At 42.3% G+C, this 56,580-nt stretch carries 62 protein-coding genes, 1 tRNA gene and 1 riboswitch (1 of these 64 only partly in view); of the genes, 17 read left to right on the plus strand and 46 right to left on the minus strand.

What is annotated here, in order from left to right; translation table 11 throughout:
- Positions 1-116: 116 nt before the first annotated feature.
- Genes gcvPB through gcvT form a run of 3 tightly spaced genes read right to left on the minus strand, consistent with a single transcriptional unit; the run spans position 117 to position 4,048 of the window.
- A complete protein-coding gene (gene gcvPB, locus FOF60_RS16980) occupies positions 117-1,580 on the minus strand; it encodes an aminomethyl-transferring glycine dehydrogenase subunit GcvPB (protein WP_192470917.1) in 1,464 nt (487 codons plus the stop codon).
- On the minus strand, positions 1,573-2,919 hold the full coding sequence (gene gcvPA, locus FOF60_RS16985; RefSeq protein ID WP_192470916.1) for an aminomethyl-transferring glycine dehydrogenase subunit GcvPA: 1,347 nt from the start codon (positions 2,917-2,919) through the stop codon (positions 1,573-1,575). The genes gcvPB and gcvPA overlap by 8 nt, the downstream gene beginning before the upstream one ends.
- 22 nt (positions 2,920-2,941) lie before the next feature.
- Complete coding sequence (gene gcvT, locus FOF60_RS16990; RefSeq protein WP_192470915.1) at positions 2,942-4,048, minus strand: glycine cleavage system aminomethyltransferase GcvT; 1,107 nt, start codon at positions 4,046-4,048, stop codon at positions 2,942-2,944.
- Between the two features lie 197 nt (positions 4,049-4,245).
- A riboswitch (glycine riboswitch) is annotated at positions 4,246-4,334 on the minus strand.
- Positions 4,335-4,508: 174 nt separating this feature from the next.
- On the opposite strand from gcvT, the gene FOF60_RS16995 reads away from it, so the two are divergent.
- Positions 4,509-6,197 (plus strand): DEAD/DEAH box helicase, encoded by a 1,689-nt coding sequence (locus FOF60_RS16995; protein ID WP_192470914.1) that lies wholly within the window; start codon positions 4,509-4,511, stop codon positions 6,195-6,197.
- The gene (locus tag FOF60_RS17000) at positions 6,175-6,963 is read left to right on the plus strand and encodes a YqhG family protein (protein ID WP_192470913.1); all 789 of its coding nucleotides are present in this window, start codon (positions 6,175-6,177) and stop codon (positions 6,961-6,963) included. The genes FOF60_RS16995 and FOF60_RS17000 overlap by 23 nt, the downstream gene beginning before the upstream one ends.
- A gap of 49 nt (positions 6,964-7,012) precedes the next feature.
- Here the strand turns inward: FOF60_RS17000 and FOF60_RS17005 are convergent, their stop codons facing one another.
- Genes FOF60_RS17005 through comGA form a run of 9 tightly spaced genes read right to left on the minus strand, consistent with a single transcriptional unit; the run spans position 7,013 to position 11,748 of the window.
- Positions 7,013-7,195 carry a YqzE family protein gene (locus FOF60_RS17005; RefSeq protein WP_192470912.1) on the minus strand — a complete coding sequence of 61 codons (183 nt, stop codon included), beginning with the start codon at positions 7,193-7,195 and terminating at the stop codon, positions 7,013-7,015.
- A gap of 41 nt (positions 7,196-7,236) precedes the next feature.
- Positions 7,237-7,737, minus strand: coding sequence for a shikimate kinase (locus FOF60_RS17010; protein ID WP_192470911.1), 501 nt, complete (start codon positions 7,735-7,737; stop codon positions 7,237-7,239).
- 16 nt (positions 7,738-7,753) lie between these two features.
- Entirely contained in the window at positions 7,754-8,065 is a 312-nt protein-coding gene (comGG, locus tag FOF60_RS17015) for a competence type IV pilus minor pilin ComGG (protein WP_192470910.1), read from the minus strand.
- A gap of 59 nt (positions 8,066-8,124) precedes the next feature.
- On the minus strand, positions 8,125-8,586 hold the full coding sequence (gene comGF, locus FOF60_RS17020; protein ID WP_192470909.1) for a competence type IV pilus minor pilin ComGF: 462 nt from the start codon (positions 8,584-8,586) through the stop codon (positions 8,125-8,127).
- The gene (locus FOF60_RS17025) at positions 8,552-8,872 is read right to left on the minus strand and encodes a hypothetical protein (RefSeq protein WP_192470908.1); all 321 of its coding nucleotides are present in this window, start codon (positions 8,870-8,872) and stop codon (positions 8,552-8,554) included. Before FOF60_RS17025 ends, comGF begins: the two co-directional genes overlap by 35 nt.
- Positions 8,856-9,272: a competence type IV pilus minor pilin ComGD gene (gene comGD / locus FOF60_RS17030; protein WP_192470907.1), complete on the minus strand. Its 417-nt coding sequence runs from the start codon at positions 9,270-9,272 to the stop codon at positions 8,856-8,858. Before comGD ends, FOF60_RS17025 begins: the two co-directional genes overlap by 17 nt.
- 20 nt (positions 9,273-9,292) lie before the next feature.
- Positions 9,293-9,616: a competence type IV pilus major pilin ComGC gene (gene comGC, locus FOF60_RS17035; protein WP_192470906.1), complete on the minus strand. Its 324-nt coding sequence runs from the start codon at positions 9,614-9,616 to the stop codon at positions 9,293-9,295.
- Between the two features lie 37 nt (positions 9,617-9,653).
- The gene (gene comGB / locus FOF60_RS17040; RefSeq protein WP_192470905.1) at positions 9,654-10,685 is read right to left on the minus strand and encodes a competence type IV pilus assembly protein ComGB; all 1,032 of its coding nucleotides are present in this window, start codon (positions 10,683-10,685) and stop codon (positions 9,654-9,656) included.
- Positions 10,672-11,748 (minus strand): competence type IV pilus ATPase ComGA, encoded by a 1,077-nt coding sequence (comGA, locus tag FOF60_RS17045; RefSeq protein ID WP_192470904.1) that lies wholly within the window; start codon positions 11,746-11,748, stop codon positions 10,672-10,674. The genes comGB and comGA overlap by 14 nt, the downstream gene beginning before the upstream one ends.
- A gap of 134 nt (positions 11,749-11,882) precedes the next feature.
- Here comGA and FOF60_RS17050 point away from each other — a divergent pair.
- Positions 11,883-11,954 (plus strand) — tRNA-Gln (locus tag FOF60_RS17050).
- Between the two features lie 35 nt (positions 11,955-11,989).
- On the opposite strand, the gene FOF60_RS17055 is transcribed toward FOF60_RS17050, so the two are convergent.
- Positions 11,990-12,343 (minus strand): Spx/MgsR family RNA polymerase-binding regulatory protein, encoded by a 354-nt coding sequence (locus FOF60_RS17055; protein ID WP_192470903.1) that lies wholly within the window; start codon positions 12,341-12,343, stop codon positions 11,990-11,992.
- 192 nt (positions 12,344-12,535) lie between these two features.
- On the opposite strand from FOF60_RS17055, the gene FOF60_RS17060 reads away from it, so the two are divergent.
- On the plus strand, positions 12,536-13,237 hold the full coding sequence (locus tag FOF60_RS17060; protein WP_192470902.1) for a helix-turn-helix transcriptional regulator: 702 nt from the start codon (positions 12,536-12,538) through the stop codon (positions 13,235-13,237).
- 79 nt (positions 13,238-13,316) lie between these two features.
- Entirely contained in the window at positions 13,317-13,562 is a 246-nt protein-coding gene (locus tag FOF60_RS17065) for a DUF2626 domain-containing protein (RefSeq protein WP_023627332.1), read from the plus strand.
- Between the two features lie 62 nt (positions 13,563-13,624).
- On the opposite strand, the gene FOF60_RS17070 is transcribed toward FOF60_RS17065, so the two are convergent.
- Both FOF60_RS17070 and FOF60_RS17075 read right to left on the minus strand, forming a co-directional pair.
- Entirely contained in the window at positions 13,625-14,716 is a 1,092-nt protein-coding gene (locus FOF60_RS17070) for a class I SAM-dependent methyltransferase (RefSeq protein WP_192470901.1), read from the minus strand.
- Between the two features lie 170 nt (positions 14,717-14,886).
- Positions 14,887-15,522, minus strand: a complete 636-nt coding sequence (locus FOF60_RS17075) for an MBL fold metallo-hydrolase (protein ID WP_192470900.1) — start codon at positions 15,520-15,522, stop codon at positions 14,887-14,889.
- Between the two features lie 167 nt (positions 15,523-15,689).
- Here FOF60_RS17075 and FOF60_RS17080 point away from each other — a divergent pair, with 167 nt between their 5' ends.
- Together FOF60_RS17080 and FOF60_RS17085 are read left to right on the plus strand one after the other, a co-directional pair.
- A complete protein-coding gene (locus tag FOF60_RS17080; protein ID WP_192470899.1) occupies positions 15,690-16,169 on the plus strand; it encodes a hypothetical protein in 480 nt (159 codons plus the stop codon).
- Positions 16,170-16,281: 112 nt separating this feature from the next.
- On the plus strand, positions 16,282-16,455 hold the full coding sequence (locus FOF60_RS17085; protein WP_192470898.1) for a DUF2759 domain-containing protein: 174 nt from the start codon (positions 16,282-16,284) through the stop codon (positions 16,453-16,455).
- Between the two features lie 51 nt (positions 16,456-16,506).
- On the opposite strand, the gene FOF60_RS17090 is transcribed toward FOF60_RS17085, so the two are convergent.
- The 6 genes from FOF60_RS17090 to FOF60_RS17115 form a co-directional block, all read right to left on the minus strand.
- A complete protein-coding gene (locus FOF60_RS17090; RefSeq protein WP_192470897.1) occupies positions 16,507-16,818 on the minus strand; it encodes an MTH1187 family thiamine-binding protein in 312 nt (103 codons plus the stop codon).
- Between the two features lie 20 nt (positions 16,819-16,838).
- Complete coding sequence (locus tag FOF60_RS17095; RefSeq protein WP_192470896.1) at positions 16,839-17,993, minus strand: YqgU-like beta propeller domain-containing protein; 1,155 nt, start codon at positions 17,991-17,993, stop codon at positions 16,839-16,841.
- Between the two features lie 217 nt (positions 17,994-18,210).
- Positions 18,211-20,100: an LTA synthase family protein gene (locus FOF60_RS17100; RefSeq protein ID WP_192470895.1), complete on the minus strand. Its 1,890-nt coding sequence runs from the start codon at positions 20,098-20,100 to the stop codon at positions 18,211-18,213.
- A 270-nt stretch (positions 20,101-20,370) separates the two neighbouring features.
- Positions 20,371-21,348 (minus strand): ROK family glucokinase, encoded by a 978-nt coding sequence (locus FOF60_RS17105; protein ID WP_192470894.1) that lies wholly within the window; start codon positions 21,346-21,348, stop codon positions 20,371-20,373.
- Entirely contained in the window at positions 21,341-21,568 is a 228-nt protein-coding gene (locus tag FOF60_RS17110) for a YqgQ family protein (protein ID WP_192470893.1), read from the minus strand. Before FOF60_RS17110 ends, FOF60_RS17105 begins: the two co-directional genes overlap by 8 nt.
- Before the next feature lie 445 nt (positions 21,569-22,013).
- Complete coding sequence (locus FOF60_RS17115) at positions 22,014-23,474, minus strand: spore germination protein (protein ID WP_192470892.1); 1,461 nt, start codon at positions 23,472-23,474, stop codon at positions 22,014-22,016.
- A 269-nt stretch (positions 23,475-23,743) separates the two neighbouring features.
- Between FOF60_RS17115 and FOF60_RS17120 the strand changes: the two genes are divergently transcribed.
- On the plus strand, positions 23,744-24,625 hold the full coding sequence (locus tag FOF60_RS17120; protein WP_192470891.1) for a hypothetical protein: 882 nt from the start codon (positions 23,744-23,746) through the stop codon (positions 24,623-24,625).
- Here FOF60_RS17120 and FOF60_RS17125 read toward each other — a convergent pair.
- From FOF60_RS17125 to FOF60_RS17165, 9 genes are all read right to left on the minus strand, one after another.
- Positions 24,597-26,135 carry a rhomboid family intramembrane serine protease gene (locus FOF60_RS17125; RefSeq protein ID WP_319801539.1) on the minus strand — a complete coding sequence of 513 codons (1,539 nt, stop codon included), beginning with the start codon at positions 26,133-26,135 and terminating at the stop codon, positions 24,597-24,599. The two genes, FOF60_RS17120 and FOF60_RS17125, sit on opposite strands and share 29 nt — an antisense overlap.
- 147 nt (positions 26,136-26,282) lie before the next feature.
- Positions 26,283-26,480: a hypothetical protein gene (locus FOF60_RS17130; RefSeq protein WP_192470889.1), complete on the minus strand. Its 198-nt coding sequence runs from the start codon at positions 26,478-26,480 to the stop codon at positions 26,283-26,285.
- Between the two features lie 153 nt (positions 26,481-26,633).
- Positions 26,634-27,584: an L-lactate dehydrogenase gene (locus FOF60_RS17135; RefSeq protein WP_192470888.1), complete on the minus strand. Its 951-nt coding sequence runs from the start codon at positions 27,582-27,584 to the stop codon at positions 26,634-26,636.
- A 455-nt stretch (positions 27,585-28,039) separates the two neighbouring features.
- Positions 28,040-28,828, minus strand: coding sequence for a DUF92 domain-containing protein (locus tag FOF60_RS17140; protein ID WP_192470887.1), 789 nt, complete (start codon positions 28,826-28,828; stop codon positions 28,040-28,042).
- On the minus strand, positions 28,818-29,387 hold the full coding sequence (locus FOF60_RS17145) for a 5-formyltetrahydrofolate cyclo-ligase (protein ID WP_192470886.1): 570 nt from the start codon (positions 29,385-29,387) through the stop codon (positions 28,818-28,820). The genes FOF60_RS17140 and FOF60_RS17145 overlap by 11 nt, the downstream gene beginning before the upstream one ends.
- A 158-nt stretch (positions 29,388-29,545) precedes the next feature.
- On the minus strand, positions 29,546-29,695 hold the full coding sequence (rpmG, locus tag FOF60_RS17150) for a 50S ribosomal protein L33 (RefSeq protein WP_192470885.1): 150 nt from the start codon (positions 29,693-29,695) through the stop codon (positions 29,546-29,548).
- 56 nt (positions 29,696-29,751) lie between these two features.
- Positions 29,752-30,384: a hypothetical protein gene (locus FOF60_RS17155; RefSeq protein WP_192470884.1), complete on the minus strand. Its 633-nt coding sequence runs from the start codon at positions 30,382-30,384 to the stop codon at positions 29,752-29,754.
- Positions 30,381-31,595: a glycosyltransferase family 4 protein gene (locus FOF60_RS17160; protein ID WP_192470883.1), complete on the minus strand. Its 1,215-nt coding sequence runs from the start codon at positions 31,593-31,595 to the stop codon at positions 30,381-30,383. The genes FOF60_RS17155 and FOF60_RS17160 overlap by 4 nt, the downstream gene beginning before the upstream one ends.
- Positions 31,592-32,035 carry a DUF4912 domain-containing protein gene (locus FOF60_RS17165; RefSeq protein WP_192470882.1) on the minus strand — a complete coding sequence of 148 codons (444 nt, stop codon included), beginning with the start codon at positions 32,033-32,035 and terminating at the stop codon, positions 31,592-31,594. Before FOF60_RS17165 ends, FOF60_RS17160 begins: the two co-directional genes overlap by 4 nt.
- Positions 32,036-32,362: 327 nt before the next feature.
- On the opposite strand from FOF60_RS17165, the gene FOF60_RS17170 reads away from it, so the two are divergent.
- Positions 32,363-32,737, plus strand: a complete 375-nt coding sequence (locus FOF60_RS17170) for a hypothetical protein (protein ID WP_192470881.1) — start codon at positions 32,363-32,365, stop codon at positions 32,735-32,737.
- A complete protein-coding gene (locus FOF60_RS17175; RefSeq protein WP_192470880.1) occupies positions 32,734-33,213 on the plus strand; it encodes a hypothetical protein in 480 nt (159 codons plus the stop codon). Before FOF60_RS17170 ends, FOF60_RS17175 begins: the two co-directional genes overlap by 4 nt.
- Before the next feature lie 268 nt (positions 33,214-33,481).
- On the opposite strand, the gene phoU is transcribed toward FOF60_RS17175, so the two are convergent.
- The 8 genes from phoU to FOF60_RS17215 form a co-directional block, all read right to left on the minus strand.
- Positions 33,482-34,141 (minus strand): phosphate signaling complex protein PhoU, encoded by a 660-nt coding sequence (gene phoU, locus FOF60_RS17180; protein ID WP_192470879.1) that lies wholly within the window; start codon positions 34,139-34,141, stop codon positions 33,482-33,484.
- 39 nt (positions 34,142-34,180) lie between these two features.
- The gene (gene pstB / locus FOF60_RS17185; protein ID WP_225649973.1) at positions 34,181-34,954 is read right to left on the minus strand and encodes a phosphate ABC transporter ATP-binding protein PstB; all 774 of its coding nucleotides are present in this window, start codon (positions 34,952-34,954) and stop codon (positions 34,181-34,183) included.
- Between the two features lie 63 nt (positions 34,955-35,017).
- Positions 35,018-35,902 (minus strand): phosphate ABC transporter permease PstA, encoded by an 885-nt coding sequence (gene pstA, locus FOF60_RS17190; RefSeq protein ID WP_192470877.1) that lies wholly within the window; start codon positions 35,900-35,902, stop codon positions 35,018-35,020.
- Position 35,903: 1 nt separating this feature from the next.
- Complete coding sequence (pstC, locus tag FOF60_RS17195) at positions 35,904-36,860, minus strand: phosphate ABC transporter permease subunit PstC (RefSeq protein WP_192470876.1); 957 nt, start codon at positions 36,858-36,860, stop codon at positions 35,904-35,906.
- A 133-nt stretch (positions 36,861-36,993) separates the two neighbouring features.
- On the minus strand, positions 36,994-37,947 hold the full coding sequence (locus tag FOF60_RS17200; protein WP_192470875.1) for a PstS family phosphate ABC transporter substrate-binding protein: 954 nt from the start codon (positions 37,945-37,947) through the stop codon (positions 36,994-36,996).
- A gap of 221 nt (positions 37,948-38,168) precedes the next feature.
- Positions 38,169-40,301: a peptidoglycan D,D-transpeptidase FtsI family protein gene (locus tag FOF60_RS17205; RefSeq protein ID WP_413632902.1), complete on the minus strand. Its 2,133-nt coding sequence runs from the start codon at positions 40,299-40,301 to the stop codon at positions 38,169-38,171.
- A 464-nt stretch (positions 40,302-40,765) separates the two neighbouring features.
- Positions 40,766-41,986, minus strand: a complete 1,221-nt coding sequence (locus tag FOF60_RS17210) for an MFS transporter (RefSeq protein WP_192470874.1) — start codon at positions 41,984-41,986, stop codon at positions 40,766-40,768.
- Positions 41,987-42,131: 145 nt separating this feature from the next.
- A complete protein-coding gene (locus tag FOF60_RS17215) occupies positions 42,132-42,740 on the minus strand; it encodes a superoxide dismutase (protein WP_192470873.1) in 609 nt (202 codons plus the stop codon).
- 435 nt (positions 42,741-43,175) lie between these two features.
- On the opposite strand from FOF60_RS17215, the gene FOF60_RS17220 reads away from it, so the two are divergent.
- On the plus strand, positions 43,176-43,868 hold the full coding sequence (locus FOF60_RS17220) for a Crp/Fnr family transcriptional regulator (RefSeq protein ID WP_225649957.1): 693 nt from the start codon (positions 43,176-43,178) through the stop codon (positions 43,866-43,868).
- 426 nt (positions 43,869-44,294) lie between these two features.
- On the opposite strand, the gene FOF60_RS17225 is transcribed toward FOF60_RS17220, so the two are convergent.
- Together FOF60_RS17225 and FOF60_RS17230 are read right to left on the minus strand one after the other, a co-directional pair.
- On the minus strand, positions 44,295-44,774 hold the full coding sequence (locus FOF60_RS17225; protein ID WP_192470871.1) for a DUF456 domain-containing protein: 480 nt from the start codon (positions 44,772-44,774) through the stop codon (positions 44,295-44,297).
- Between the two features lie 66 nt (positions 44,775-44,840).
- Positions 44,841-46,472 carry a Na/Pi cotransporter family protein gene (locus FOF60_RS17230; RefSeq protein ID WP_192470870.1) on the minus strand — a complete coding sequence of 544 codons (1,632 nt, stop codon included), beginning with the start codon at positions 46,470-46,472 and terminating at the stop codon, positions 44,841-44,843.
- 219 nt (positions 46,473-46,691) lie between these two features.
- On the opposite strand from FOF60_RS17230, the gene FOF60_RS17235 reads away from it, so the two are divergent.
- From FOF60_RS17235 to ispG, 3 genes are all read left to right on the plus strand, one after another.
- Positions 46,692-47,468, plus strand: coding sequence for a DUF1189 domain-containing protein (locus tag FOF60_RS17235; protein ID WP_192470869.1), 777 nt, complete (start codon positions 46,692-46,694; stop codon positions 47,466-47,468).
- Between the two features lie 219 nt (positions 47,469-47,687).
- A complete protein-coding gene (locus FOF60_RS17240) occupies positions 47,688-48,038 on the plus strand; it encodes a hypothetical protein (protein ID WP_192470868.1) in 351 nt (116 codons plus the stop codon).
- Positions 48,039-48,164: 126 nt separating this feature from the next.
- A complete protein-coding gene (gene ispG, locus FOF60_RS17245; RefSeq protein ID WP_251612449.1) occupies positions 48,165-49,253 on the plus strand; it encodes a flavodoxin-dependent (E)-4-hydroxy-3-methylbut-2-enyl-diphosphate synthase in 1,089 nt (362 codons plus the stop codon).
- Positions 49,254-49,314: 61 nt separating this feature from the next.
- On the opposite strand, the gene FOF60_RS17250 is transcribed toward ispG, so the two are convergent.
- Positions 49,315-49,869 carry a DUF4190 domain-containing protein gene (locus FOF60_RS17250; RefSeq protein WP_251612095.1) on the minus strand — a complete coding sequence of 185 codons (555 nt, stop codon included), beginning with the start codon at positions 49,867-49,869 and terminating at the stop codon, positions 49,315-49,317.
- Between the two features lie 208 nt (positions 49,870-50,077).
- Between FOF60_RS17250 and FOF60_RS17255 the strand changes: the two genes are divergently transcribed.
- Entirely contained in the window at positions 50,078-50,647 is a 570-nt protein-coding gene (locus FOF60_RS17255) for a hypothetical protein (RefSeq protein ID WP_192470866.1), read from the plus strand.
- Between the two features lie 61 nt (positions 50,648-50,708).
- On the opposite strand, the gene FOF60_RS17260 is transcribed toward FOF60_RS17255, so the two are convergent.
- The 3 genes from FOF60_RS17260 to FOF60_RS17270 are packed head-to-tail and all read right to left on the minus strand — an operon-like array spanning position 50,709 to position 52,758.
- A complete protein-coding gene (locus FOF60_RS17260) occupies positions 50,709-51,119 on the minus strand; it encodes a zinc uptake transcriptional repressor Zur (protein WP_192470865.1) in 411 nt (136 codons plus the stop codon).
- 12 nt (positions 51,120-51,131) lie between these two features.
- The gene (locus tag FOF60_RS17265; protein ID WP_192470864.1) at positions 51,132-51,974 is read right to left on the minus strand and encodes a metal ABC transporter permease; all 843 of its coding nucleotides are present in this window, start codon (positions 51,972-51,974) and stop codon (positions 51,132-51,134) included.
- Positions 51,967-52,758, minus strand: coding sequence for a metal ABC transporter ATP-binding protein (locus FOF60_RS17270; RefSeq protein WP_192470863.1), 792 nt, complete (start codon positions 52,756-52,758; stop codon positions 51,967-51,969). Before FOF60_RS17270 ends, FOF60_RS17265 begins: the two co-directional genes overlap by 8 nt.
- 151 nt (positions 52,759-52,909) lie before the next feature.
- Here FOF60_RS17270 and FOF60_RS17275 point away from each other — a divergent pair, with 151 nt between their 5' ends.
- Positions 52,910-53,164, plus strand: a complete 255-nt coding sequence (locus FOF60_RS17275; RefSeq protein WP_192470862.1) for a DUF2624 domain-containing protein — start codon at positions 52,910-52,912, stop codon at positions 53,162-53,164.
- A gap of 371 nt (positions 53,165-53,535) precedes the next feature.
- On the opposite strand, the gene FOF60_RS17280 is transcribed toward FOF60_RS17275, so the two are convergent.
- Positions 53,536-54,426, minus strand: coding sequence for a deoxyribonuclease IV (locus FOF60_RS17280; RefSeq protein WP_192470861.1), 891 nt, complete (start codon positions 54,424-54,426; stop codon positions 53,536-53,538).
- Positions 54,427-54,447: 21 nt separating this feature from the next.
- Positions 54,448-55,764: a DEAD/DEAH box helicase gene (locus tag FOF60_RS17285; protein WP_192470860.1), complete on the minus strand. Its 1,317-nt coding sequence runs from the start codon at positions 55,762-55,764 to the stop codon at positions 54,448-54,450.
- A gap of 324 nt (positions 55,765-56,088) precedes the next feature.
- Here FOF60_RS17285 and FOF60_RS17290 point away from each other — a divergent pair, with 324 nt between their 5' ends.
- Positions 56,089-56,580 carry the 5' portion of a VrrA/YqfQ family protein gene (locus FOF60_RS17290; RefSeq protein ID WP_225649955.1) on the plus strand. It continues 54 nt past the right edge of the window, so the window shows 492 of its 546 coding nt (coding positions 1-492); the start codon lies at positions 56,089-56,091; the stop codon falls past the right edge of the window.

Genomic DNA, 56,580 nt, shown 5'->3' on the forward strand with positions numbered 1-56,580 from the left:
GCTTTTCGCTGTTTCCCTCCAAACCTGTCTGAAGTCACCCTACATACATCACCACAATAGAATCACCACAAAACAAAGTCCTGCCAATAACAAAACTGGCAGGACCTTCTATCGTTCTATTCAGCTTTCTGGTAGCGCAGGATTGGCTTCCTTGCAGCTGTTGTTTCATCCAGACGGCCTACAACTGTGGAGTGTGGCGCTTCCTGGACGATTTCTGGATTTTCTTCTGCTTCCTTGGCGATCTGGATCATCGCGTCAATGAAAACATCGAGTGTTTCCTTGGATTCTGTTTCTGTCGGCTCAATCATGATCGCTTCTTCTACATTCAACGGGAAGTAGATGGTTGGCGGATGATAACCGAAATCAAGCAGGCGTTTTGCGATGTCCAATGTGCGGACGCCAAGCTTCTTCTGACGCTTGCCGCTTAGGACGAATTCGTGCTTGCAATGCCTGTTGAAAGGCAGGTCATAATACTCTGCTAGTCTTCTCATCATATAGTTCGCGTTCAGCACAGCATACTCTGTAACGGCCTTCAAGCCATCAGGACCCATTGTGCGGATATACGTATATGCACGGACATTGATGCCGAAATTTCCGTAGAAAGGCTTAACCCTTCCGATTGACTGCGGACGGTCGTAATCGAACTTATAAACGTCATCCTGCTTTGTCACGATTGGCTTTGGAAGGAATGGAATCAAATCTGCTTTTACACCGACTGGTCCTGAACCAGGTCCGCCGCCGCCGTGAGGGCCTGTGAATGTCTTATGAAGGTTCAAGTGAACGACATCGAAGCCCATATCGCCAGGGCGTGCCTTGGACATAACAGCATTCAGGTTGGCTCCATCATAGTAAAGCTTTCCGCCTGCACCGTGGACAATCTCTGCCATCTCGAGAATGTTTTCTTCGAATAAGCCAAGTGTGTTCGGGTTGGTCAGCATTAGTGCAGCTGTATCTTCCCCGACAACCTTCTTAAGGTCTTCTAAATCAACCAGACCGTTTTCATCCGATTTTACAGTGATTGTTTCAAAACCAGCCACTGTTGCCGAAGCTGGATTGGTTCCGTGCGCTGAGTCAGGAACGATGACTTTCGTACGGTTGTGATCGCCGTTTGCTTCATGATATGCACGGATCATCATCAAGCCCGTCCATTCACCGTGTGCACCGGCTGCCGGCTGAAGGGTAACTTCATCCATACCAGTGATCTCAATAAGATGTTCCTGAAGGTCGTACATCAATTCAAGAGCACCCTGGACAGAGCTTTCATCCTGCAATGGATGCAAATGGGCAAAGCCGTTGAAGCGTGCCACATTTTCATTCATCTTAGGATTGTATTTCATCGTACATGATCCAAGCGGATAGAACCCGGAATCTACACCGTGGTTGCGCTTCGACAATGCTGTGTAATGGCGCATGATATCAAGCTCGGAAGCTTCAGGAAGTTCTGGTTCCTCTTCGCGCAGGAAACCTTCTGGCAAAAGTTCTGATAAATCTGTTTCCGGAACATCCATCTCCGGAAGGCTATAGCCGACACGGCCTGGTGTGCTTAATTCAAAAATGAGTGGCTGATCTTCCTTATGCATTGATATCCCCCATTTCCTTTACAAATGTATCAATTTCTTCTTTAGTTCTTAACTCTGTAACCGCAACAAGCATATGGTTTTCTAGACTGGAATCATCACGTTCCAGGTCATAACCGCCGATGATGCCCTTTTCAAGCAGCTTTTGATTTACTTCTTTTACTGGTTTATTCAGCTTGACGACGAACTCATTGAAAGTAGATCCTTCAAATGCGATTTCAAAGCCGTTCTCTTTGAAAGCCTTTTTCGCATAATGAGCTTTTTGGATATTGGCAACAGCCATTTCACGAACGCCTTTTTTGCCAAGAGCCGTCATTGCTACTGAAGCAGCAAGAGCATTCAAGGCCTGGTTCGAACAAATATTGGATGTCGCTTTATCACGGCGGATATGCTGTTCCCTCGCCTGAAGCGTCAATACGAATCCGCGGCGTCCCTGGTCATCCTTCGTCTGGCCGACAAGTCTGCCCGGAACCTTTCTCATGAGCTTTCCAGAAACAGCGAAGTATCCGCAGTGAGGGCCGCCGAATGCTGTCGGGATCCCGAATGGCTGGGCGTCTCCGGTAACAATATCAGCACCGAACTTACCTGGAGGCGTCAATGCACCTAATGCAAGAGGGTTGCTGGATACGACGAACAATGATTTATTTTCATGTGTGATTTCTTCGATTTCCTTCATCGGCTCAATGCCGCCGAAGAAGTTTGGATACTGGACAATAACAGCAGCGATTTCTTCACTTGCCATATCCTTAAGTGCTTCAAGGTCAGTAACTCCATTCTTGTGAGGCACTTCCACAACATCGATGTACTGGCCCTTTGCATAGCTCCGGACTACATCCTTGTATTCTGGGTGCACAGCACTTGAAACCAACACTTTCTTTCTTCTGGTATGGCCTGCGCTAAGCATCGCCGCTTCAGCCAACGCTGTGCCGCCGTCATACATGGATGAATTCGCTACTTCCATGCCAGTCAATTCACAAATCATTGTCTGGAATTCAAAGATAGCCTGAAGTTCACCCTGAGAGATTTCTGGCTGATATGGTGTATAGGCAGTGTAAAACTCTGAACGCGAAAGGACATGGTCAACAATTACGGGAATGTAATGGTCATAGACACCTGCACCGATAAATGAAGAATTCATTTTCAAATCAGCATTTTTCGCAGCCATCTGTGCCAGCTCTTTCATTAATGCTGTTTCAGACTTGGCTGGTTTAATGTTGTATTCTCCGGCAAAACGGACTTTTTCAGGAATGTCGCTGAACAATTCATCAATCGATGAAACCCCGATGCTTTCCAACATAGCGTTTTTATCACTTTCAGTCAGCGGTAAATAGCGATGCTTCATAACTTTAACCCCTCTCCGGCTTTTACTTTTTATCTCTTTTATAAAAAGGTGTAGCTGAAACGGCAGCTTTTAAGCGCTTTCCGCGGATTTCAACTTCCACTTCATTACCTAACTCAGTTTCTTTTGCATCAATCAGCGCAAGCCCGATATTTTTCTTAAGGGTCGGGGATTGCGTGCCTGTAGTGACTTCACCAATCTGAGTGTCTCCTTTATAAACAGGATACCCATGGCGCGGGATTCCGCGGTCGATCATCTCGATGCCGACAAGTTTTCTAGGCAGGCCATCTTCTTTTTGCTGCTTGAGTGCTTCTTTTCCAATAAAGTCTGCTTCTTTATTCAGCTTTACAGCGAAGCCTATTCCAGCTTCAAGCGGGCTGATTTCTGATGAAAGCTCCTGGCCGTACAATGCCAGATTCGCTTCAAAACGCAATGTATCCCTGGCACCAAGGCCGCATGGGATGACTCCCTCATCTTTGCCTGCTTCAAGGATTTCCTTCCAGAGGCTTACAGCATCCCCGGCATCGCAATAGACTTCAAATCCATCTTCTCCTGTATATCCTGTTCGTGATACAAGCGCTTTCTTGCCGTTCAGGTCGACTTCTTCACTGAACTTGAAAAATCCGATTGTGCTCAGGTCATGATTCTTTGCCAGCTTTTGTAGGACTCCCTCCGCAAGCGGGCCCTGTAATGCAAGCTGCGCCATGCCTTCTGACAGATTTTCGATTTTCACATTGCCCTCAAGATGATCCTGCATCCAATCAAAATCTTTTTCGATATTGGAGGCATTCACAACAAGCAGGTAATGCTCATCCTCAAGTTTATAAATCAACAAATCATCAACAGTGCCACCGGTCTCATAACACATGGCTGTATATTGGGCTCCGCCGTTTTTGAGTTTTGAAACATCATTCGTCATCATCTTTTGTAGATAGTCCAGACTATCGGGGCCTTTAACCTCTATTTCTCCCATGTGAGAAACATCGAATAGACCAGCTTTTGTCCTAACTGCTTCATGCTCTTCCTTGATGCTCGAAAACTGGACAGGCAGTTCCCAGCCTCCAAAATCAACCGTTTTTCCACCGTATTCCTTGTACACTTCAAATAGCGGTGTCCGTTTTAATTCAGTCATTATGTATCCCCCTTCGTCCTATAGCTAAAAAAATCAGTTTGCGTCGTGTCTGATGAGGCGATTGTTATTGAAGCCATAAAAAAGGACAGAGCACCCCCTCTGAATTCTGAGAAGGTCTCTGTCCTTTCACCTGAAAGTTTACCTGTAAAGGCTTTCCCCTTTGGTGGCTCCCACTAAAAAAGCGCTCTCCAGAGATGCGTCAAACAAGAGTTCTTTTGCCTGAGAGATTCACAAAGCCTGCTTGCTCCTTCGGCGCTACTAAAGTAGTCTCTCCCCTTGTTGTCATCCGCATTTATATTATTTTCACAATTGGGCATGCTAGACGTTATTACACATGTCTGCAAACTGACTATTTAAGACTATAAAATGACAAATTTCAAAACATTCAAAAGCTAACTTCATCCTACCATTAGAGAGCTAATTTCGGCAATATATTTATACTTTAAAAGAGGTGGATAAAATGACTCTGCAAATCAACTTTGATTCTTCCTGGCAGGACGAAATGGCTGAGAGAATTGAAAATGACGGACCGTGGGGAAATTGGGAGCTGTACAAGCTTGCCGTGGAGATAGAAAAACATACCATCATACCGGAATTTGAGGGTCTTCAGGCACCCGCGCATCTCCCAGAACTTACTCCTCTGCCGCATCAGCTGGAGGTAGCAAAGCAGGTTGTTGAAAACATGAACGGAAAAGCCATACTTGCCGATGAGGTGGGCTTAGGAAAAACGATCGAGGCTGGCTTGATTTTGAAAGAATACATGATTAGGGGCCTGGTCAAAAAAGTATTGATCCTTGTTCCTGCTTCCCTAGTATCACAGTGGGCCATGGAGCTTAATACAAAATTCCATATCCCCGCCATTGCCCAGAAGAAGAGTTATGTATGGGAGCAATGTGATGTTGTCGTCTCCTCAATCGACACAGCTAAACGGGCGCCCCACAGGGATATCATCAACAACTTAAATTATGACCTTATCATAATTGATGAAGCTCATAAGCTAAAAAATAACAAAACAAAAAACTATGAATTTGTCCAAAATCTCAAGAAGAGATTTTGTCTGCTGCTGACGGCCACTCCGATACAAAATCGCATTGAAGAAATTTTCAACCTTGTATCCCTTTTGAAACCAGGTCATCTTGGCTCAGAAACGGCATTTTTTGATAAATATAAAAAGGACGCCAGATCAGTAAATGATGACGAACACCTTAAAGAACTGGTCAATAAAGTAATGATTCGCAACAGGCGCTCTGATACTGGTATCGAATGGACGAAGCGCCATGTAGAAACCATTCCTATTCAGTTTTCCGATCAAGAACGGGCACTGTACGATTCGATTCAGTCATTAAGAGGTTCCGAAAGCGGTCTCAGCTCCAGTCAATTCTCTTTAATGACGCTTCAGCGGGAAGCTTGCAGCAGCAGGGAAGCAGTTTTCTACACACTCAGAAACATGCTTCAAAGACAGGAGAATCCCTCAGTCGGTTTCCAGAATACGATCGCACAGCTGATCAAACGTGTAGAGGCAGTAACAAAGAATTCCAAAGCTGAAAAAGCGCTTGAATTAATTCAGCAGATTGATGACAAGGTCATCATTTTTACCGAATACAGGGCCACCCAGCTATACCTTCAATGGTTCCTTAAGCAGCATGGCATCACTTCTGTGCCGTTCCGGGGAGGGTTCAAACGCGGCAAAAAGGACTGGATGCGGGAACTGTTCCAGAAAAATGTCCAGGTCCTGATCGCAACGGAGGCAGGAGGCGAAGGGATCAACCTGCAATTCTGCAGCCACATCATCAATTTTGACCTGCCCTGGAATCCTATGCGGCTTGAACAGAGAATCGGAAGGATTCACCGCCTCGGCCAGGAGAAAGATGTGAAAATATATAATTTCGCAACAAAAGATACAGTCGAGGAACATGTACTGAAGCTGCTATACGAAAAGATCAATCTGTTCGAGAAAGTCATCGGTGAACTGGATGATATCCTGACAAAATTGGAGTTTGGCAATATCGAGGACCATTTGACCGATATTTTTGGAAAGTCGGCATCTGAAGGCGAAATTCGGATCAAGATGGAAAACCTGACCTCGATGATCCAGTTCGCAGAGGAAATGAAGGAGGGAAATCAGCGTGCAGCAACAGGAAATCCATAACTTTCTCGAAAAATATTTCACCGCGAATAACTGTGAATTGCTTGAAAATGACAAGGGGTATATGACAGTCCAGCTGACGATCGATCTTGACAAGGAGCTGATGAACCGTCCGTTTTACTGGCATTATCTTGAGAAGACAGGCGGCGTTCCCAATCCGATGAAGCTGACCTTGATCACCAATAAACAGCAGGCTCCGGAAGATATGAAAGGTGAGGTCATCCACTTTGGCTCACCACGCCTTCATCAAATCTTTGCATCGACTAAGAACCTGGCCGGTTATATCCGGTTATATCAAAATAATCAATTTCCTGCCCAGACACCGCTTATACCCTGGATAGGGCTGAATATGAAAATATCGTATCAATGTGACAGGAAACGCGATGTTTTCCATTCAATCGGGCTGCAGCTGATCAACGGAAGGATGGAAGAAGACTTTCATGATAAATTATTGAAGCTGCCATTGAGTACAAAAATACCAGATTACGCCTATACACTTTCTCCATTAATCAAGCCAAAAAGCGGCGTGAACAGAATCCAGTCTTTTTTGAATGCAAGGGTTGAACAAGAGGACCATACCTGGGCAGAAGATGCAAGAAAACGCTGGCAGAAGGATTTGCAATTGCTGCATCATTTCTATGAGAACGAAGAAGAAGAATCTGATAGCTATAAAACCGAAAAATCTGCACTGCAGGAGCAATATGAACCAAAAATAAAAATCGAAATCGTCAACGGCGGATTGTTTTATATAACAGAAAATGCTTTATGATTCTGAACAAAAAAACAAACCCGGCTCCAGTTAAAGCCGGGTTTACCTGTTATTTCTTTTTCTTTTTGATACTCGACATCAGCATGAATGGCAGAATGCCAAACCACCTGAACATAAAAGTGGCTTCTGCGTCTTTTTTTTCCTGCTTCATTCTCTGTCGTTCTTCTTTGGGCTGATCAATATATTTTACTACGGTCTGGGTTAGGTATTTTACGTAATCATTTGTTTTCATGGCTACACCATCCTTCGTTCCTTATCAAGTATAACCATGAGTTATTTTTTCATACGCTGGATGATTTCATCGACAATCCTTGAAACAGCTTTCCCAGAGGTGTCTACTTCGATAGTAGCGGTCTCTCGGTATAATGGCAGCCTGCTATTGTATAGTTTTTCTGCAGCTTCTCTATTGTCTTTCCTTAATAATGGCCTGGTATCGTCATCTTTGAGCCTATCCATGATGACACGGACCTCAGCATGAAGGAAGACAACATTCACTTTTTCCTTTAAGAACAACCTGTTCTTTTCTGACCCAATAATTCCACCACCAGTAGCGACAACGGCATCTGCTTCCGGCATCGAATACAATACCTCGGTCTCCATGCGGCGGAATCCCTCTTCACCATCAATGGCAAAGATTTCATTGATTGTCTTTCCGGCCTTATGGACAATTTCCTGATCTGTATCGTACACTGGTACTTCCAGTTTATTGGCCAATTCCTGTGAAACGGTTGTCTTTCCCGAACCCATAAATCCAATTAGATAGATAGCATTCATTTCTTTAAATCACCTGTCACTTCTTTTCCCTCCATCTTACCATTGCGCCGGTATCCTTGTCATATTGGGCTATACCAAGAGTCTTTTCCCCGCTGGTGAGATTAAGGGTGAAGAGGACTTCTTCCACACTCCCTGATACATCCCGTGTTTGAAAGGAAACATCTCCTGACCGATACTTCAATATACCTGAAGCCGGCAAGGAACCCTCACTCCTCATGGATTCAGTCTGTTTGACCGAACATAGCAAATAATACTCCTGCAGCCGTATCGTCTCTGTTTCTTTTGCGAATTTTTTTCCGGCAACATAATTCTCAGTCAATATAAGCAAAGAAAATGACATCAATAGTAAAAAAATCATCGTCAGCGGATAGACAAAACCTTCTTGATTTATGGTTCCACACCCCCAGTTTGATAATATTGATGGACCCTGACCTGATAATCCCTTCCTTTTAAATCCCTTGCCTTTATCTCTACTCCATCAGCTATTTTGCCAAAACTGAAGCTTGAAAGGTTTTGTACCAGGATTTCATGTCCCTGGAAATCCACCCTTCTTCGCATGCTGGAATTATACTTTTCATAAAGTATAATTTGTTCATCAATCTTCATAAACAGCCTGTCAGGCTGGACAGTCATTTGCTGTGCTGAACGGATTTCTCTTTTTACCTGGCTGCTGAAGACCTCCCACTCCATTTTCCTCTCCAACGAATCAGCAACACGTTGTTCAAGGATGATTTTCATACCTAATGGCAGCATGGAGGCAATCATCAAAAATAGCATGACTGATAAAAGCATCTCAGCCATAGTGAAGCCTCTTTCACTCTGAAGAAGCACATTTTTTTTGGTCATCATAATGGACACAAACCTCCCACAAAGAATCTCCCTCATTCTTTGTGACATTAATATAATACCGGTCGCCATTCTGAGTAATATTTCCTCTGCCTGAACCGGTCCCAGTAATTTTCAAGTACATCAGTTCGTCATATAATAAATGGCTGGCTATCACATTTCTTTCGGACTCCATTGTCTGGTTGATGACATGTATGGCAATCGGAAGCAATACCGCAGCACCCATGAAAAACGCAGCCAATGATAGCAGCATCTCACTGAGAAAAAACCCATCATTCCTCCATAACATAAAATCTGCCCTTTCCAATCTGGATCATCATCTTATATTTCCTTGATCCTGCAGTGATATAAATAGATCCAAAGCTATCGATATTCCCATCAGGCTTATATTGGAACATTAAATTCAACGTCCCTCTTTCCACTTTGATGTCAGAAGAGTAATGTCTTTCGGCCAGAAATGGAGCATAATAATCCATTCTGTGGATATGGTAGGAATTATTCTCGGGCACGAAATGGAAAGTAACCGTCTCTTGATGGGACATCGCATATTGCTGGCTGTACAGAAGGTCGGATTTTAATTGTGAAAAGAATAGCTCTTTTTCGAGCATATCTTTTTGGGGTGTAAACAGGAAAGCAGATGTGAGGGAGAGCATCAGGAATGCGGAAAGCACAATCAGCATTTCGACCATCGTAAAACCGCCAGAGTGGTTCATTGGCCGGTTGCAGTGATCTCTTCTTTCCTAATCACCGCACCTTCAGTAGTAATCACAATGTCAGTACCGTCTGGGCATTTGGAGCCTGTGTTTTTCAGGTATTTGCCCGTTTGAAGCTGTTCAAAGGTAGGAATTACATTGTTGTCGATTTTATATGCCTGCACTTGTGCTTCGACCATTTTTATATAACCTTCGCAGCCCTTCGTATTAATTTTCGAACTATGTGAAGATATATTCGGGACTGTAATAATCAGAAGAACAGAGATCACGAGCAAAACTATCATCATTTCAATTAAAGTGAAACCCTTTTGATTTTTCATTGGTCATTCTCCTTTATTTCTCATCTTTAATAAATGCTTATATGCCTTTCATCATCTGAAACATCGGCAGCAATATGGCTAGGTACAGTGAAACGACAAGCATGCCAATGAAGCTGTACAAAATCGGCTGCACTGTTTTCATTGCACTTTCCATTTTTTCTTCGAGTTCATTCAGGCAATGCCTGCTGTAAAAATAAAGTTCCTGATCCAGCTTACCGTTCTTCTGTCCATGCCTGATGATTCTCGGCAGCTCTGCTTCAAAAAACTGATACTCTCCAGCTGCCTTGTCAAAATCCTGGCCTGCAGCCAATTTTAAAATCATATCCTTCCCCAATTCCCTTGAAAAAGGTTCATGAAGGTTTTGTTCAAACACCTTCAATGCAGCTAGAACGGAAAGGCCTCCAGAAAACAAATAACTCAACTGTACTGAGAAATAGTGCGAGTAAAGAAGCCTGACAAATTTGCCGGCAATCGGAAGCTTCACAAGCATCGTTATTTGTTTTAGAGGATGGATGTTCTTAAAGCTGATGAAGTAGTATAAAACGAGAAGTGTAATGGTACCAAGAAGGCCATATAGCAAGTATGGAAGAATAGAGGCTGCCGCCCCGATGGTTTGCATGAATATATTTGGAGCCAGATTCATGTCTAAAAATAGGGAGTTGAATTTCGGAAGCAAAATCCTGTTGACAAAAAAGAATAAACTGAATGTAAGCATCAAGAGCAACACTGGATACCCAGCAAGTCTTTTTAACCTCTGGTAGTCAGCGTCCCTCTTTATGACCATGTCACTGCCCTCAGTCAGGGTGCGGGCCAGCCCGCCATGCTGCTCGGCAAAGTATACATAGCTGACTAGGTCCCTTTTAAAATTCAATTCTTCAAGAATCAGATAAAGAGGAAATCCTTCACGCAGCTTTTCAAGGCTTCTTTTAACCTCCGCTTTTCTTTTCTTTTCCAAATAAAGAGTCATCGATTCAATCGCTTCTGCGAGAGAATAACCGCGCGACAGCAATTCTCCCGTCCTTTTGAGGAACCTGGCCTGTTCGGCGACAGGCCATTTACTCTCCATCATTGAGAACCCACCTCTGGTACTCTGACTCCTTGATGTACCCCAGTGCGATTCCTTTCCGGATTGCATCTTTGAGCGTCTTGTATCGATAGTTTTGCCGCTCTCCCTTTGCTTCCTTCAGAACAGCGGATAAATCCTTCCCCGTAAGGATTTCGAAGATATTTCCTCTTTTGCCGCTGCCTGATGAATAGCAAAATGGCGAGCAAGTCCCTTCACAATATGGACATGTAAGTTCAACGAGCCTTTGAGCTGTTACTGCAATCAATGTCTGTTCAATCTCAAGCCAATTAATCCCGAATTCAATCAGCCTGTAAATCGCTCCTCTTGCATCCCTTGTATGCATCGTCGTCAGGACGAGATGTCCTGTCAGCGAAGCTCTTATCGCCGTTTCAGCAGTTTCTTTATCCCGAATTTCCCCAACCATGATAATATCCGGATCATGCCGTAAAATGGCCTTTAAGCCAGCGGAATATGAAATTCCAGCCCGTTCATTGACTTGGACCTGCAGTACTGTGTCGCTCGGTTTTTCAATCGGATCTTCAAGGGTGATGACATTGCGATTGACTAAACCCGAGGTTTCAGAAAGCATGGAATAAAGGGTAGTCGTCTTGCCGCTGCCCGTCGGTCCAGTAAAAATGATCAAACCATGTGCGTGTTTTAAAAGGGAAATCAGTTTTTTTGATGTGGATGGAAATAATGAAATTTGGAAAGAAGGAGATTGATTTTGTTCGGGAAGGAGTCGAATGACCATGCTTTCGCTCTGGTAGGCTGGAAGCGTGGAGATCCTTAAGCCAATCTTCATTTCTTGGTATCGATAGGTAAAAGCACCGCTTTGAGGCCGTCTTTTTTCACCAATATCCATCGAAGCTGTGAATTTAAAGTGGGAAATGAGCCGCTCACAATCAGCCTGTTCAAGCGTATACCGGGGGAGAAGCTGATTGCCTAGCCTGAATTTAATCAGTGTGTCTTTCTCGCGAGGAATGATATGGATATCCGACGCGCCACTTCGTAAAGCATCTTTCAAGACATTTTCCGCTAGCTGTTCAATTGATTTGACAATAATCATGCACCACCTTTTAAGTTATAGAAAAGGAATTCGCCAATCCCCCTTTTCTTCCTGCAAAAAATCGAACTTAAATATGTATAAAAAGTGACAATTCTATTTATAATAACTACCGTAACGTCAGCAAGTCATATCAATGGGCTATAGCCAAGCGGTAAGGCAACGGACTTTGACTCCGTCATGCGTTGGTTCGAATCCAGCTAGCCCAGTTCCTAAAAAAACGGAAGCAGTTCGCTTCCGTTTTTTATTTGGCTATTTTTTTCAAAGCATCCGGATTGAAGCCAACTATAAGCTTTTTTCCATCTGTCAAAATCGGCCGTCTCAGCAGCTTCGGCTCCTCAATGACAAGCTTGATTACCTCTGAAAGTGGCAGGTCTTCCATATCCATCCCCAGATTTTTATAGGTTTCTCCTCTTGTGGCAAGCAGTTCATCCAAGCCTTCTGTCGTCAGTGCCAAAATTTGCAGTAATTCTTTTTTTGATGGAGTATCTTTGAACATATGACGTTCATTAAATTTCACGCTGTTTGAGATCAGCCATTTCTTCGTTTTGCGGCATGATGTGCAGCTCGGATATGAATAAAACGTCAGCTCTTCCATTAAGTTACCTCCTGGCGAACAAAATTATCTTATATACACATTGTATAACTTTTGTATAACATTTGTATACTACTTTGTCATCATTTCGCCATTTAGTTGTGAACATTTTCTAAACATATAGTGTAAACAGTGTAAACCTTATTTTCCTCTGTATTATAATGAAGTCAAATTAGTGGTCTGAGGTGAACTAAGGTGGAGCAAACATTAAAAATTACAAGTGTATTGTCTGACCCAACGCGTTATTATATTTATCAATACATCACAAAAAGGCATAAGGATGTTACTGTACAGGAAATCGCCGATAATTTTGATATCCATCCCAATGTAGCAAGGCTGCATTTATCAAAACTTGAAGATGTGAACATGCTGATATCCGAAACGAAAAAAACTGGCAAGGGCGGCCGCCCAAGCAGACTGTACCGCCTTTCAGATGAAGTGATCCAGCTGCACTTCCCATTCCGTGATTATCAGCTATTGTCTAAAATCGCAATGACAACAATGATGTCGCTAGGAGAAGCTGGAAAAAAGGCCTTGTACATGACAGGGAAACGCTTTGGTGAAGAACTGATGGACCAAGAAATATCCCGCCATCCACAAATGTCTGCTGAAATGACGTTTGAACATAAATTGAATTCAATCAAGAATGCTGCGACTCTTGCTGGTTTTTACCCAGAATTCGAACCTAACAGCGAAAAGACCAGGATTTACTTCCAGATCTTCAATTGTCCTTTTAAGGAAGTAGCAATGGAGCATACAGAAACAGTCTGCAATATGCACTATGAATTCTTGCGCGGGATGTTCGAATCCCTCTTTGGTGAAATCGAGCTGATCGAAAAAGAGAATATGTTCACGGGCTGTGACTCTTGTTCATATCAAGCTGTTATTGCACAATAATCAATCCTTGTTTACTTTTCACTCCACTTTACTTTATAATATGATAGTGATGGACTTGTAGGGTAAAGGAGGGATATCTTTGGATCGTATGTACAGAGTTTTAGGATTCTGGACGGGAATCTTTGCTGTCATGTTTTTCTTGGGTGACATGTATACGACGTCCTTGATTTTCTTTGGTCAAACTGGATTTTTCTTGCTATTAAGTTACTTGAAACTGTCTGAGCGTATGTACATTTACGTCTTCGGCGCATACTTAACGATTTTCTTTGCTGGATTTACTTACTGGTCAACATTTATGATGCCATTAGGTGGAACTGGACATTGATCTTGTTACGCTCAAATAAAAAAAGCGATGGGTATCCATCGCTTTTTTTATTTGGGCGTATATTAAAATAGTTTTTCATCCAGGCTGCCCATTCCCTTTGCCTGGATGAGCACATCGAACGACTGGCTGATTCCGCCTGGCAGGATCAGGCTCCGGATTGCGCGGTTGCGTTTGCTAGCTTCCGAAAACGGATTATGATCGTGGTGTTCCGCCAGCTCATCCAATATCCCTGCAGCCATCAGGAACTCATCCTGTCTCATCTTTCGCACGAAGTTCAGGCCGTATTTTTCACCAGTGGATTTAAGCTCATCAAAATGCACATGACTTGTCAAATCCATCTCCCCTGGATGCTGCAAAACATCATGAATCATTTGGTGCTGGTAATATCCCCTCAAGCTGCCGCGCCTGCGAGATGGGTGCATCCACTCCTCCTTCGTATAACCGTAATCCACAGTCACCATGATTCCCTTCGAGAGGTGCTCTGCGATTGATTTCATGAATGGTTCATACATAAGCGGTATCTCCATCCTTTGCCCTTCAGCCAAAACAATCTCCTGGTCATTTAAGAAAGCGGTAATTCGATCATCCATCACGGGAATCATGATCTCTTTTAATTGACCATTATCATGGCCAACAAAAACTTCTTTTACAACACCCTGGCTTTTTTCGACAACATGAACAGGAAAAGCATCAAATAATTCATTAGAGAAAATCAGCCCTTGTTCCATCCCTGTTCCTTCATATGATTCAGCATGAAGGACGTCCACATTTTCCAAGCCATCCAACTTTGCTGCTTGAAGCTTTCGATGATATGGACTTGCTTCCACAATCCAATAGCTAAGGCGTTTATCATTCAATGCATTCCAACCTTGTATAAATGCCCGTGCAAAACGCCCATTCCCCGCTCCTATTTCACAAACAGACGACGGCAAGCCAAGGGTTCCAGAATTTTTCGCAAACCATTTCCCGATCAACTTGCCAAATACATCGGCTACATTGCTTGATGTATAAAAGTCACCCTGTTTGCCGATTTTCTGGCGTTCTTTTATGTAATATCCTTCCTCCGGATGATAAAGGGCAAGCTCCATATACTGTGCATAAGAGATCATTTTTTCCGGGGAGGCTTCAATAAACTCTTTGATTATTTCTTTCATATTAACTCCTTGAAAAAAAGTTTTCACTATTGACATAGTGTTTTCGATATTATATTGTTTTAGTAGTAGCTTAACTATATCCCCTCCCATGATATGAATAGAACATCCCCCAGGAAAGCCCTTCTCTTTGAGAAGGGCTTTCCTAGTTTGTCTTTAAATCATTCTGTTCTTTAAAATCCGTTTAAAAAAGGATTGGAATCCATCTCTAAACCAATAGTGGTTGTCGGTCCATGCCCGGGAAGCACCTCTGTTTGTTCCGGCAATGTCAGGAGCTTATCATGAATGCTTTTGATTAATTGATTATGGTTGCCGCCCGGCAAATCCGTCCTTCCGATGCTTCCATTAAACAGAGCATCTCCTGCCAGAACAAACTCCGCATCAGAAAAATAAATAGAAATGCTGCCAGGAGAATGCCCAGGCGTTTCAAATACTTCGAATTTAAAGCTGCCAATTGACATGACACCATCGTCTTTGATCAAGTGGTCAGCAGGACGCGCTTTGATCGGTTCGTTTAGCATGAAATGCCTGGAACCATTCAAGGCAGGGTCTGGCAGCCAGTCCTTTTCTTTTTCATTGATATATACCTTGATTCCGTATTTATCCCTAATTCTATCCACCGCGCCGATATGATCGAAATGAGCGTGTGTCAGCAGAATTGCTTCCGGTTTTAATTCAAGCTGTTCAATCACTGTTGCCAGCTTTTTCGGATTGTCACCTGGATCTACAATCAGGCAAGATTTATTTTCATCATATACAATATAGCAATTTGTTTGTAAAGGACCTAAGGGAATCTGTTTCCATTTCATCAAATATAGCCTCCAGCTTCTAGTGGTCTTATTCATATATTTATTTTACACTATTGTCAGGCAGGTTTTCAGTATTTGCGATGAAAAGCTTATTAAGCCTTGATAAGCTCAAGGCAGAGCTGGAGTCGGAATACCGAATTCCAATAAAAAATGGAGGAGATTGTAAAGTGCAAATTTACATTGGAATTGAGGCAAACTCTATCCTTTCTGAACTGCCTGAATTCGAACAGTTTCTTCAGTCAGCAGCCCCTCCTCATTTTGTCCATGGAAATATATATATTTACGGACAGCAGCAAATGGCAGATGCAGCTTCAGAATTGCTGTCAGAAGCCGATCTTCTTGAAGAAACGCATCAAATGATAAAAGTGGAAGGAAGAGCTGGAGCCGATTTTTACGATTATGGATTCTCTGCTGGACCTGATACTTATTTGTACACTAATGATCTGTCAGCCTTTAGGTTTACATCCGGCGATAACACCCAGATTGAAATGGCTCTGATTCAGCTGGAAGAACATCTTGTTTATACAGCTGCGGAAGGGATTTATTTTGCGATGGACCATTATACTGACCTGATAATGGGTATAGTAAAGGCATATAAGGTGAAAGTTGAGTTTTTAGACCTCGACAAATGGTGTAAAAAAATATAAAATATAAAACGAGTGTATGCTTGTCATTACATAACAGGCTGCCGCCTAAATTTCAATCAACTTATTCAACAAACAGGCTTAATGTCTGCCTAATTATGAAGGGGGCTTTATCATGGGATTGGCAATTATCTTCGCTTTAGTTACACTGCTTGCCGGTTATGCAACTTTCTCGGCGCTTAAAAACAAAAACATTCTTGGAATCGTCTTTGGTGGAGGAACTTTCTTGGTTATTGGCTGGTTCACAGTCATGACGGTCCTTAACTCTGGATTCCCTACAGCACACTAATTCGAGCCATGAAAAAAGACCACCCCAAAGGTGGTCTTTTTTCATTTATTGCTATTTCAATAATTCATTTACCCTGTCTACCTTATCCTGCATCCTTCTTTTCACGTCACGCCTGTCGTCAATCCGGATATTAGTAGCTACTCTCTGGATCCCGGCATTGAAGGGCGCTTCGTGGATGGCCTGGATCACTTCAAACAGGACAGGCAATTCTCCTTCAATCAAAGTGTTCATTGGCGTAAGTTGATATTGGATGTCACCCCGTTCCTCATACTGCTTAAGAATTTTTTGAATATCCGCTACATATGAACTCACACTTGGCGTCTGAGTTCCGATTGGTATAACTGTTACATCGACGATTGCCATCAAAATCTCTCCTTGCAAATTCATTTGTAAACGAGGTCAAAAATCTCGTTTGTCTCGATATTCAAGACTTTTTCGAGCTGGAAACCATACAGGCACATCTCTCCGGAAGGGGAGCAGGAAAGTGGTTCATTGGCCAACTCGTTAAACACAACCTCTTCTTCTTTGGTATCTAAATGATAACGCATCAAGTTAAATCCACCCTCATAAAGGTCAGCATCTCCCTGACTGTTTGCTCTCAAATAGATAAAGTCCTTCCCATTTTCCATTAAATCATAAAAAGGAACGACCCATCCAGAAAAAGAGGTTAGCAGCGGCGATGTAAATTCAGTGACCGGTTTGCCGCCATCCCTGATGAATGTATACAATCCCTCTTCATTATCATTGACTTTGACAGTCATTAAATACGGCCCAAAGGAATCGAACTGGTATACATCTTCATACAATGTTTCAGTCTTCTTTTCATTAAGAGAAAACGCATTTAATGGGGCCGTAAGAGACATCCCTTCTTCTTCCCATTCCTGATAGACTAGGACATCCTCAGATATCCATCTTACAAAGGGCTCGGGAAGTTTGACTTCTTTAAACTTATTGTTTCTTAAATCAAGCAAGTAACTGTTGAAATCCCAATCTGCTGTAAAAGCAGAAATCGCTAATAAATTTTCATCAAATGGATTCCACTCAAAAGTTATTTCATATGATTGAATGCTGGTAGAATACATCTCTTCACCTGACAAGTCAATAATAGTCAGGAGTCCTTCTTCTGATGCCCCGCTATGGATCAGCACCTTGGTTCTTTCTGGACTTGGTACCGCGTTTATGATTGGCTGAGCACTTGTATATAGCAATGTTGCTTTTCCTGTTCCAAGATTGTAGGAATATAATAAGGAGGTACTTTCTCCTTTATTTGTTACATAGAGGATTTCTGAATCACTAAGCCAGCCTGCTGATTTATAGAATTCCTCCTGCTCGCCAATACGAATCGGTTTAATATCCGCTCCCAAAAACGAAGGAGCAGGTAGTTCCTTCATCCTTTTTAAGCTGTGACCAGCTCTTTCATGCAATGAACTTTCAAGTTGTTGAGAGCAGCCAGAAAAGATTGATGCAGAAGTGATGATGATCATCATCACCCATATAACATAAGGTGTATGATATGTACTTACCTTATTGCACTTCACCTCTACACCCCCATTTTTACCATGTATATATCTGTACGTTATAAACCTATAAATGTTTCAATGAATTGTGAAAAATCTGCAAAAACCTTTAGTTTGAAACCAGCTATTGCGCACTATGTAATATCTCATTGATTCAAGCAAATTACTACTTTTATTTTATATCTTCCATAATAAAAATCCTGCACCCATGATATTAAGGTGCAGGTTTTAAAGAGCTTCACTTATTGGATTTAGGGGACCCATTTTCTTTGTTTGCATCTTGCTCGTCATAAAATCTTAGCAAGTCTCCATAAATAATTTTATCGGAGAACTCAAGCTCATTCTTTGCTTGTTCAAAGAAAGGCTCACAAGCTGCTTTATCAGTCGGCTCGCCAGTTGTCTTATCATAGCAAGTTTCTCTTGTGAATACATAATCCTTAGTGATGAAGCTGCCATCTCGCAAAACAGCGAAATCACGTCGGTCCTTCGAGAAAAGATCCGAACCAAAATCGATGTTATTCTTAGTGTCAATTCCCAGCAGGTGAAGGATTGTCGGCTTAAGGTCAATCTGTCCGCCAACCGTAGGCATTGTCTTGCCGTCATGACCAGGAATGTGGACGATCAACGGCACTTGCTGCAGCTGAGTGCTTTCGAAAGGCGTAATCTCCTTGCCTAGGTATTCACCCATTGCCTTATTATGATTCTCCGAGATCCCATAATGGTCACCATATAAAATGATGATTGAGTCTTCGTAAAGTCCTTCATCTTTCAATTCTTGTATAAACAGTTTAAGAGCCTCATCCTGATAACGTACAGTTGGGAAATAATTATTGACTGTTTTATCATTTGACGTGTATGGTTCGATAAAGCGGTCTTCCTCATTCAGTTCAAATGGGAAATGGTTCGTCAATGTAATGAACTTAGAATAGAATGGCTTCGGCATAGCCTTCAAGTGGTCCACGGATTGTTGGAAGAACTCAATGTCTTTCATGCCCCAGCCTACTGAATTTTCTTCTTCCACTTCATAATCTGGCAGCGAATAGAAGCGCTCGTAACCCAGTGATTGATACATGATATCACGGTTCCAGAAGCTCTTGTTATTCGCATGGAGGGAAGCAGTGAAATATCCGTTTTCATTCAAAATTTCAGGTGTGGCTGTATACTCATTTCCGGAGTGAGTAAAGAATACTGCTCCTCTGCTTAGTGGATACAGTGAATTCTCAACCAGGAATTCAGAATCTGAAGTCTTTCCCTGACCGGTCTGGTGATAGAAATTATTGAAGTAATAGCTTTCTTTTATGAAATCATTCAGGAAAGGTGTAATTTCCTCTCCATTTACAGTTTGATTTATGACAAAATCTTGCGTGGATTCCATCGAGATGAGAATGACATTTTTACCTTTCGCAACACCAAACATCTCATCGTTCGGCGGTAAATAATTTGCACGAACATAGTTGTCAATGTCAGCGAGCTCGCTGCCATCAGCCATTGCTCTCTGTGCGGATGACTTCGATTGCAGGAATGCATCATATAAATGGTAATTGTATGTTCCGATATTTTTCACAAGCATTTCTCTATCGAAAGTTCTCGTCAATAGCTGCGGACGCTCAGTTTCTGCCATTCCAAGATTAAAGAATGCGATCGCGATCGCCACAAGGAAGAAAGCTCTTCGGTCCACTTTCGAGTACTCGCGGAATGTGATGACATTTGGCTTGATTTTTAATAAAATGGCCAACACGAGCAAATCAGCAAAATAAAACAAGTCACTGATATTGATTAATTCGGTGACACTGCTTCCCAAATCACTCATATTACTCGTCTGGAAAAGAACGGGAATCGTCAGGAAGTCATTGAAGAAACGGTAAAACACAACATTAGCGAACAAGACTGCTGAAACTATGAAACTTGTTATCAGAATGTAGCGTTTCTGGGCCTTCTCCTTCATGAACATGCTGATTCCCAGGATGACCATCAAGAAACTTAAGGGATTCATGAGCAGGATAATTTCCTGTCTCCAGTTCTCAATTTTTATATCAAAGCTAGTTTTATAGGCAATATAAGTCTTTAGCCAAAGCAGGATTGTCGCAATCGCAACAATAGATGCTTTAGTCCAGGTATTCTTCTTCATTTGCTTGTTACCTCCCTGTCATAAATAACAGATATGGGAATTTTTAGGTTAATTTTTCCACTTACTCAAGAATCAAAGATAATCTTAATACTTTTTTTTCTAAAAAGCAAACAAAATCAAAGTAAAAAACCCTAGACCAATTACTGTGATTTTCCACTATTTTAGACGAATTAAACCTATAAAAGTTTCAGGAATGTCCAAATTCCGAAAATTGAAACTTTATACACATAAAAAACAGGGAGTTTTCTCACAGAAAACTCCCTGTTACGGTTATTCTTGCCCAATTTTGTTCTTGACCAGCCACGCTGCGCCGATCACACCTGCATCATTTCCCAATGTGGCAATACTGATTTCGGTTGATTGCGCTACCCGAGGAAACGAATTGCGCAAGAATTGTTCTTTTATTGGATTAAGAAGGACGTCACCTGCTTTTGAAACTCCGCCACCAAGCACGATTTTTTCCGGATTCAGGGTATTGGCGATATTTGCAAGTGCAATTCCCAAATGCAAAGCTACTGAATCAATGACCTTCATAGCCAATTGATCGTTTCTTTTTGCTGAATCGAAGACATCTTTGGCTGTAACAAAGCCAGTTTCCTTATACACTGCTGCCAGTTCTCCGGTTGAGGCTCCATTGTTCAATGCTTCAGTGGCAATCCTGACAATTCCAGTTGCAGATGCAATTGTTTCAAGGCATCCTGTTTTACCGCAGTTACAAGGCGCTCCACCTTCAGCAAGTGAAGTGATATGTCCGATTTCACCAGCTGCACCGCTTACCCCGTGAACGATATCTCCATTCGTGATCACACCGCCGCCTACCCCTGTTCCCAGGGTGACACATACAAGATCCTTGGCGCCATTTCCTGCACCTTTCCACATTTCTCCCAGTGCCGCACAGTTAGCATCATTATCGATTACGGCTGGAAGTGAGGTTTCGACTTCAAGTAAGTCTTTCAAAGGATAAGGTTCTCTCCATCCAAGGTTCACTGCTTCAAAAATTACACCAGTCGCAAGATCCACTGGGCCAGGAGCACCCATGCCAATTCCGATGATTTCACTCTTTGAATGGCCTAGTTCCTCAAGTTTCGCATCAATCGCCTTAGCAATATTGACGGTGATGTTCTTCCCTTCGTCTGACACATCTGTTGGGATCTCCCATTTATGCATAATTTCACCATACATGCTTATAAAAGCAAGTTTGGTTGTTGTACCACCTAAATCTACACCCACAAGCCATTTCTCAGCCATTTTTGTCACCTTTTCTCATTTGCGTTTTTTCTGTTTCCATCCGGATTTCCTGCCGTAAAAGCAAAATCGCAGTCTGGTAATCTTTAGTCTCAATCAATTGGGAATTATAAAGATCTTTCAGTTCGGCGGCCATGAGTTCTAAATCCGCCACTCTGTCACCTATGTAAATAATTGTCCCGAATTTTTTCAGGAACTGCTGGATGTCATAAATCGTTTTCAACGTAATCCCCTCAATGTTTGTGAAAATAAGAGCATGTTTCCATTACTTAAGTATAAAGGATACTCTATGCCTCCTCAAGTATGCTGGAGAAGATTTTATGACAAATACGAAAGCGTTTTATCCATTAGATAAGAATTTTTATAACATGCTAAATAAGATTGGCCACCAAATGTACCCTTATGGGAGGTCAATGACTCTTCATAGGGTACGATTCTCACCTAATTGTACCCTTATAGACTGTGATTGCCCTTCATAAGGGTACGATTCCTGCCTAATTGTACCCTTATAGACTGGAGTTTCCCTTCATAAGGATACGATTCCTGCCAATACAGCTCTTTTATCGATAAATAAACACCTGACAATGTTGTCAGGTGTTCAGGCTGTAGTTGATTTCGATGAGAATCTTATTACCATAAGCTAAAAATCGTAAACGCTGCTTTTTATCTTACCGATCTGGATCCTGTGGTTTCAAGATCCGCGGCCGCCTGTTCTTAAGCGGAATCGGTGACCGGACGAGGACATCACGGAACGCCCTTGGGTTGAACGGAATGAACGGCCACAAATAAGGTACACCGAAGGACCTCATTCTTGCGAGCAGGATAATGAACAGCACGATCCCGATCAGGAACCCGTAAAGCTGGAATGCTGCCGTCAATACAAGCAGGAATATCCTTACAAGCCTGTTTGCAAGGCTCATTTCATAACTTGGAGTTGCGAAGGTGCCAATTGCCGCGATTGCAAGGTAAAGGATGACTTCATTTGTAAGAAGGCCAACTTCGACCGCCACTTGCCCAATCATCAAGGCAGCGACAAGTCCAAGTGCCGTTGCCAGGGAGGTCGGTGTATGGATCGCGGCCATCCTGAGTACATCAATTCCAATTTCAATCAGGAAAAATTGTAAAAACAAAGGAATTTGACCGGGATCATTCGGGCCAATAAAGGCCATCTTTTCTGGCAGCAATTCGGGTTTGACTGCGAACAGATACCATAATGGAAGCAAAAATAAAGATGCCCAAACAGCCATAAACCGCACCATTCTCAGATAAGCGCCTACAAGCGGCTTATTTCGGTACTCCTCGGCATGCTGCAAATGATGCCAGAAGGTTGTCGGAGTAATCAGGACACTGGGTGATCCATCAACAATGATACAGACATGCCCTTCATACAAATGTGTTGCCGCAGTATCTGGACGTTCTGTATACCTCACTGTGGGAAATGGATTCCAATGCTGGCCTGAGATAAACTCCTCGATTGTTTTCTCCCCCATCGGCAATCCATCCGTATCAATCTTACTGATGGAGTCCTTTACTTGCTTGACCATTTCGGGATCAGCAATATCTTCTATGTAACAGACAACTATATCCGTTTGCGACCTCCTGCCTACCTGCTGGTACTCCATTCTTAAAGTGCGGTCACGGATTCTCCTTCTTGTCAACGCAGTATTGAAGACCAATGTCTCGACGAACCCGTCTCTCGAACCTCTTACTACCCTTTCTGTATCTGGTTCCTGCGGTCCCCGAACAGGATAGGTTCTTGCATCAATCAAGATGATTTCCGCAACTCCATCTACCGCCAGTGCTGTAGGGCCCGCCAACACCATATCCGCCACCTTATCAAGATCGTCAGTTGTTTCTACCTCTACATAAGGTATGTACGTCTTGACCAGCTTCTTGAGGGTTTCAACGTCCAAAGCTCCTTCCTCAAGCTTCGCCAGTAATTGCATGATATAGAGCAGGATATCATCTTTTACAAATCCATCGACAAGAAACAATGCCATTTCTCTGCCAGCGTACTCGACGTCCAGCTGGATGACATCAAAACTTTTACCAATTCCAAGTTCTTCTCTTAAAAACTTAATATTTTCTTTCAGATTCTCATGTACGGGATGCTTCACTTTTTCTGCCATATTAACCAAACACCTTTCATTAAGGCTCATCTATAAACTTTGTTGTTATATCCAAAGAGCTTATCGCAATTGGATCAAGAACGATTCGTAAAGAGAACAAAGCAATTAGTGCGTGAGCAGGCAGCCAATAAAGCTGCCCAGTATTTTCCTGTCCACTTCTTTCACCATCTTAGACAAATAAAGAGAAAATCATACTTAATTGCATGTGTTCCGGACAAGTATCATATAGTGGTTATACCGACTCCTGACAATATGAAAAGGGTGAGCAAATGAAAAAGTATTTATTTTTGGGTATTAGTGCACTGGCTATAGCAGTCTCTGCTTTGATGATCCAGCTCCAGAATACTAACAGTACAGAGGAGACCATCACTTTTTTCCCATTGAATGATGCAGTAAAGTATAAAAGCGCAAGCACGTCATTAACGTTACAAAAAGATAAAAAGAATAATAAACATGTAGTTGATTGGAAGGTACAGTCAACTTTGGACCAGGATGCATACTTGAGACAGGATATGGGGCTCTTGTTTGTAAATGGTCTATTGAAAGGAAAGTTTGCTAAGTGGGAGCAGGAGACAGCGGATTTAGAGCAGCAAGATTTCATTTCACGCGGAGAAAGCGCAAAATATGACGCCATCACTTTTCATTATTCGGAACTTCATGGTGACGGGGATAGAATCACAAGCTCGCAGAGGATGTCTGATGATATGCTATATGTAATTGATTCTCCTTTCAGCCCACTTCAGTCCTTTTCGGTCGCTAAAAGCAAACAGGAGAAAGAATGGAAGAAAGTTCTTGACCAGAGCGTAAGTAACACTCTTAATAAAAGCTTAAGCAAGGCTGAAAAAACGTATGATTTTAAAGCTGTGAATTATATAACTGTACCGCTCGATACAATCAGACAGTACGAAGACCAGCCTCTAAAAGGTTTTACACAAAAGGAAACTGCCAATATCCTCGGGAAGCTCTGGGAAGGATTGTATAAGAATTATTACCTGGGCATAAAAAAAAGCGATGGCACTGTCGTTAATCCGATTGACAGTACCATGCCTATGATTCTGGTTTCAAGAGATAAAAGCCATCTGCTGGTTGTGACGCAAACCGCTTCTGGTGAGAGCATCGTGCTTAAGCAGCTTCTTCAAGGTAGCGATTGATCTGCTCAAGTGTTGTACGGTAACTTTCTTGCCCAGGATTTAACTCTACCGCTTTTTCAGCATAAGTTTTGGCTTCCTTCAGGCTCTTTTCATCAAAATAAATCAAGGCCAAATTATAATAAGCTTCGTGGAAATCAGGAGCCAAGTCAATAACCTTTAGAAGATTACTTTCGGCTTCTTCAAGCTGGCCCAGCTTTATTTCTGTAAAAGAAAGCATAAATAATGATTCGGCCGAAAGTGTTTCCTGCTGGCGAAAATCTGTCAGCAGCTTATTGGCCTGCTCATACTCTTCCGCTTTTACATGCTGTTGTGCAAGAACCAATATGGATCTTTCATCTACTAAGTTTGCTTTTCCGCTGAAACCATACTGCAATGATAAAAAAATGGCCGAAACGGAAATAACCAGGAATGCTCCTTGAAGCATGGGGCGTTTCTTTTTAGGAAGGTGGAAAATGCCAGCTGATGCGAATCCGCCAACAAGTCCCCCTATATGTCCTGCATTATCGATTCCAGGAATAGTAAAGCCGAAAGCAAGGTTAATGCCAAGAACAACAAGAATATTCAGTCCCAATGTCCTCCAAAAAAGCCTTGGCTTGGCGACACCAAAATAAAGTAAAGCGCCAAAGCAGCCAAAAATCGCGCCGCTCGCTCCTGCAGAAAGATTCGGACTGAAGATGAAACTCGCCAGCACACCGCTGAAGCCAGAAATAATATATATAAACAAAAATCTCATATTGCCGTAAAGCCGTTCAACCATCGTCCCTAAATAGTATAAAGCGAGGGTATTCATGAACAAGTGAAGCAATCCAATATGGATGATAATCGGTGTGAAAAAGCGCCACCACTCTCCCTCAAGTATCAGCGGGTTGAACTTTGCACCGAATTTTATCAACGTTGATGTATCCGTGCTTCCTCCTGCTGCCTCAAGAACGAGGAACATCAGCACCTGGACAGCAATAAATAGATAGGTGAAAAAGGGTTTTCCATAATTAAATACAGATTGTTCTTCTTTAGCTCGGCCAACCGCTTTGGAGAGGGCATTTCTCTTAGTGGACTCTACAACATCCACAGAAAATTCCTCTGCCAGCTCAATCTCGATTTGGCCGTCGAACCTATTTTCTATTTGAATTAATGCTTCTGACGCATTGGCCCTATCCACTAAAATAGACTCAACCGTTACCTTGCCATTATCAGAAAGTGCCGGTTCGGCGATCCTGAACTCATAGTCATCAACTGGGGGATAGGCACTAAAATAAAGATTGAGAATCTTCAAGTCTCCTTTAGCCAGTTTCCTGCGGATTCTGTCTCCATTCTCCGCAGTCATTCCAATATCGCGAAGCAGCCAGTTGCTCCAATCAAGATTATAATGCAGCAGGCGAACAACCTGCGAATGCTTGTTTTCTGTCTTTTCCAGCCACAGCTCTCCGTGTTCCTGAGATATCTGGAGGATACGATACTCCTTCTTCACAATCAGGAATTCCGCGACCTTCCAAAACAAATACTCTTCCAAAAAAGCCAACTTCTCCCCTACTTTCCTGCTCCGGTCCCAGCCGTTAATATGTATTTTCTTTTTCCTCTATTTAATTATTATAAACTAAAGCTTCAATACCAAGATATCAATAGCCCTCCGAAACAGAAAAAGACCCGACAAGGTCTTTTACTGATACTCTGAAGGTCCTGAGAACAATGAATCCATCATTCTGCTCCTAATACCAGGCATGCCCATGATTGAACCCACAGCCACCCGGCGTAAAAACCTGTTGCCAAGAAGCATATTCATGAGCCTGTACCTATTCTCAAAAACAAAATATCCTGCCAGTCCAAGCATGAAGATTGAGACCATTTTCCTTACCATATATATCCCTCCCTTTTTATTTTGGTAATAAACCCATTTTTTTATCCACTCATCTTTAAAGTCCACTGTACAAAATGTATATATAATAGAAGAAAGCGGTTGCAAAATATTTAATATGAAAAAATAGGCTGCAGTAATCAGCAGCCCATTTTTCTATCCTTTTATGACCGGTTCCATGACTTTCCTTAAAACTTCTACAGAATGGTCAAATTTCTTTTGTTCATCCTCATCCAGGGACAGTTCGACTATTTCCCGGATGCCGTTCCGATTGACGATAGCTGGAACTCCGATATAGATATCTTCATGGCCATATTCACCGCTTAGGTGTGCTGAAACGGTTAATATCGAGTTTTCATCCTGGAGAATCGCTTTAGTCAGTCTGACAAGACCCATGGCAATTCCGTAGTAGGTAGCACCTTTACGCTGGATGATATGATAGGCAGCATCACGTACATTCGTAAAAATTCCCTCGAGGTCATCGTGCTTATAATGTTCCTGATCTTTCATCATTTTGGCGATCGGCTTACCGCCTATATCAGCATGACTCCATACAGGCAATTCCGTATCACCATGTTCCCCTATGATATAGGCATGGACGTTCCGAGTATCTACCTTGAAATAGTCTCCTAGCAGGAAACGGAATCTTGCGGTATCGAGTATTGTCCCCGAACCTATTACGCGTTCCTTTGGCAGGCCGGAGTATTTCCATACAGCATATGTGAGGATATCGACAGGGTTTGTTGCAACAAGGAAAATCCCGTCAAAACCGCTGGCCATGATTTCATCGACAATGCTTTTAAAAATCCTTGCGTTCTTTTCCACAAGATCAAGCCTTGTTTCTCCAGGTTTTTGATTGGCTCCTGCACAAAGTACAACCAAATCTGCATCTTTGCAATCAGCATACGAACCAAACCAAATTTTCGTCTGGGAAGGAGCGAACGCCATACCATGGTTTAGATCCATGGCGTCCCCTTCTGACTTTTCCTTGTTAAGGTCAACAAGCACTAACTCTTCAGCTACTCCCTGATTGACCATCGCGAATGCATAACTTGAACCAACGAAGCCTGTTCCAACCAGGACAACACGGTTTACATGATTTTTCATTTAGAATACCACCTTATATAATTTACTCATTATTTAGATTGTACTTTTTCTTTACAGCTGAATATATGGCTAATATTCTTAGTAAACGTTATCATTATAAACATTTTGTTACATTTCAATTCTATAAGTTTTGCCTTGATTGGCTTTGTTAAACACGACTGTTGATTTTCGTTCCAGGCGCTTCGCTTTCCGCGGGGAAGAATTATGAAAAAGCCCAACTGCCGGCTTTTTCAAAGATGAAATTCTTCCTTGCAGTCGGGGAGCCTCCTCGGCGCTTTATGCGTCTGCGGGGTCTCCCCATGACTTTCTCATCCCGCAGGACAATGATTGATCTTCCTCGAACCTGCCCACGCACGATGGAAATGCGGTAGCATTTTCGGAGGAGTCTTCGCGCCTTCCACTACAATCAACAGGATGTAAAAACAACATTCATCTTTAACAGAGCCATTATCGTTTTAAAGAATGTTATATAAAGACATTCCCATAATAGCCACTGTAAAACCTGAGATGAAATTCACAGCGTCGTTGTTTATTCTGCTAAAACCTGATATCTGCTTAGTTGGACTGGAGCAATGGATCATTTTTTCAGTAGGCAAATGACAGCGGACACATTGAAATCCTGCCTGCAGGTAGGCACCAAGCAATGTATCCAGCAGCGACCCTGCCAAGCCGAATAAAAATACTAAGAACACCCCTCCAGACCCCATTCCGAATAGATATCCAGCGGTTAAGGCAATCACCAGGGACCCCGCGGCAGTAGCTGCTGTTCCAAATCCCGAAATTGCACCCGAGGTTCCTCGTGGTACTCTTTTAAAGGATTTAATAGACACTGGCTGTTGTTTGCTTAATACGCCCAGTTCTGATGCCCATGTATCTGCATTGGCACTGGCGATGGAGATTGCAAGGACAATGAGCCACACCGGGTCGGGTGAAATAAAATTGGCCAGACCCGCTAATGCTGCGGTTCCCCCATTTGCAGCTACCTGGGCCCAATCCCTTGCCGAGCCCTTTTCATGTATTTCTCCGAGGTGTTCCTTCACTTTACTTTTATACCTGGACAGGAGGCTCGAAGTGAGAAAGAAAACCCCCAATAAGATAAGTCCCTTTAATTCGAAGCCAGCCCATATTAACAGCCCGGTCAAAAAAGCGGCAAAAGCTCCCGATGGTTTCAGAAATTTAAAATATCCTGAAGCTGCCGAGAATATTGCGATAAATCCAATTACCAAGAGCTGGTCAGTCTCCAATGATGATAACTCCCTCGCTGGTAATTATTTTCTTCACCGCAATATCATGGTTTTCAACGGGAACCTCAGATAGAATCTGGTCTTTAAACGCCAGAGAAACCGTTTTCCCCTGATAGTTTGCCAGAAAACGGTCATAGTATCCTCCCCCGAACCCAAGCCTATAGCCGTTCTTTGAAAAAGCGAGCCCTGGGACGACCACTAAGTCTATCTCATCAGAGTTCACTGAAATCGTTTCTGAAACAATCGGCTCCAATAAACCATAATAGACTGATTCAAGTTCCGAAAATCGCTTCAGTTCCCTAAAATCCAGTTTCCGTGGCTTTGGTTCACATTTTGGGACGACCATCCTTTTTCCCTGCTCCCAGCCCTTCCTGATGATTTGGAAGGTATCTACTTCCGGAGCTTTCGAAACAGTTACTGCCACTGTTGAAGCTTCCATCCATTCGTCAGTTTTAAATAGCTGCTGCGCAATCTTGTATGACTGGTCTTCGTATTGAGGCAGGCTAATCTCTGATAACTTTGCTTTAATGCTCTTTCTCAGATCTTTTTTTGCATCCATTCATGCTTCCCCCAAACGTTATAGGCTAGTTTATGTATTTGCTTTCTGTATATTTGATATTAGCTATATATATTAACAATACCATTACTGCCAGCATCGGAGAAATGATTTATCGGTTTTTAGACAAACAAAAAAGCAGCTGGGAAAAATCCCGCTGCTTATTTTGTTTCGCGATGTGTAGTTGCGCGCTTATCTCTAGAGCAGTATTTCTTAAGCTCAAGACGATCTGGGTTGTTACGCTTATTTTTTTTAGAAATATAGTTGCGCTCTCCGCATTCTGTGCAAGCTAATGTAATATTTACACGCATGTAATTTCCCTCCAAACTATTCGAGCTAGGTTCGTGCATACGACTTTTCTATAATATCACTTTTTGTCGGGAATTGCTAGTGTGTTTTTTAAAAGCATTGCATTCAAATGAACAACTGTGTTTTTTTCACTTCCTTCGATCATCCAGCAGCTGCTTTTTTGTGTTTCACGGGGGTTCATTTTCAGATCGAGCGAAAACAGGCTGGCTGCAGATCCCTTTGCCATTGGCTGATAATTAAGCTTCCCTGATTTCCGGCAATTCCAAAGCCGTTCAGTGCTAACATTCCAGATTGGCTGAACTGTACACTGTTTCATCCTCCCATTGCTATTCAAACCATTTACGAGGTAAACCCTTTTATCTGCAAAATGGAAAATGACATTTTCATTTGGTGAGACAAAGCTGAATTGTTCATTGGGACTTTCTGCATGGCGCTGCATCAGGATTAATCTCGCTTCTTTGCCAACTTTGGAATGGTTCGTCACATAAAGATCGAAAAAATCAACCCTAGAATGAACATTTGCCTGTTTGATTCTTATCGATAAATCTTCCTGAGGCAGGAGTTTCTCCGTCATATTCCCAAGCCAATACACTTTTCCATTCACCCATATGCCTGGACTAAAAATCAATGGTTTCCTGCTCCGTCCGAAGTTCTCTTCATTGTCGATCTGGAGATAAGCATTCGTCTTCATTTAATACCCTCCTTTTGGCAATTGTTTGATAGCGCTCTTATATACAGTGTATCTGTTGCCTTTGCATTTTGTGACCAACTGAATTTCTCATTGATGGATTCCATAGCGTTTCGGGCGATTTCCTGAGACCGGGCTTCATTTTCAAGAATCCATTCGATAATGCGGACTAGATTTTTTTCATCCCCTGACTGCATATAGAAACCCGTTTTATAATCTTCTATCAAAGTTTGCATGCCACCGGTTTTCGCGACGACAGTCGGGACACCTGCAGCAAGTGTCTCAGCAGCAGCAAGTCCAAATGGTTCATAACTGCTGGCAAAAACAGCGATATCAGCTCTCTTCATCAAGCTGTTCCGGATATCTTCATTAACGAAGCCGATAAAATGGACAAACCCATTCAGTTCCAGCTCCCTAACCTTTTGCCTGTACCATTCTAATAAGGGCCCATTACCCGCTACCACAAAACATATATCCTTGGCATTCATCTTCAACAGGTCTGCAGCAGCAATCAAGGTTTGAAATCCTTTTTCCTTAACGATTCTTCCTATGGAGTAAATCATTTTCTTTCCTTTTAAAAACGGATATAACTCTTCAATATCGAAATGGGTTTGCTGCACTTTTTCTGACACTGCCCCATTCGTAATGACCGAAATCTTTTCATTGGGGACTTTAAATAATGAGAGGATCTCAGCTTCCATAAAGTCACTGCATACGATAATTTCATCAGCACAATGGCAAAGTTCATTCTCTTTCTTTGAAATAAATTGCTGAAGCTCGGTAAAAACGCCTTTATTACGGCCAAATTCCGTACCATGCACTGTTGCAATCAGTGGTATCTCCAATTTTCTGCTGAGAAACTTTGCAGCGGGTCCTGTCATCCAGTCATGGGTGTGGACAAGATCAAATTCAATATGGTTGGCGATTCTTAATGCTTCTTCAATGATTGCTAGATTCAACCCGGCCATCCAGGAGAGGAAATCCATATCCTGGTCATTAATTGGATTTACCCGGTGGATATGTACATTTCCTTGTTGTTCATATTCTCGGCTTTCATTCGGTCTGCTCGTTAAAACGTGAATTTGCTGATTTATTTTGCCAAGTTCAGTTGCCAGTGCATGTACATGTCTGGCAAGCCCGCCTATTATATGGGGGGGATATTCCCATGAGAGCATCAAAATAGTTTTCTCTTTTTGACTCCCGATGCCTTTCAATTGTGGATGCTCCCTTCTAAATTCTCATAATAGGTGTAGGTGCTTACCTTTCCAATCCAGCCGGGTGAAAGTGGCTGCCCCGCCGTTAACCGGATATTGCTATCATGAATAATCGAATTTGATTTTAATAAGGGCAAAAATGTCTCTGAACTGCGTTTAACACCTAATTCAACATAATAATTACCGTTCGGCTTGATTCCCTTGAACACCCAGCTTGACACTCCTTGACGAAGAATGACCTCATGAAGGACTATACTGGAACCATGCTCCATTAACCGCAGGCTCTTTATGACCTGGTCTTCCGGTATATAAAAATATTCGCAGATGAACTGAACTTTTTCATCATGCAGCTGCCAGTAAACCAGCATCTTTTCAGGCGTAAGGCTTCTCGCAACTAACTGGTCCTGAAGCTTGTATATATGATGATCCTTCTCCGTCACGATGCACCCCCAAATGAATCATTATATTAATGGAATTGAAAATATATTCATTGAATTTATGTTAGCACGTTCCTCTTCCAGCCACAATGAACGCAAATTGTCGCAATTTGCAGCTTGCTGGATACTCTGTGGTGAACACTCCAATTATTTTTCAATAGTCTATTAGGATTACAAATATGGCGGTAATTCGACAGCCTTTACAGTGAATGGAAATCATAATAAGACAAATCTATCATTTTTTTCAGAAAAAAATATAAATCGAATTTTCCTGCCTTGAATGGTAAACTAATTCTATGTGTTCTAATAACAGCTCGGGAGGAATAACAGATGGGCTACATAATCATCAGCCTTTTTGTCCTGGCCGCGCTTCTTTTCGCACTTTCTTTCTTTTTGAAAGATCCATACAAAGAATTGCGCGAAGAAATCGACCAGCTGACAATCCAGCAAATCCAGGATTTATACCAGATCAAAAAGAAGCTAAAGGTACTGGAGGAAGAACTGCTCGTAAACGATACAACTCTGGAAAAGCAATCTTCATTCAATACTGGCAAAAAGCAAATCCACGATATCATAAAAAATCAGGTATGGTCGCTTGCCCAGCAAGGGATGGATATAAACCAAATTGCAAAGCAATCATCTCTTACGAACCAGGAAGTTCAGGAGATCATTAATGAATTTGTTGATAAAGGACAGATCGTATGAATAAACGAACAGCACAAGCATTCGCATTAGGACTCATTTTTGCAGCGATCTTTCTCTGGGCAGGCAGCAGCGTGATTGCTGAAAAAGAACCAAAGAAGAAAGTTGTTGCGGTGTCAGATGCAACGAAGATACTTGAAGATAAGGGCTATAAGGTGTTGAGCAGCGCCGAGTTTGCCGAACTAAACGAGAAAAAAGCAGAAGTTGTGAAAGAAGAAAAGCCGAAAGAAGAAGCCACTGAAGAAAAGGTCGAGGAAGTTAAAGAGGAGAAGCCATTTACCCTCATTATCGCTGGAGGCATGTCACCTGGTGATGTCGCAACGATGCTGGAAAGTCAAGGGATCATCGATGACGAATCCAAATTTGAGCGATTCCTTATTGATAAGGGTTACCATACAAAGGTACAAATCGGCAAGTATGAATTGAAAAGCGGCCTTGATTACCACCAAATCGCAAAAATCATTACGAAAAATAGATAATGAACTGTAGGCCCTCTTTTGGAGGGTCTATTTTTGTGAACATAAAAGGCTGTTTTCGTAAAGATTGTTGTTAAAATCCTAAAGCCGATTTTAACGTGATAGAAGACTATTTTGCTGGTCGGTATTAAGTTTGCATGCTCTTTTCTCACAAAAGAGTCAACTTTGCGAAGAAAAATAGGTCATTCAATCTTGTTTTGTAGTCAATAGCAACAAAGTTTGAGAAAAGAGCCATAAAAAAAGAGAGGGGATTCCCCTCTCCTCCAAATGCTTATTGATTCAGATCGTACCGCTTGCCTTTTACAAGGTAAAATACATTTTCAGCGATGTTTGTCACGTGGTCAGCTGCGCGTTCCAGGTAACGGCTGATGAATGACAACTGTGTGATTTGGGCCAATTGCTCTGGCTTTGTTTGCGCAAGGCTTAATAGTTCCTTGATGGTCTGGCCGTATAGGTCATCGACCTGATCGTCCATCTGGGCAACCTGTCTCGCTTTGCCCAGGTCTTCCTCATTATAGGCTTCCAGCGACAATTTCAGCATTTCTACTGATAATTGATGCATCTGTTTGATGTGCTCAATGGGCTTTACAAGCGGTTCTTTACCAATCCTGATTGTAGACTTGGCAATATTGACGGCAAAGTCCGCCATTCTCTCGATATCTGTCGCGATTTTGATCGCAACAATCAACCGTCTTAAATCTACAGCAACTGGCTGCTGTTTAGCGATCAATAAAATCGCAAAATCATTGATTTCTTCTTCCAGTATATTAGCTTCCGCATCATCTTCAAGGATTTTCAAAGCAAGTTCAATATCCTTATTCTCAAGGGCTTCGAGCGACTGGTTAAGTGCGGTGACCGCAAAGTTTCCGAGCTCCAGCAATTTTTCATGCAATGTCTTCAGATCTTCTTCAAACTTCCCTCTAACTACCATGCATCCTCATCCTTCCAATGAAATTTTCAAGATAAAAAATCAACCGAATCGTCCAGTAATATAATCTTCAGTCCTCTTGTCTGATGGATTAGAGAAGATCTTATCCGTCTCGGCAAATTCAATGACTTCCCCATTCAGGAAGAATGCAGTCTTGTCAGAAATACGGGCAGCCTGCTGCATATTATGTGTAACGATTATGATACTATAGTCTTTCTTCAATTCCTGTACCAGTTCCTCGACTTTCAAGGTTGAAATCGGGTCAAGTGCAGATGTAGGTTCGTCCATCAGGATGACATCCGGTTCAATGGCCAGGGCACGTGCGATACAGATACGCTGCTGCTGCCCGCCTGACAAGCCGTAGGCATTCTGGTTCAAACGGTCTTTAACATCATCCCAGATTGCAGCACCTCTTAAGCTCTTTTCAACAATTTCATCAAGGATCTTCTTATCGCGGATTCCATGGATCTTAGGTCCGTAAGCGATATTGTCATAAATGGATTTTGGGAATGGATTCGGCTTTTGGAACACCATGCCGACACTTGTTCTCAAGTCCTCAACCTGATAGGACTTTTCAAGGATATTTCTCCCTCTGTATAAAATCTCTCCGGAAATTTTAACAGTAGGGACCAACTCCACCATTCTGTTCAATGTTTTGATGTATGTCGATTTACCACAGCCGGATGGCCCGATGATAGCTGTTACCTCATTCTCATTTATCGCAAGATTAATATTTTTCAACGCGTGACCTTCTCCATACCACAGGTTAAGATCCTTTGTTTCATATACAACCTTTTGAGCATCTTCTTTCACCATGTTTGTATCTACAGTCGTTTTCGCCTTATCTGTTACTAATGACATATGTTAAAACCTCCCAGACTAATATCTCTTTTGGAATTTATTACGGATTAAGATGGCAATTGAGTTCATCACAAACAAAACGAGCAACAGAATGACAATTGTTGCAGCTGCCAGGTTAGCATACTCAGCAACTAGTGCAGAGTCAATTGTCCAGTAATAAATTTGTACTGGCAATATCGTGAATTTATCAAAGATTCCGTCTGGAATAGGTATTAACAGTGCAGGAATGCCTATAACAACAAGTGGTGCGGTTTCCCCAATCGCACGTGACAGGGCAAGAATAACACCAGTAAGAATCCCAGGCAATGCAGCTGGCAAAACGACATTCTTGATTGTCTGCCATTTAGTAGCGCCCATGCCAAAAGATGCTTCCCGGAGGAATTGGGGTACAGCCCGAATCGCTTCCTGACTTGCCACCACAACAACTGGCAGTACGAGCAGTGCCATCGTCAATCCGCCGGCAAGTACAACTGAACCTAAATCAAGGGTCCTTGCAAACACAGTCAAACCAAGGATACCGAAAACAACGGAAGGAACCCCGGCCAGGTTAGAAATGTTGGTCTTAATAAAAGAAGAAATACGGCCTTTGGTTGCGTATTCTTCAAGATAAATCGCTGTTCCGATTCCAAGGAGCATCGTTACAGGAGCTACTACAACCATTAACCAAAGGGTTCCGGTAATCGCTCCCCATATCCCGGCTCTTTCAGGGTCAGTCGATAGTCTATTCAACAAGAAATCCACGTTGATCCATGGTAATCCATCTTTTAACACACGGTAGATCAAGACAACCAAAACGATTAGGCCAAAAAGTGTGGCAAGCAGGAATAGTCCTTTTGCAAGGTTGTTTGCCATTAATCTGGAACCCATTTTTTTCTGGACTTGATTCGTATCTACATATTTCATCCTAATATTCCTCCCTGAACTTGCGAGAGATATACTGAGCGATAAGGTTCATGATCAGCGTGAACACAAATAATGTCATGGCAACAGCATAAAGACTGTAGTATAAGGTTGTGCCGGCAGCAGCCTCGCCGCCAGTTACTTCAACAATATACGCCGTCATTGTCTGCATTGATTGTGTTACGTCAAAGGTAAAGTTCTTTGAGCTGCCGCTGGCAATCGCAACAATCATCGTTTCGCCAATTGCCCTGGAAATTCCAAGCACAAATGAGGCAATGATTCCTGAAATGGCTGCCGGGATGACAACCTTCCATGTTACCTCGAGCTTTGTCGCACCGAGAGCCAAAGCACCTTCCCTCATGGCGTTCGGTACAGAACTCATCGCATCTTCCGATAAAGAAGCAACCATCGGAATGATCATGATTCCCATTACGATACCCGGGCTCAATATATTTGTCGGTTCCAGGCCAGGAATAAATGATCTCAATAACGGTGTTACAAAAGTAAAAGCAAAGAATCCATAAACGATGGTCGGAATCCCTGCCAAAATTTCCAGGATTGGCTTTAAGAACCTGCGAGTCTTCTCAGAAGCATACTCACTCAAGAAGATCGCTGTCATCAGTCCAACCGGAATAGCTACAAGCATCGCAATTACAGTGGAAATGAGAGTACCCGTAAGCAAAGGTAATACGCCAAAGACTGCATTTTCACCAAGAGGCTTCAATTTAGTCCCTGTAAAGAAGTCTATAAAAGGAACAGCCCTGAAAAAGGCGATTGTTTCGGTCAATAATGTAAGTACAATTCCAATTGTCGTAAAAACTGAGATTGCAGCAATTCCAAATAATATTTTTGGTATTAATTTTTCAGTTGTATTTGTGATGCTTTTGGTTCTTTTCTTTTCCTGTATGATTTCACGAACATTCAACTCTTGGCCGTGATCTCGAACAACGCTTTTTGCCACGCGAATAAACCCCTTTCATCCTTCTCATCCAAGGAAGAACTTTTCCTTATAATACCCAAGGGAAAATAAAATAACATATTCACACGCAAGAAGATGAGAAGGTTAAACCTCTCATCTCCTCAAGTGCCTGGTTTTACTTCTTCATGCCATTCAATGTATCAAGAACAGCTTTTACATCTTCGTCAGCTAAAGGCGCGAAGCCAGTTTCCTTGGCAACATCCTGTGCATTGTTCATTGTGTAAATAGCATAATCAAGTACTTGTGGTTTTTCTTTAGCATTGTTCACGTTTAGATAAGTGAACACCGGACGTGTGAATGGAGCATAGTCACCATCTTCCTTGATTGTGTCCAGGGACGGCTCTACAGGGCCATTGCCGAAGTCCACTTTTACCGCAGAAAGCTTGTCTTGGTTGCTTTCATAGTAACCGTAACCAAAGAAACCAATTGCATTTTTATCTTTTGATACTAGATCTACAAGTGTTGAGTAGTCTTGCTGCAGATTGATACCTTCAACTAAATCTTGTTCTTCTAGGATATTTTCGAACATGAACTCGTAAGTTCCGTGGTTTTCGTTAGGGCCGTATGTCTTGATTTCTTCATCCGGGAAATCAGCACGGACATCAGACCATTTTTTCTTTCCAGCGCTAGCAAGGAAAATATCTTTTACTTCTTGTTCAGTAAGTTCAGCAGCCCAGTCATTATCTTTATTGATGACAATTGTAATCCCATCAAGTGCAACTTTCATTTCTTGTACTTCAATACCAAGTTTTTCAGCTTCCGCTTTTTCTTCTTCCTTAATCTGGCGAGAAGCATTGTTGAAGTCTGTTCCATCTTCTGCAAGGAATTTCTTGAAACCTGCAGATGTTCCCGAGCGGCTTACTTCAACTGAGACATTTTCTTGTTCTCCCATATAGTTTTCAGCCATACGTGCCATGAATGGATAAACTGTCCCAGAACCGTCGATGACTACGCTGCCCTCAAGTTCCTCACCGTTTCCACCTTCGTTATCTCCACCGCCACAAGCTGCAGCGAATACCATAACAGCTGACAGCATTAAAAACATGCTCATCTTTTTAAGACTTTTCATTTTTGAATTCCCCCTACGAGATGTGGATGTTATGTCCTACAGAAATAAGAATACTTTTTTTCTTTTAACGTTGTTTTAACTTAATGTAAAGGTTTTGTAAATTCGGATGAATTTTGTGTAATTCTGTCGATTTACATTAACAAAGGATTGTCCAATTGCTGATAGTATACCCAGCATGAATTAAAAAAAACTGCCTCAAAAGAGACAGTTAAAATCTTTCATTATTGTTCTGTTTCATCTTCTATTTCCTCTAACAGCTCCGTTCCTTCTTCTTTTTCTTCAATTTCCTGGATCGGCTGCTCAGGATTCATGTTTCCTTCAAGACGTTTCTTTTTCAATTCAAAATAGGTATCAAGGACTCGTCGTCCTATATCATTATTCGCATGGTGCCCCTGGTTGCCTTCATATGCCCACGGAACCATGACAGCCATCGCAATTTCCGGGTTTTCATATGGTGCATACGCAACAAGACTCAAATTCATTACTTCCGGCGGCTTATCATAATTCTTTCTTTTCGGGCCATCATAAAAAGCTTGTGCCGTACCCGTTTTGCCTGCCGGTTTGTAATCGGCAGTATAAAATGCCCCGTAGGCTGTACCGCCCTTCTCCTGCATGACCCTTCTGAAACCCTCCTGGACTCTGTCAAACCATTCTGGTTTCGCGTCCACTTTATTGAGGATGACTGGCTCCATTTCATTCAGTACAGGACCTACCTCATTATTTTTCATGACAGGTTCCCGAATTTCCTTTACAACCCTTGGCTGAAGTCGCGTACCGCCATTCGCAATGGTTGAAACATATTGTGCCAATTGCAGTGTCGTGTACGTATCATACTGCCCAATCGCAAAGTCAAGCAAGAGACCAGGTCCTCGATCTGCCCCTTTGAAACCGACCATTTCATTTGGAAGGTCTATGCCTGTCCTTGCACCAAGACCAAACTGACTGAAATAGTTCCTCATCGTGTCAAAGGCTTGTGGCTCAAGGTACAATGGCTGATCATATCTGTAATTCCCTTTTCCGATATTGATTGCTGTCATGAACATATATACGTTAGATGACACCTTAAGGGCATTGCGATCGTCAAGGGTACCCAATCCAGCTTTCCAGGACTTTTTTGGATTGGTTTTTGCTATCTTAACCGGTGTATCATAAAACTGCGTGCCCGGACTGATTGCCCCGGTGCTGAATCCTGTTAAAACGGTTGCTCCTTTAACAGCAGACCCAACATTATAAGAAGTTGTAAAGTTACCGCTGGCAAAATCCTGCATCGAGGTTTTACCTGTTTCTTCATCTTTAACGATCTGCTTTCCAGCAAGTGTTAAGACCTCTCCAGTATTAGGATCCATCAATACAACAAATGCCCTGTCCAGGAGTCCAGTTCTAGGCTGCTGCTTCGCATTCGCCAACTCTTCTTCAATAATTTTCTCAACAGCCAGCTGGAGGTCCATGTCAATTGTCAGAACCAGGTCCTTGCCTCGCTGTCCTTCGGTAATTATCTGTGTATCCAGGACGTTTCCGCCCTTGTCTGTAATGTTTTTCACCTTTGCCTTCTGACCGTGCAGCACATCTTCATATTGCTGCTCGATATAACTTAAACCAACCCTGTCATTCCGGCTGTACCCGCGTGCCAGATAATACTCTAGCTTTTCTCTCGGAAGCCCTTTCTCGGAATCACTTACTTTTCCCAAGATTGATCCTAGTGTCTTATCAAAGGCATATTGTCGCTCCCAGTCGGTGGTAGTGTCGACGCCTGGCAGCATATCCAGGTTTTCGCTGACAATCGCGAACTCTTCAGGTGTTACATTTTTTTTGACGATTTGCGGCGAAAGTGCGTATCCGCTCATCATTTCACGCAAGATAGCGAGTATTTCCAAATCCGCTTTTGATAATTCTTTCAGTTCTTTTTCGGTAATTCGTTCCAGCTGGAGATTATAAAGAGCCTTATCATCCAGCTTTTTCTCATCATACTGTGCCCATTCAGTTTCTTTAATTTTTTCTCTGGCACGTTCTTCATTTCTTAATATCCAGTAATCCTTTTTATCCCTTTCCCTGACTTTCTTTAAATCATCTTTTGAATCCTTTGAGATCAGTTTTGCGAGACGTTCTGCGACCATGAGCATTTCCTTTGTATCAGTACTCTGGCTCTTTGTATACGTTATAGCCTTACTAGCTATATTATCTACGATTGTTTTCATGTTCCTGTCATACATTTTCCCTCTTGGAACAGGATTGTTCACGGTCACATCTTCCGTTCGTTCAATTTCCCGTTTAAAATCCTCTCCGTAAACAATCTGAACAATCCCAAGTCTTAATATCAGCATTGAAAATAACACAAAGACCGCAAAAAACAACATATTCAGCCTGAATGGCACATGCGTCTTCTTTTTCTTCTTATTCAAGCCTCTCCCACCTCTTCAGTCTGTATGTCTAAAATATGCACTATATATTATATTATCGAAAATGGACATCTTTTTCTATCAATAAACTATTGCAGAAATATTTTCCATTAGTTTTATATTAATAATGGAAAGCTTGAGCTCCTCGTCTAGCCTACTAATGCGCTGAACTGAATTACGGCATGTAATTTTCCACAGCTAAACCATTTTTCTTATCAAGAACAAAAAGCGCAAGCGCCTCGTTCTGCCCCGACAAGCGCTGGAGGGCTGACCGGTGAAGTCGTTCTTTGACTTCATTGGGCGGACCGAAGCGACTCGAGGGGCTAGGCGCTGGAGCTGGATTAAGACACCCACATGTAGTTATTCAGACTAACATGCTTTTATAATTTCCTATAAAAAGAAAAAACCGGGAGTCATCCCGGTTATGCTGGAGCTTTCAACTGAATTTTCCTGATAAAAAGGTAAATCAAAGTATGTCCGCTCCCAAGAATGACGAGGAGGACTGGTATTGCCTGTTCTTCGTTGAAAATATGGATTGCTGCCAGAAATAATAATATAGAAGCAACTCGGCCAAGATTCAAAAATAATTCACGGACAACTATATATTCGATTCTCATTTCAGCCGCCTTCCAGCCGCGCCCTATAACATCATAGGTCATTGAAGCATATGGGACTAGAAGCAAAGGATAAGCGACTGCAATCAGAGCCGCATACAGCAGCAGACGGAAATAGCTGACCTGGAAAACAATCAGGAATATGGCCAGGAAAAGAATGATTCCTCCCACCAGGATCGCTTTTTTCCTGTGTTCCTTTTTCAGCATTCTCGAGACAAAATAATAAGCCAGAAATGATATCCCTGAATTGATCAGTCCGTAAGTGCCCAACGCCATTTCACTGTCTGTGGCAATGAATACAAAAACCGAAACAATGAAAACAAATACGCCCTCTCTCATGCCTTGAAAAAAATGAGCATTTGTAACCATTCGCCAATTTTTATCATGCTTTCTTTCAGCTATAATCCGCTGAAACCAGTACTTCCCGTGGGCAGGTCTGCGTTTCAGGAAGAAACTCAGCAATACCGCGATTGAAAACAGTCCTAACGAAAGTCCAAATACTACTGTATAGCCAGTCAACTTTTCAAGCCTGGATATGATAAACCCAGCGGCGATCGGCCCAATCATGCCGCCGACGGAACCGAGGATGCCAAGAAAGCCATTAAAGAAATCACGTGTTTCCGGTTCAGTGATTTCAAAAGTGAGGACATTGTAAGCAAGCCAATAAAAACCATAGCCAATTCCCAGGAGCACACCTAATAGCAGTAAAAAATCGGAAGCTTTCGTTCCTACCAGCAAAACTGTTACATAAAACAACGCCAGAAAAATAACACCGATTCGAAGGACAATGACCCTGTCTACCTTCTTAGCCCACCTTCCCGCAAGGATAAAGGTGAGCGGCTGGGCCACGACAATCGATAAATTATACATGGCGAGATCGGCAAGTTCGCCGGATTGCTTCCATAAATAAATGTTAACAAAGGTATTCGAAAGGGCAATGCTCAATGAGTACAATCCCCCAATAATCAATAGGAGCGCTAAATCCTTTGTCAGTTCAATGTCTCCTAATAATTTGTTTACTTTGCTCATGATCGACTCCCCTTTTCTCTTGGGTAGTTTCTAACAAAGTAAAGGGGGTTATTCAGTTTTTCCCGAGGGTCTTTTCAGGATAGAGCAGCCGAAACAAAAAAAAGAGAGGCTGCATTCAATTGCAGCCCCTCTAACGATCATTTGATTATTTTGCAGAAGCGTAACGCTTGCTGACTTCTTCCCAGTTAACAACGTTCCAGAATGCACCAATGTATTCCGGTCTTCTGTTTTGGTAGTTCAGGTAGTATGCGTGCTCCCAAACATCAAGTCCAAGAATTGGAGTCTTGCCTTCCATTAATGGAGAGTCCTGGTTTGGAGTGCTAGTCACTTCAAGTGCACCATTATTAACAACAAGCCAAGCCCAGCCAGAGCCGAAACGAGTAGTTGCTGCTTTTGAGAACTCTTCTTTGAAGCCTTCGAAGCCGCCGAACTTAGAGTTGATCGCATCAGCTAATTCACCAGTAGGCTCGCCGCCTCCGTTTGGAGAAATGACTTGCCAGAATAGTGAGTGGTTAGCATGTCCGCCGCCGTTGTTGCGTACAGCAGTGCGTGCTGCTTCAGGAACAGCATCCAGGTTAGAAACTACTTCCTCAACTGTTTTTGACAGAAGTTCTTCGTTTCCTTCCAATGCATTGTTAAGATTTGTTACATAAGTGTTGTGGTGCTTTGTGTGGTGAATATTCATTGTTTCTTTGTCGATGTGTGGCTCAAGTGCATCATATGCATAAGGTAATTGTGGTAATTCAAATGCCATTTTTAACATCCTCCTATGTATCGTGTTTCACTCCCAGAACAAGACCTTTCACATAATTCTGTTATTAGAATTGTTCTAAAAGTGCTTCTTGTTTAGATTACCAAAGAACGGTAATCGTTTCAAATAAAATGCTTTCATATAACGTGTTTAAAATCCCCTTTTGTTCGACGTTTTATACACTTTATTTTCATTAAGGGCATTTTCATCGAAAAAAACTTCAAAAATCGAGTGCTGGTCTGGCTGACCAAAATAACGAATAAGGCCATTCAAGAAAGTTTCAGAAAATCGTCAATATTGCTCAAATGCAGTCCTGTCAACGATATAAGTCGCATCTACACCAAAGGCGTACCAATTATTCCCAATACACCGTTGACACAGTAACAACAATTCTTTTAAATCAAAAGTATAGAAGGCTTAATAAGGAGACGACCTGTGATGGACAAAAATATATCATTATATAGCTTAATACTGCAAAATTTTATCGACCGGGAAACAATCCAAAAAATCAAGCCGGATACAATCCTTTTTCAAGAGGATGAAAATGTAGAGAATGTTTATATCATCCTGAGTGGAAGTGTTTCAGTCGGCCGTATCCATATGAAGGGGAAGGAATTCATCCTAAAAATCCTTAATGGCGAAGAAATGGTCATAGAATATGAACTGTTCAAACATAATCCGCGTTATCACTTTTCAGCCAAAACACTAACAGAATGTGAAATCCTCATGATTAAAAGAGAGCAATTCGAGGAATTCATTATCAATGATCGAACAGCTATGAATGCAATGGTCAACTGGCTCAGTACCAGATATCTCAAAGCCCAGATGAAGTGTCAGGACCTGATTATGAACGGGAAGAAAGGCGGTTTGTACTCCATCTTGATCAGGTTATGCAATAGCTATGGCGTGATGACAGATGAAGGCATCCTGATTGATTTGCCCCTGACCCACCAGGAGCTGGCAAATCTCACATATGGAACGCGTGAAGTTATCCAAAGGATGCTCAAGGAACTGCGCGAGAAAGACATCATCGCTTATGATCAGCTTAAATTCACGGTTAAAAACCTTGCTTATCTAAAAAGAGAGGTCGATTGCCAGAATTGTTCATTTGAAATTTGCGGACTGAATTAAAAGTCGTGCTTTCAACAGGGTGGAGCCCGGTAAAAGGGTGTGATTAGCTTTTAAATGCACCCTTATAGGAGACATAGATGCTGTATAAGGGTACCATTTGCTCTTTATTGTTACCTTATGGAAGACGAAGCTGTTACATAAGGGTACGATTTGCTCCTAAATGTACCCTTATCCAATGCGAAATTGCCACATAAGGGTACGATTAGCCCCTAAATGTACCCTTATCCAAGGCGAAATTGCCACATAAGGGTACGATTAGCCCCTAAATGTACCCTTATCCAAGGCGAAATTGCCACATAAGGGTACGATTTGCTCCTAAATGTACCCTTATCCAAGGCGAAATTGCCATATAAGGTGATGTAAATACCCTTAAGGCCGAAACAGCCGTCCATATAAAAAAAATCGTGCTCCAGCAGCACGATTTTTTTATACAAGGATGAAGAAATATACGAGCATGATTGTCATGATGATTCCTTTTGTCACTACACTGCTGACGAAACCGACGACAGAACCAAAGCCTACCTTGACCGCTTCATTTAGATTCTTTTTATTAACCAGCAATTCAGCTAGGGCCGCTCCTAAAAATGGACCAATCAGAATTCCGATGATCGGGATGACAAAGGGACCGACCAGCAGACCGATAGTGCTTCCCCACATCCCTGCCTTGCTGCCGCCATATTTTTTTACACCTATTATATTGGCAATATAATCTGCCCCAAACAGCAAAGCAACAAAAAGCCCCTGTACAGTCCAAAATAGCCAGTTAAACGGCTCGAATGTAAAAAACAAACCGTAAAGAATAAAACCGCCCAACATTAAAAGTACCCCTGGCAAGATTGGAACAACCAAACTGGCAAAAGCTCCAACGAATAATAACCCAATGATTATCCAATAAACTGCATCCATTCAATCCATCCTTTTTACCTTAGAATATAAAAAATAAGCAAAGGTTTCCCTTTGCTTATTTTACCACTATTTCTCTTCTCCCAAAACGTACTCAGCGATGTTTACTGCATGGTCGCCGATTCGCTCCAGGTTACTGATGATGTCAACGAAGACGATACCCGCCTGTCCAGTACACTGTCCTTCATTCATGCGAAGGATGTGCTGCTTTCTAAGCGTCCGTTCCATGCTGTCAATCTCATCTTCTTTTGTTACTACTGCTCTTGCAGCGTCAAAATTCTTCTGGTCTAATGCTTGAAGCGCCTCTTCGACGGTACTTACAGTCAGGTTGAACATAACTTCCAGATCTTCCATTGCCGTGTCAGTCATCTTCACTTTATTGGCCTGCTGGTACTCAATTAGTTCAATAATATTTTCAAAGTGGTCTCCAATTCTTTCTATATCTCGTACTGTATCGATCAGCATGCTATGCTCTTCAGATTCATGCTCTGAGAGCGAGCTTGTTGCAAGGTTTACAAGATAATCTGTAATCTTGCGGTCAAGATTATTGATTGCATCCTCGAGCTGATAAGCATTATTGGAATGCTTTGTATTTTTGGTTTTTAAAAATTCATTCGTTTCTTCAAGTCCTTTTAGCGCGAACTTACCCATGCGCAGGACTTCTTCCTTCGCCTGACCAAGCGCGATGGACGGTGATTGCTCGATGAAAACGGGGTCAAGATGTTGAGCCTTGTAATCAACGATAGAATCTTCACCAGGAATCAATTTAGTCACAATTAATGCCAATATGGCGATGAATGGTAACTGGATCAATGTATTAGTTGTGTTAAAGATACCATGAGCAAATGCGATGGACATCTCAGGATTCAAGTTAAGATTATCTCTCAGGAGTTCAATCAGCGAGGTGAAAGGCCCCAGGATTATCAAAAACAGGGTAGTTCCTATTAGATTGAACAAAACATGTGTTGCAGCAGCTCTCTTGGCAGCTACTGATGTACCAATCGCAGCCAAAACAGCTGTAATGGTTGTACCGATATTATCTCCAAACAGGATTGGCAATGCTCCATGTAAATTAATCATAGATTCAGCATGCAAGCTTTGCAGAATACCAATTGTAGCACTCGAGCTTTGAACAATTACGGTAAATAATGTACCGATCACTACACCCAGAATTGGGTTTGAACTCATTTCCACTGTTAGGTCATGGAATGCTTCAAGGCTTCTCAATGGTTTCATACCACCGCTCATAAGTTCAAGGCCAAAGAACAATGCCCCGAAACCAAATACGATTTGTCCAATATTATGAACCTTTTTGCTCTTGAAGAAGAATAACATGATCGATCCCACTGCAATAATCGGCAGCGCATACTCTCCTATGTCAATCCCAATGATAAAGGCAGTGACAGTTGTTCCGATATTGGCACCCATAATGACCCCAATTGCCTGCCTTAGCGTCATAAACCCAGCACTTACAAGCCCTACAGTAATAACAGTGGTTCCGCTACTTGTTTGTAAAAGGACTGTAACAAAAATACCTGCCAGTACACCCATAAGTGGATTAGTGGTAAAGCGGTCCAGAATATCACGAAGTCGATCACCAGCTGACTTCTGCAAACCATCACCCATGAATTTAATGCCGAATAAGAAGATACCAAGTCCCCCTAGGAACTCAAACAGCATTTCTTGTAAATTCAATTCCATTTTTTCAACCCCTAGATTTATTTCGACAAACATCTACAAACATGATTATTATGAAGGAATTGTTAATCAAAAGTAAACTATTTACGCTTCGAATTTACAATACCTTAACATTTCTAAGTTATATTACAAAAATGTTACAAAGCGAAAGTGAAAAGGTTGTTAATCAACTGTGTGAACAGCTAAAATAGAAATTGTAACTCTATCAAAGGACGTGTATTCATGAATATTTTTGCTCAAATTGGGAAAAGCATCTATTCTCCTAAGGTTATAGCAGATACAAGGTTCCAGGGAATAGGCAAAACGATCTTGTTCTTATTCACGCTGACCCTTATATCCATTCTGCCTGTCGTCTACTATATGTTTGTTGGGATATCTGAAGCTGTCGGTACAGCAAAGCAATCGATCCAAACCGATCTTCCCTCCTTTACGATTGAGAATGGAGTTCTTAATTCAGACATTAAAGCACCTTTAACCATCAAGAATGGAAGTTTTACGTTAATTTTTGACCCTACCGGCGCGATTGACCAGGAAGATATGACTGGCATGGATGCGAACTTCGCCATGCTCCAGAATGAAATCGTTCTTGCTGCCGGCGGAGAATCCAATGCTGTTCCTTACTCACTATTTTCAAATGAATCTATGACGAAGGATGACATCATCTCACTGATCGATACGGCTGAATCCTCGCTTCCTGTATTGCTGGGACTGCTATTCATTGTTATCTATGTTTTTTCCAGCGGTATGAAATTCATCGAGGTCTCTCTATTAGCCCTATTTGGCCTGCTATTGAAAAAACTAGCCGGCAGAAATCTTCAATACAGACACTTATGGAGAATGGCCGCATATAGTACAACACTCCCTACTATATTTTTTACGATTATGGCCTTCTTGGAAACAGAAGTGCCCTTCAGTTTCTCCGTTAATTGGTTCGTTGCGTCAATGATGCTTCTATTAGCTATTAAAGAACTGCCAGGCAAGACTCCTGCCGAAAATTAAAAATACGCCGCCATTGGCGTATTTTTTTTACTTTCAAGCCTTACTATATGGCTTTCTCTTTTTCTGCCCCATTATGCACCTTCATAAACAAATACATTCTCTCAAATTGAAACTGCACTATTTGTAAAAATTCCTTTTAAATATTTCTCTATTAAAGTTGTTCTTAATTCTATTTCAGCTGCATAAATAATGATATAAGCATTAAAGGAGGAAGGTCCTATGAAAAAACTGGCAGGTTTATTAGTTTTTTTGATAGTAGCATACGCAGTCTACAATGATTTGAGCATCGGGACTCTTCCAGCGTCAAAAATGCAGGAGCCTGAAATATCGAATGAACAAAAGGAAGAGAAGCCTGAGAAAGAAACCACACAGGGAATCCCCTTTTTTGAGCATGAAGTACTGCCGGGAGATACAGTATTATCCGTCATTGACAGGTATTTGGACAGTCCGCTCGACGTTCCTGTCTCACAGGCAGTGGAAGACTTTAAAAGGTTGAACGATGGAACAGATCCCCAGAAGATCAAATTTGGCAACATCTATAAATTCCCGGATTACAGCAGCCAAAATTAGCAAAGGCTAACAATTGAAGTCTTTCCTTGTCAATTTGAGCAAAAGATTGATAAAATGGGGTTATGCATCTTTAGGAACATTTTCATGAATTCCATTTTTCAAAGGAGCGAATCACTGTTGAGTGAAATTATACATCGTACCAAAACCCGTCCAATTAAGGTTGGGAATTTAACCATTGGAGGCAACAATGAAGTTGTCATCCAGAGTATGACAACAACGAAGACGCATGATGTCGAGGCGACTGTCGCTGAAATCAAGCGCCTTGAAGAAGCAGGATGCCAGGTTGTCCGGGTTGCTTGCCCGGATGAAAGAGCGGCAAATGCCATTTCTGAAATTAAAAAAAGAATAAACATACCACTTGTTGTTGATATCCACTTTGATTACCGCCTTGCCCTAAAAGCAATTGAGGGCGGAGCTGATAAAATCAGGATCAATCCAGGTAATATCGGCAAGCGTGAAAAGGTAGAGGCTGTAGTAAAAGCTGCGAAAGAACGCGGCATTCCGATCCGAATCGGTGTAAATGCCGGTTCTCTCGAGAGAAGGATCCTTGAAAAATACGGCTATCCAACAGCAGATGGAATGGTAGAGAGTGCTCTGCACCACATCAAGATCCTTGAGGACCTTGATTTCCATAATATCATCGTTTCCATGAAGGCATCTGATGTTAACCTGGCGATTGAGGCTTATGAAAAAGCTGCAAAGGCTTTTGATTATCCGCTTCATCTTGGAATTACGGAATCAGGGACTTTATTTGCAGGTACTGTCAAAAGTGCTGCTGGACTTGGGGCGATTCTCAGCAAGGGAATCGGCAACACTGTCAGGGTATCATTAAGCGCCGACCCAGTTGAGGAAGTCAAGGTCGCAAGAGAACTGTTAAAGTCGTTTGGACTTGCAGCAAATGCTGCGACATTAATTTCTTGCCCAACATGCGGACGGATCGAGATCGATTTGATCAGCATTGCCAATGAGGTTGAAGAGTATATTTCAACGATTAAGGCGCCGATCAAGGTTGCTGTCCTTGGATGTGCTGTTAACGGACCTGGCGAAGCACGTGAAGCTGATATCGGCATTGCAGGTGCAAGAGGGGAAGGTCTTCTTTTCAGAAAAGGAGAGATTGTCCGTAAAGTGCCGGAAGAAACAATGGTAGAAGAACTAAAAAAAGAAATCGATAAAATTGCTGAAGAAAAGATTCGTGAAGCTGCTCTTCAGAAGTAACCATTCAAAATGCCCGGGAAATTCATCCCGGGCATTTCTTATTGGCTATCTCTGTTTACCGTCAGAAGAACGGCAATATAAAGATGCCGACTAAAATCGAGATTGTCCCTATCCCAATTGCCCAGCTTCCGATAGCGGATCCTCTTCTGCGAGCCATGAAGCCAAGGACAATTCCGGCGGCTCCGAAAAGAACAGGTAAAATAAACAGCGACAAGATCGATAGGGCAAGAGCTGAGTAAGCAAGCCCTCGTCCACCAGTTGTACTTTCTTCTTCTGACCTTCTTGTTATTGCAGGCGGGGCAGGAGCAGCAATTTCCGCCGCAGTTTCTTCCTGGTACTGTTCATTACGTCCAGGTCGGGCGATTGCAGTCATCTCCTGGTAGTGCTCGTCACGTCCCGGTCCAGCGATTGCCGTCATTTCCTGATAGTGATCCTCGCGTTCAGGTCCTGCTATCGCCGTCATTTCCTGGTAATGCTCATCACGTGCAGGAGAGTACAATTCAGTTGCTGTTTCTTCCTGGTATATTTCATCACGCGCATCCCTGATCGTGATGACATCCTGCTTAGGTTCAGTAATATATTCGGTACCTCTCTGATTTCGTTCTTGGTCTGCCACTTTAATCCCTCGCTTTCTTAAGTGGAGCATTTATTATTGTTTACGAGCGAGAAGGATTTCATCATGGCAATGTTTGTCTAAGGTTTTTTGGTTACTTAGAACCATGCGAGTGACACTTATATCAGAACGCATATAAGAAAAGTAAATCTTTTGCGGACATTCACTATTTGGTAAGATTAAAGAAAGATGATGTTGAAGGAGCAGATTGATGAAAAAACGTTTTGGCATAGACATCGATGGTACAGTCACTTGTCCCACTACATTTGTACCTTATTTAAATGAAGGCTTCAATTTGAATATTACACTGGATGATATCAAGCAATATGACTTTATGCCCCTTGTATCCGTATCTGAAAAAGAGTTCGCTGCCTGGTTCAAAAAAATGGAACCTGAAATTTATTCTAATTCACCATTAGCAGAAGGTGCCAGGAATATTTTAAAGAGCTGGGAGAATCAACATGAATTATATTTCATCAGTGCCAGAGGAACACATTTACTAGACCTGACCAAAGAATGGTTTTCTGTCAATGAACTTAATTATCATGACATACACCTGATCGGCTCACATGATAAAATCGAGGCAGCACGGAAATACGAGGTGGATATATTTTTCGAGGATAAACACGATAATGCAGTCAATTTGCACGAAGAGTTAAGGATTCCAGTCATCCTTTTCAATACTCCTTATAATCAGGAACCGATTCCTGAAGGAGTTATACGCGTAAATAATTGGCGGGAAGCTAATAAATGGGTTGAAAATTGGATTAAAAATAATTAAAACGGCCATTTGCATGGCCGTTTTTTCATATTTACTCGTCCTAAAGTCTCGTTACAGTTTATTAAACACAATCCGGGCAGCGGCCGTATATTTCAAATTTATGTCCGGAAATATCATAGCCTTTGAAGCTTGCCTCAATATTCCTCATGGGACAGGTCTCAATCTCTTTCGTTTTGCCGCAGTCAAGGCAAATGAAGTGATGATGATGCTCTTTATGCGAGCAGGTGAAGCGGAAATGCTTTTCACCCGAGAGCTCTGTCATTTCAAGAATCCCCAGTTCAGCGAACACGCTCAGATTCCGGTAGATTGTATCGAAGCTTAAGCCCGGATAATTGCCCTTCATCTGTTCAAGTACATCGCGAGCAGTCAAATATTTGTCATTATCGGAAAAAAGCTGAAGCATATCTTCGCGTTTTCCGGTATGTTTATAACCCTGTTCCTTCAGCAGGTTCATTGCTTCATTCACATTCATGAAATCACCCCATTAGATGGATCTAGTTGCTGCACGTTTTTTAAGCCAAATGGCCAGCACAAGGATAAATACCGCAATCATTACAATCGTTCCTCCAGGAGCAAGGTCCAGATAGTAGGACAGGAACAAACCGCCTAATACCGATACCTCACCAAACAGGATGGAATAGAAAATGGTTTGCTTGAAACCCTTCGCGAACCGGATGCTTGCAGCAACTGGCAGCGTCATCAGGGAAGAGACCAGCAAGATTCCAACAATTCTCATCGATGCCGCAATCACCAGTGCCACCATGACGATGAATATAAAGTGGAGCGTCTTTGCGGCTATTCCGGTTGCCCTTGCATATTCTTCATCGAATGATAATAGGAAAAGTTCTTTATACAATAACACAACAAGCGCTATTACAAGGATGCTGATAATCAGGATTGTCCATAGATCAGCCCTGCTCACCGCACTCACGCTGCCAAATAAATAGCTGAACAAATCTGTGTTGAAGCCATCAGCAAGCGAAATGAAGATGACCCCAAGCCCGATTCCCCCGGATAGGATAATAGGAATCGCCAATTCCTGATAATGCTTATACACGGTACGCAGCTTTTCAATGAATAATGATCCGCCAACTGAGAACGCCATTCCCATATAAAGTGGATTCAAGCCGCTGAACAGCATAAACTTTTTTTCCAGCAGAAGGCTTGCTGCAATTCCCGCCAATGTGACATGGCTGAGAGCATCCGCTATGAGGGAAAGCCGTCTTACTACGATGAAAACACCGAGAAGCGGGGCAATCACCCCAATGATCATGCCGGTTAAAAAAGCATTCTGCAAAAATTCATATTGCAACAGTCCGCTAATCATGATGGTGCCCTCCTTCATGATGATGGTGATCGTGAGTCAGGACATGGACATCATGACCGTATATTTCTGAAACATCATTGATCTTCAGCTGTTCAAATTCCTCAGCACTTCCATGGAAATGCATATTCTTATTCAAGCAGGCTACATTTGTAACCTTTTCTGAAATTGTACCAATGTCGTGGGTTACCAGAAGCAAAGTAATCCCTTTCTCCTTATTGAGTGTTTCGAGCATCTCGTAAAAGGAATTGACGTTCTGGACATCTACCCCTACCGTTGGTTCATCCAAAATCAGCAAATCCGGTTCACTGACAAGTGCCCTTGCAATGAAAACCCTCTGCTGCTGGCCTCCGGATAGTTCTCCAATGTTCCTGTCGAGGAATTTCCCCATCCCTACGGAGTCGATTGCTTGCTTTATTTTTGCATGGTCACTCTTCTTCAGAAAATTGAATAGACCAAGCTTTTTCGTCAGTCCGCTGGCGACTACCTCAAAAACGGTAGCAGGGAAGCCAGTGTTGAAAGAATTAGCTTTTTGAGATACAAAGCCAATTTTATGCTGTTCCCTAAACTTGCTGATATCCTGTCCAAACAGACGGATCGAGCCCTGCTGCGGCTTGATCAGACCAAGCATCAGCTTAAGAAGCGTTGACTTGCCGGAACCGTTCGGGCCGACAATCGCTAAAAAACTGCCCTTTTCGATAGACAGATTTATATTTTCAAGAACATTTTCTTTATCATATCGATAATAAAGGTCCTGTACCTGGACGATGTAATTATTCGTGTCCATTTTATCACCCGCAAAATAAGAATCATTCCGATTTACCTTTAGTAGTATATCTCTTACCGGCCATATTGTAAATAAAAGAACTCATAATCCAATAAAATTGTCACGAATTCAGAACTGGGCACATACCCTACTATGAAGGAGTGATGATCTTTTGGCTATATTTGAAAACATCATTAACCATAAGATAGGCAACATCACGGCTGATGAACTGCTGAAGTACGCCTCTCAATTTAATATTTCCATTACAAAGGCTCAGGCAGAGAAAATCGCCGGATACTTACGCGGTAAAAAAGTGAACATCTTTATTGATTCAGAGAGAACAGCATTGATCAAACAAATCGCAAGAATCACCAGCCCTGAGACAGCAAAAGAAGTCAACAAGCTGTTCGTGAAATTCACTAAATAAGAGATGTGTCCGTCATGAATCATATGACGGACACTTTTTCCTTTTCCCGGCCATTTCTGTCCGTCATTACACCTATGATGGACACTTTCTCCGTTTTCTCTGCAAGTTCTGTCCGTCATCACAACTATGACGGACACTTTCTCCTTTTCCTCTGCCATTTCTGTCCGTCATTACACCTATGACGGACACTTTCTCCGTTTTCTCTGCAAGTTCTGTCCGTCATCACACCTATGACGGACATTTCCCCCTATTCATAAACCATTTCTGTCCGTAATACCTGTTAGTATCATTCCACATAGCGGATCAGTCATAACCGGCCGCCTATTTTTATCCGCAAAAAATAAGCTGTGGAGCTCGTCCACAGCTTTCATTTAGTCATTCTTTATCATTTCAAGCAGGTTTTCTTCGAATTGTTTGCTTTTTAGCATGGCAATTTCATGTTTGTAAGGTGCTTTCTTACTGTTCTTGTCCTCACCGACAAATGGAGTTTCAAGAATCTTTGGAACATGCGTCAATTGCGGATGGTGGACAATATAGTTTAACGCGTCAAAGCCGATATGGCCAAAGCCAATATTCTCGTGGCGGTCTTTCCTCATCCCGACCTCATTTTTGCTGTCATTGATGTGAAGTACTTTCAGCCTGTCAAGACCGATGATTTTGTCGAATTCATTCAGGACACCATCAAAATCTTCAACAACTGCATAACCAGCATCATGTGTATGACATGTATCAAAGCAGACGGACAACTTGTCGTTATGGGTTACTCCATCGATGATCATCGCGAGTTCTTCGAAGGATTTTCCGCACTCTGAGCCTTTTCCAGCCATCGTTTCAAGAGCGATTTGAACCTTATCATCACTGGTAAGAACTTCATTCAGTCCTTCGATGATTTTTTCAATGCCCTTTTCTGTTCCGGCTCCAACATGCGCACCCGGGTGCAGCACGATTTGCCTTGCTCCGATTGCTTCTGTCCGGTCGATTTCGCTGCGCAGGAACCTTACTCCTAAATCAAATGTATCAGGGTTCTGCGTGTTCCCGATATTGATGATATAAGGAGCATGGACGACGATCTCATTGATACCGTTTTGCTCCATATGCAGGCGGCCTGCTTCAATATTCAGGTCCTCGATTTTTTTCCTTCTTGTATTTTGAGGTGCCCCTGTATAGATCATGAAAGTATTTGCACCATATGAGACAGCTTCCTCACTGGCAGCGAGCAGCATTTTTTTTCCGCTCATGGAAACATGTGATCCAATTAACATCTTGATCTCTCCTAAATCCCTTTATTTATTTCTCTTTTGAATACGGTTTTCCCGTTTCTTAATTTTATCCATCTCATATTTCATCTTCTTTTTATAGCCTGGTTTTACCTTTTTAGGCTTGGAAACGAGCGACTTTGCCTTCGCCTCACCAGTAGTTTCTTTTTTCTTTCTGTTCTGGCGTCTGTTACGCTCTTCGATTTCGGTGAATTCACCTTTTTTCAAATCAATGTTTTTAAAAGTGATGCCCATCTTTTCAAGACGGACCAGTGCATCTTCATCACTCTGCTCATAAACCGTCAAGGCAATCCCTGATGAGCCGGCACGTGCCGTCCTTCCCACCCTGTGGATATAAAAATCAAGATCCGTAGGCAGCTCATAGTTGATGACATGGCTGATTCCCTGAATATCAATTCCTCTTGCTGCCAGATCAGTGGCTACAAGATACTGGAACTCAAGATCCTTGATTTGCTTCATGACACGCTTGCGCTCGCGCGGGCTCAGGTCTCCATGGATACGGCCAACCTTCATTCCTTTTTGGATCAAACCATCGGCAATTTCATCAGCTTTTTTCTTTGTGTTGGCAAATACAATCCCGAGATATGGGTTGAACGCAAGAAGAGCAGAATGAACAAGCCCGATTTTATCACGATGCCTTGCTGGCAGAAGAATATGTTCAATCTTCTCTGCCGTAGCCTGTTTAGGATCGATTTGTACAAATTTTGGGTTTTCCATGTACTTTTTCAGGAATGGTTTTAATTTTTCAGGAATCGTTGCTGAAAATACAAGCATTTGCAGCTTTTCTGGCATACGGGACGCAAACTGGTCGATATCCTCGATAAAGCCCATATCCAGCATTAAGTCTGCCTCATCAATCACGAGCACGTTCGCTGTATGCACAAATAGCGCGTTTTCCTTCACCAGGTCGTTAATCCTTCCCGGTGTGCCAATGACGATTTGTGGCTGTGTCTTAAGCTTCTCAATCGTTCTTTGCTTGTCCGTTCCGCCAATATAGCAGCGGGCTGTGATCTGTTCTCCCTGTGGAGCGTGTTCAGCAATCTTAAGAACTTCATGGTAAATTTGATTGGCAAGCTCACGTGTCGGGGCAGCGATTACTGCTTGCACCTCATTGCGTGATGGATCAAGCTTATCCATAATTGGCAGTATATAGGCATGCGTCTTTCCTGTACCGGTCTGGGATTGCCCGATGGCACTCTCACCCTTCAGGATTGTAGGAATAAGACGTTCCTGGATTTCAGTCGGCTCATGAAAACCTAGTTTATTGATCGCATCTATAATGAACGGTTTCAATTCATAACGATTAAATTTTGTTTCACTCATTGAAAATCTCCTTCTTTCGTCCTGTTCCCTGGATAATCGGGGATTACAGCTCGTTCCGTAAGCTGATCTCTTCAGGTTCATCCTGTAATTATAATAAAGATTGCAGAAAATCTCCAATCAGTACTATCTTAACCTTTCCTTATAAAAAAACAAACCTGTTTCATCAATATCCTAATTTCTTAAACCAAACCTGACTTCCCGCATACTCTAATAGGAGATGATAATATTGGGAAAGGAGGGGTCACGATGCTACAAGGACCCCGTATGAATACCCGCGGAATGCATAATCGCTTTCAGGGCCCCAGTATGATGGGAGGTCCCCGAATGGGCCAGCACCAGATGTATTCGAATCGATTCGGTCCTGGACCTATGATGCCACAGGGCCAGATGCCGCGGATGCCAGGAAGGAATCCCCGCTCAAGACAAGGCGGCGGACTTCTTTCGAAGATACTGGGCAAAGGCAATAGCCAGCGGAATAGTCCAGCCGGTTTATTATCTGGAGGAAATACAGCAGCACGAGGAGCAGGCTCAGGCGGCGGTATCCTGAAAACTCTCGCTGATCCATCTGCTTTGAATGGATTTCTCACCAACACTCAAAAAGTTCTTAACACTGCACAGCAATTCGGACCGATGATCCAGCAATATGGTCCTCTCGTCCGAAATTTGCCTTCAATGTGGAAACTGTACAGAGGATTGAAGGACCTCCCGGATGCTGAAGAGCAAACGGCTGAAACAGAAACGAATGAAAAAACAGAGAAAAAGCAAAAGACAAAAAAATCCAAAAGGGCTGGCCAGACTTCCCCGACACAAAAAAAG

It is taken from the genome of Mesobacillus jeotgali (assembly GCF_014856545.2).
In the GTDB taxonomy this organism is placed as follows: Bacteria; Bacillota; Bacilli; order Bacillales; family Cytobacillaceae; genus Mesobacillus.

Bases quoted from the DNA above. Each gene is read 5' to 3' on its own strand.
- gcvPB (WP_192470917.1), bottom strand. From the start codon at position 1,580: ATGCATAAGGAAGATCAGCCACTCATTTTTGAATTAAGCACACCAGGC.
- gcvPA (WP_192470916.1), bottom strand. From the start codon at position 2,919: ATGAAGCATCGCTATTTACCGCTGACTGAAAGTGATAAAAACGCTATG.
- gcvT (WP_192470915.1), bottom strand. From the start codon at position 4,048: ATGACTGAATTAAAACGGACACCGCTATTTGAAGTGTACAAGGAATAC.
- FOF60_RS16995 (WP_192470914.1), top strand. From the start codon at position 4,509: ATGACTCTGCAAATCAACTTTGATTCTTCCTGGCAGGACGAAATGGCT.
- FOF60_RS17005 (WP_192470912.1), bottom strand. From the start codon at position 7,195: ATGAAAACAAATGATTACGTAAAATACCTAACCCAGACCGTAGTAAAA.
- FOF60_RS17010 (WP_192470911.1), bottom strand. From the start codon at position 7,737: ATGAATGCTATCTATCTAATTGGATTTATGGGTTCGGGAAAGACAACC.
- comGF (WP_192470909.1), bottom strand. From the start codon at position 8,586: ATGATGACCAAAAAAAATGTGCTTCTTCAGAGTGAAAGAGGCTTCACT.
- FOF60_RS17025 (WP_192470908.1), bottom strand. From the start codon at position 8,872: ATGTTATGGAGGAATGATGGGTTTTTTCTCAGTGAGATGCTGCTATCA.
- comGD (WP_192470907.1), bottom strand. From the start codon at position 9,272: ATGGTCGAAATGCTGATTGTGCTTTCCGCATTCCTGATGCTCTCCCTC.
- comGC (WP_192470906.1), bottom strand. From the start codon at position 9,616: ATGAAAAATCAAAAGGGTTTCACTTTAATTGAAATGATGATAGTTTTG.
- comGB (WP_192470905.1), bottom strand. From the start codon at position 10,685: ATGATGGAGAGTAAATGGCCTGTCGCCGAACAGGCCAGGTTCCTCAAA.
- comGA (WP_192470904.1), bottom strand. From the start codon at position 11,748: ATGATTATTGTCAAATCAATTGAACAGCTAGCGGAAAATGTCTTGAAA.
- FOF60_RS17055 (WP_192470903.1), bottom strand. From the start codon at position 12,343: ATGGAAGAGCTGACGTTTTATTCATATCCGAGCTGCACATCATGCCGC.
- FOF60_RS17070 (WP_192470901.1), bottom strand. From the start codon at position 14,716: ATGAAAGAAATAATCAAAGAGTTTATTGAAGCCTCCCCGGAAAAAATG.
- FOF60_RS17075 (WP_192470900.1), bottom strand. From the start codon at position 15,522: ATGAAATGGAAACAGATTCCCTTAGGTCCTTTACAAACAAATTGCTAT.
- FOF60_RS17085 (WP_192470898.1), top strand. From the start codon at position 16,282: ATGGGATTGGCAATTATCTTCGCTTTAGTTACACTGCTTGCCGGTTAT.
- FOF60_RS17090 (WP_192470897.1), bottom strand. From the start codon at position 16,818: ATGGCAATCGTCGATGTAACAGTTATACCAATCGGAACTCAGACGCCA.
- FOF60_RS17100 (WP_192470895.1), bottom strand. From the start codon at position 20,100: ATGAAGAAGAATACCTGGACTAAAGCATCTATTGTTGCGATTGCGACA.
- FOF60_RS17105 (WP_192470894.1), bottom strand. From the start codon at position 21,348: ATGGCTGAGAAATGGCTTGTGGGTGTAGATTTAGGTGGTACAACAACC.
- FOF60_RS17115 (WP_192470892.1), bottom strand. From the start codon at position 23,474: ATGGCAGAAAAAGTGAAGCATCCCGTACATGAGAATCTGAAAGAAAAT.
- FOF60_RS17120 (WP_192470891.1), top strand. From the start codon at position 23,744: ATGAAAAAGTATTTATTTTTGGGTATTAGTGCACTGGCTATAGCAGTC.
- FOF60_RS17130 (WP_192470889.1), bottom strand. From the start codon at position 26,480: ATGGTAAGGAAAATGGTCTCAATCTTCATGCTTGGACTGGCAGGATAT.
- FOF60_RS17135 (WP_192470888.1), bottom strand. From the start codon at position 27,584: ATGAAAAATCATGTAAACCGTGTTGTCCTGGTTGGAACAGGCTTCGTT.
- FOF60_RS17145 (WP_192470886.1), bottom strand. From the start codon at position 29,387: ATGGATGCAAAAAAAGATCTGAGAAAGAGCATTAAAGCAAAGTTATCA.
- rpmG (WP_192470885.1), bottom strand. From the start codon at position 29,695: ATGCGTGTAAATATTACATTAGCTTGCACAGAATGCGGAGAGCGCAAC.
- FOF60_RS17155 (WP_192470884.1), bottom strand. From the start codon at position 30,384: ATGAAGACGAATGCTTATCTCCAGATCGACAATGAAGAGAACTTCGGA.
- FOF60_RS17170 (WP_192470881.1), top strand. From the start codon at position 32,363: ATGGGCTACATAATCATCAGCCTTTTTGTCCTGGCCGCGCTTCTTTTC.
- FOF60_RS17175 (WP_192470880.1), top strand. From the start codon at position 32,734: ATGAATAAACGAACAGCACAAGCATTCGCATTAGGACTCATTTTTGCA.
- phoU (WP_192470879.1), bottom strand. From the start codon at position 34,141: ATGGTAGTTAGAGGGAAGTTTGAAGAAGATCTGAAGACATTGCATGAA.
- pstB (WP_225649973.1), bottom strand. From the start codon at position 34,954: ATGGTGAAAGAAGATGCTCAAAAGGTTGTATATGAAACAAAGGATCTT.
- pstA (WP_192470877.1), bottom strand. From the start codon at position 35,902: ATGAAATATGTAGATACGAATCAAGTCCAGAAAAAAATGGGTTCCAGA.
- FOF60_RS17200 (WP_192470875.1), bottom strand. From the start codon at position 37,947: ATGAAAAGTCTTAAAAAGATGAGCATGTTTTTAATGCTGTCAGCTGTT.
- FOF60_RS17205 (WP_413632902.1), bottom strand. From the start codon at position 40,301: ATGTTGTTTTTTGCGGTCTTTGTGTTATTTTCAATGCTGATATTAAGA.
- FOF60_RS17210 (WP_192470874.1), bottom strand. From the start codon at position 41,986: ATGAGCAAAGTAAACAAATTATTAGGAGACATTGAACTGACAAAGGAT.
- FOF60_RS17215 (WP_192470873.1), bottom strand. From the start codon at position 42,740: ATGGCATTTGAATTACCACAATTACCTTATGCATATGATGCACTTGAG.
- FOF60_RS17220 (WP_225649957.1), top strand. From the start codon at position 43,176: ATGGACAAAAATATATCATTATATAGCTTAATACTGCAAAATTTTATC.
- FOF60_RS17225 (WP_192470871.1), bottom strand. From the start codon at position 44,774: ATGGATGCAGTTTATTGGATAATCATTGGGTTATTATTCGTTGGAGCT.
- FOF60_RS17230 (WP_192470870.1), bottom strand. From the start codon at position 46,472: ATGGAATTGAATTTACAAGAAATGCTGTTTGAGTTCCTAGGGGGACTT.
- FOF60_RS17235 (WP_192470869.1), top strand. From the start codon at position 46,692: ATGAATATTTTTGCTCAAATTGGGAAAAGCATCTATTCTCCTAAGGTT.
- FOF60_RS17240 (WP_192470868.1), top strand. From the start codon at position 47,688: ATGAAAAAACTGGCAGGTTTATTAGTTTTTTTGATAGTAGCATACGCA.
- FOF60_RS17255 (WP_192470866.1), top strand. From the start codon at position 50,078: ATGAAAAAACGTTTTGGCATAGACATCGATGGTACAGTCACTTGTCCC.
- FOF60_RS17260 (WP_192470865.1), bottom strand. From the start codon at position 51,119: ATGAATGTGAATGAAGCAATGAACCTGCTGAAGGAACAGGGTTATAAA.
- FOF60_RS17265 (WP_192470864.1), bottom strand. From the start codon at position 51,974: ATGATTAGCGGACTGTTGCAATATGAATTTTTGCAGAATGCTTTTTTA.
- FOF60_RS17270 (WP_192470863.1), bottom strand. From the start codon at position 52,758: ATGGACACGAATAATTACATCGTCCAGGTACAGGACCTTTATTATCGA.
- FOF60_RS17280 (WP_192470861.1), bottom strand. From the start codon at position 54,426: ATGTTAATTGGATCACATGTTTCCATGAGCGGAAAAAAAATGCTGCTC.
- FOF60_RS17285 (WP_192470860.1), bottom strand. From the start codon at position 55,764: ATGAGTGAAACAAAATTTAATCGTTATGAATTGAAACCGTTCATTATA.